This is a genomic window from Agromyces kandeliae (genome assembly GCF_009674665.1).
GTDB classification, from domain to species: Bacteria; Actinomycetota; Actinomycetes; order Actinomycetales; family Microbacteriaceae; genus Agromyces; species Agromyces kandeliae.
In genome coordinates this window covers 112518-170188 of sequence record NZ_WKJD01000019.1, presented here as the reverse complement: position 1 = coordinate 170188, position 57671 = coordinate 112518, and the positions used below count along the sequence as shown (strand labels likewise).

At 71.2% G+C, this 57671-nt stretch carries 46 protein-coding genes and 1 tRNA gene (2 of these 47 cut by a window edge); 42 read left to right on the top strand and 5 right to left on the bottom strand.

Annotated features, from left to right (window positions below):
* The 25 genes from carA to pyk all read left to right on the top strand — a co-directional run.
* Positions 1-690, top strand: the 3' portion of a protein-coding gene (gene carA, locus GJR97_RS14710; protein WP_154347531.1) for a glutamine-hydrolyzing carbamoyl-phosphate synthase small subunit. 516 nt of this gene lie to the left of the window's left edge; only the last 690 of its 1206 coding nucleotides appear in the window; its start codon lies off the left edge, out of view; its stop codon occupies positions 688-690.
* A complete protein-coding gene (gene carB, locus GJR97_RS14705) occupies positions 690-3983 on the top strand; it encodes a carbamoyl-phosphate synthase large subunit (RefSeq protein WP_154347530.1) in 3294 nt (1097 codons plus the stop codon). Before carA ends, carB begins: the two co-directional genes overlap by 1 nt.
* On the top strand, positions 3980-4855 hold the full coding sequence (gene pyrF, locus GJR97_RS14700) for an orotidine-5'-phosphate decarboxylase (RefSeq protein WP_324613544.1): 876 nt from the start codon (positions 3980-3982) through the stop codon (positions 4853-4855). The genes carB and pyrF overlap by 4 nt, the downstream gene beginning before the upstream one ends.
* Positions 4848-5765, top strand: a complete 918-nt coding sequence (gene gmk, locus GJR97_RS14695) for a guanylate kinase (RefSeq protein WP_154347529.1) — start codon at positions 4848-4850, stop codon at positions 5763-5765. The genes pyrF and gmk overlap by 8 nt, the downstream gene beginning before the upstream one ends.
* A 62-nt stretch (positions 5766-5827) precedes the next feature.
* Positions 5828-6085: a DNA-directed RNA polymerase subunit omega gene (gene rpoZ, locus GJR97_RS14690; protein ID WP_092669843.1), complete on the top strand. Its 258-nt coding sequence runs from the start codon at positions 5828-5830 to the stop codon at positions 6083-6085.
* A 14-nt stretch (positions 6086-6099) separates the two neighbouring features.
* Complete coding sequence (gene coaBC / locus GJR97_RS14685; protein ID WP_195760728.1) at positions 6100-7356, top strand: bifunctional phosphopantothenoylcysteine decarboxylase/phosphopantothenate--cysteine ligase CoaBC; 1257 nt, start codon at positions 6100-6102, stop codon at positions 7354-7356.
* Positions 7353-8546: a methionine adenosyltransferase gene (metK, locus tag GJR97_RS14680; protein WP_154347528.1), complete on the top strand. Its 1194-nt coding sequence runs from the start codon at positions 7353-7355 to the stop codon at positions 8544-8546. The genes coaBC and metK overlap by 4 nt, the downstream gene beginning before the upstream one ends.
* Positions 8547-8566: 20 nt before the next feature.
* Positions 8567-10522, top strand: a complete 1956-nt coding sequence (locus GJR97_RS14675) for a primosomal protein N' family DNA-binding protein (protein WP_324613543.1) — start codon at positions 8567-8569, stop codon at positions 10520-10522.
* A 35-nt stretch (positions 10523-10557) separates the two neighbouring features.
* Positions 10558-11475: a methionyl-tRNA formyltransferase gene (gene fmt / locus GJR97_RS14670; RefSeq protein WP_324613542.1), complete on the top strand. Its 918-nt coding sequence runs from the start codon at positions 10558-10560 to the stop codon at positions 11473-11475.
* The gene (locus GJR97_RS14665) at positions 11472-12938 is read left to right on the top strand and encodes an RsmB/NOP family class I SAM-dependent RNA methyltransferase (protein ID WP_154347527.1); all 1467 of its coding nucleotides are present in this window, start codon (positions 11472-11474) and stop codon (positions 12936-12938) included. Before fmt ends, GJR97_RS14665 begins: the two co-directional genes overlap by 4 nt.
* Before the next feature lie 29 nt (positions 12939-12967).
* Positions 12968-13660, top strand: a complete 693-nt coding sequence (rpe, locus tag GJR97_RS14660; protein WP_154347526.1) for a ribulose-phosphate 3-epimerase — start codon at positions 12968-12970, stop codon at positions 13658-13660.
* Positions 13657-13920, top strand: a complete 264-nt coding sequence (locus GJR97_RS14655; RefSeq protein ID WP_324613541.1) for a phosphoribosyl-ATP diphosphatase — start codon at positions 13657-13659, stop codon at positions 13918-13920. The genes rpe and GJR97_RS14655 overlap by 4 nt, the downstream gene beginning before the upstream one ends.
* 46 nt (positions 13921-13966) lie before the next feature.
* Entirely contained in the window at positions 13967-14806 is an 840-nt protein-coding gene (gene hisG / locus GJR97_RS14650; protein WP_154347525.1) for an ATP phosphoribosyltransferase, read from the top strand.
* A gap of 10 nt (positions 14807-14816) precedes the next feature.
* Positions 14817-15578, top strand: a complete 762-nt coding sequence (hisF, locus tag GJR97_RS14645) for an imidazole glycerol phosphate synthase subunit HisF (protein WP_154347524.1) — start codon at positions 14817-14819, stop codon at positions 15576-15578.
* Positions 15575-16003 (top strand): phosphoribosyl-AMP cyclohydrolase, encoded by a 429-nt coding sequence (gene hisI / locus GJR97_RS14640; protein ID WP_154347523.1) that lies wholly within the window; start codon positions 15575-15577, stop codon positions 16001-16003. The genes hisF and hisI overlap by 4 nt, the downstream gene beginning before the upstream one ends.
* Positions 16000-17541, top strand: coding sequence for an anthranilate synthase component I (locus GJR97_RS14635; protein WP_154347522.1), 1542 nt, complete (start codon positions 16000-16002; stop codon positions 17539-17541). The genes hisI and GJR97_RS14635 overlap by 4 nt, the downstream gene beginning before the upstream one ends.
* Positions 17538-18254, top strand: a complete 717-nt coding sequence (locus GJR97_RS14630) for a Trp biosynthesis-associated membrane protein (protein ID WP_324613540.1) — start codon at positions 17538-17540, stop codon at positions 18252-18254. The genes GJR97_RS14635 and GJR97_RS14630 overlap by 4 nt, the downstream gene beginning before the upstream one ends.
* Positions 18255-18286: 32 nt before the next feature.
* Positions 18287-18517: a DUF6704 family protein gene (locus tag GJR97_RS14625; RefSeq protein WP_154347521.1), complete on the top strand. Its 231-nt coding sequence runs from the start codon at positions 18287-18289 to the stop codon at positions 18515-18517.
* A gap of 3 nt (positions 18518-18520) precedes the next feature.
* Positions 18521-19291 (top strand): indole-3-glycerol phosphate synthase TrpC, encoded by a 771-nt coding sequence (gene trpC, locus GJR97_RS14620; protein ID WP_324613539.1) that lies wholly within the window; start codon positions 18521-18523, stop codon positions 19289-19291.
* Position 19292: 1 nt separating this feature from the next.
* Positions 19293-20498 carry a tryptophan synthase subunit beta gene (trpB, locus tag GJR97_RS14615; protein ID WP_154347520.1) on the top strand — a complete coding sequence of 402 codons (1206 nt, stop codon included), beginning with the start codon at positions 19293-19295 and terminating at the stop codon, positions 20496-20498.
* Positions 20495-21280 carry a tryptophan synthase subunit alpha gene (trpA, locus tag GJR97_RS14610; RefSeq protein WP_324613538.1) on the top strand — a complete coding sequence of 262 codons (786 nt, stop codon included), beginning with the start codon at positions 20495-20497 and terminating at the stop codon, positions 21278-21280. Before trpB ends, trpA begins: the two co-directional genes overlap by 4 nt.
* A 65-nt stretch (positions 21281-21345) precedes the next feature.
* Positions 21346-22335: a prolipoprotein diacylglyceryl transferase gene (gene lgt / locus GJR97_RS14605; protein ID WP_324613537.1), complete on the top strand. Its 990-nt coding sequence runs from the start codon at positions 21346-21348 to the stop codon at positions 22333-22335.
* A gap of 166 nt (positions 22336-22501) precedes the next feature.
* A complete protein-coding gene (gene gltB, locus GJR97_RS14600; protein WP_154347708.1) occupies positions 22502-27025 on the top strand; it encodes a glutamate synthase large subunit in 4524 nt (1507 codons plus the stop codon).
* A gap of 50 nt (positions 27026-27075) precedes the next feature.
* Positions 27076-28533: a glutamate synthase subunit beta gene (locus tag GJR97_RS14595; RefSeq protein ID WP_324613536.1), complete on the top strand. Its 1458-nt coding sequence runs from the start codon at positions 27076-27078 to the stop codon at positions 28531-28533.
* A gap of 68 nt (positions 28534-28601) precedes the next feature.
* The gene (pyk, locus tag GJR97_RS14590) at positions 28602-30017 is read left to right on the top strand and encodes a pyruvate kinase (protein ID WP_154347519.1); all 1416 of its coding nucleotides are present in this window, start codon (positions 28602-28604) and stop codon (positions 30015-30017) included.
* A gap of 91 nt (positions 30018-30108) precedes the next feature.
* Here pyk and GJR97_RS14585 read toward each other — a convergent pair.
* A tRNA-Leu gene (locus GJR97_RS14585) sits at positions 30109-30194 on the bottom strand.
* A 37-nt stretch (positions 30195-30231) separates the two neighbouring features.
* Between GJR97_RS14585 and GJR97_RS14580 the strand changes: the two genes are divergently transcribed.
* The 17 genes from GJR97_RS14580 (at position 30232) to GJR97_RS14500 (ending at position 53790) form a co-directional block, all read left to right on the top strand.
* A complete protein-coding gene (locus tag GJR97_RS14580; protein ID WP_324613535.1) occupies positions 30232-30837 on the top strand; it encodes an ANTAR domain-containing response regulator in 606 nt (201 codons plus the stop codon).
* Positions 30838-30938: 101 nt separating this feature from the next.
* On the top strand, positions 30939-33278 hold the full coding sequence (ppsA, locus tag GJR97_RS14575; RefSeq protein WP_154347518.1) for a phosphoenolpyruvate synthase: 2340 nt from the start codon (positions 30939-30941) through the stop codon (positions 33276-33278).
* 54 nt (positions 33279-33332) lie between these two features.
* Entirely contained in the window at positions 33333-36020 is a 2688-nt protein-coding gene (polA, locus tag GJR97_RS14570; protein ID WP_324613534.1) for a DNA polymerase I, read from the top strand.
* A gap of 93 nt (positions 36021-36113) precedes the next feature.
* Positions 36114-37778, top strand: coding sequence for a DUF885 domain-containing protein (locus tag GJR97_RS14565; protein WP_154347517.1), 1665 nt, complete (start codon positions 36114-36116; stop codon positions 37776-37778).
* Positions 37779-37948: 170 nt separating this feature from the next.
* Entirely contained in the window at positions 37949-39397 is a 1449-nt protein-coding gene (gene rpsA / locus GJR97_RS14560; protein ID WP_154347516.1) for a 30S ribosomal protein S1, read from the top strand.
* Positions 39398-39527: 130 nt separating this feature from the next.
* A complete protein-coding gene (coaE, locus tag GJR97_RS14555; RefSeq protein WP_324613533.1) occupies positions 39528-40145 on the top strand; it encodes a dephospho-CoA kinase in 618 nt (205 codons plus the stop codon).
* 65 nt (positions 40146-40210) lie between these two features.
* Complete coding sequence (gene uvrB, locus GJR97_RS14550) at positions 40211-42274, top strand: excinuclease ABC subunit UvrB (RefSeq protein ID WP_154347515.1); 2064 nt, start codon at positions 40211-40213, stop codon at positions 42272-42274.
* Positions 42275-42385: 111 nt separating this feature from the next.
* Positions 42386-45277, top strand: coding sequence for an excinuclease ABC subunit UvrA (gene uvrA, locus GJR97_RS14545; RefSeq protein ID WP_324613532.1), 2892 nt, complete (start codon positions 42386-42388; stop codon positions 45275-45277).
* A gap of 2 nt (positions 45278-45279) precedes the next feature.
* Entirely contained in the window at positions 45280-47238 is a 1959-nt protein-coding gene (uvrC, locus tag GJR97_RS14540; RefSeq protein ID WP_154347514.1) for an excinuclease ABC subunit UvrC, read from the top strand.
* Positions 47239-47280: 42 nt separating this feature from the next.
* Positions 47281-48153 carry an RNase adapter RapZ gene (gene rapZ, locus GJR97_RS14535; RefSeq protein WP_154347513.1) on the top strand — a complete coding sequence of 291 codons (873 nt, stop codon included), beginning with the start codon at positions 47281-47283 and terminating at the stop codon, positions 48151-48153.
* Positions 48154-48196: 43 nt separating this feature from the next.
* A complete protein-coding gene (whiA, locus tag GJR97_RS14530) occupies positions 48197-49177 on the top strand; it encodes a DNA-binding protein WhiA (RefSeq protein WP_324613531.1) in 981 nt (326 codons plus the stop codon).
* A gap of 127 nt (positions 49178-49304) precedes the next feature.
* A complete protein-coding gene (locus GJR97_RS14525) occupies positions 49305-49931 on the top strand; it encodes a superoxide dismutase (protein ID WP_154347512.1) in 627 nt (208 codons plus the stop codon).
* A 95-nt stretch (positions 49932-50026) separates the two neighbouring features.
* On the top strand, positions 50027-51031 hold the full coding sequence (gene gap / locus GJR97_RS14520) for a type I glyceraldehyde-3-phosphate dehydrogenase (RefSeq protein ID WP_324613530.1): 1005 nt from the start codon (positions 50027-50029) through the stop codon (positions 51029-51031).
* Between the two features lie 11 nt (positions 51032-51042).
* A complete protein-coding gene (locus tag GJR97_RS14515) occupies positions 51043-52257 on the top strand; it encodes a phosphoglycerate kinase (RefSeq protein ID WP_324613529.1) in 1215 nt (404 codons plus the stop codon).
* The gene (gene tpiA, locus GJR97_RS14510) at positions 52248-53036 is read left to right on the top strand and encodes a triose-phosphate isomerase (RefSeq protein WP_154347511.1); all 789 of its coding nucleotides are present in this window, start codon (positions 52248-52250) and stop codon (positions 53034-53036) included. Before GJR97_RS14515 ends, tpiA begins: the two co-directional genes overlap by 10 nt.
* A gap of 126 nt (positions 53037-53162) precedes the next feature.
* Complete coding sequence (gene secG / locus GJR97_RS14505) at positions 53163-53414, top strand: preprotein translocase subunit SecG (protein ID WP_067947350.1); 252 nt, start codon at positions 53163-53165, stop codon at positions 53412-53414.
* Between the two features lie 10 nt (positions 53415-53424).
* Positions 53425-53790, top strand: a complete 366-nt coding sequence (locus GJR97_RS14500; protein ID WP_324613528.1) for an RNA polymerase-binding protein RbpA — start codon at positions 53425-53427, stop codon at positions 53788-53790.
* Positions 53791-53877: 87 nt separating this feature from the next.
* Here GJR97_RS14500 and pgl read toward each other — a convergent pair whose 3' ends face one another.
* The 4 genes in view from pgl to GJR97_RS14480 are tightly spaced (at most 13 nt apart) and all read right to left on the bottom strand, a layout consistent with a single transcriptional unit that may run on beyond the window.
* Entirely contained in the window at positions 53878-54648 is a 771-nt protein-coding gene (gene pgl, locus GJR97_RS14495; protein ID WP_154347509.1) for a 6-phosphogluconolactonase, read from the bottom strand.
* The gene (locus GJR97_RS14490; RefSeq protein ID WP_154347508.1) at positions 54645-55610 is read right to left on the bottom strand and encodes a glucose-6-phosphate dehydrogenase assembly protein OpcA; all 966 of its coding nucleotides are present in this window, start codon (positions 55608-55610) and stop codon (positions 54645-54647) included. The genes pgl and GJR97_RS14490 overlap by 4 nt, the downstream gene beginning before the upstream one ends.
* The gene (gene zwf / locus GJR97_RS14485) at positions 55607-57148 is read right to left on the bottom strand and encodes a glucose-6-phosphate dehydrogenase (protein WP_154347507.1); all 1542 of its coding nucleotides are present in this window, start codon (positions 57146-57148) and stop codon (positions 55607-55609) included. The genes GJR97_RS14490 and zwf overlap by 4 nt, the downstream gene beginning before the upstream one ends.
* 13 nt (positions 57149-57161) lie before the next feature.
* On the bottom strand, positions 57162-57671 hold the 3' end of the coding sequence (locus tag GJR97_RS14480) for a glucose-6-phosphate isomerase (RefSeq protein ID WP_324613527.1). It continues 1095 nt past the right edge of the window; 510 of the gene's 1605 nt are visible here — the last part of the coding sequence; the start codon falls outside the window, past its right edge — the gene reads right to left on this strand; it ends in the stop codon at positions 57162-57164.

Genomic DNA, 57671 nt, shown 5'->3' with positions numbered 1-57671 from the left:
ACGGGGCGCAACCTGTCCGGGGCGGTCTCCACGGGCGAGCGCTACACGCTGCCCGCGACGGGTGAGCGCGTCGGCTCGGTGGCCGTGCTCGACCTCGGCGTGAAGACGTCGACGCTGAACTACCTCGCCGAACGCGGCTTCGACGTGCACGTGCTCCCGCAGACCGTGACGGCCGACGACGTGCTCGCGCTCGAGCCCGACGCGCTGTTCTTCTCGAACGGCCCCGGCGACCCGAGCGCCTCCGAGCGCCACGTCGAGCTCCTCCGCTCGGCGCTCCGCGCCGGCCTGCCCTACTTCGGCATCTGCTTCGGCAACCAGCTGCTCGGTCGCGCGCTCGGCTTCGACACGTACAAGCTGCCCTTCGGCCACCGCGGCATCAACCAGCCGGTGCTCGACCGGGCGACCGGCCGGGTCGAGATCACCGCGCACAACCACGGCTTCGCCGTCGCCGCGCCGACCGACGCGATCAGCGAGTCGAGCGAGGGCTTCGGCCGCGTCGAGGTCAGCCACGTCGACCTCAACGACGACGTCGTCGAGGGCCTGAACTGCCTCGACATCCCCGCGTTCTCGGTGCAGTACCACCCCGAGTCGGCGGCCGGCCCGCACGACGCCAACTACCTCTTCGACCGCTTCCGCGACATGGTCATCGCGAGCAGGACCACCGACGACAGCCAGGAGGCCGGGAAGTAATGCCCAAGCGCGACGACATCAATTCCGTCCTCGTCATCGGGTCGGGCCCGATCGTCATCGGGCAGGCCGCCGAGTTCGACTACTCGGGCACCCAGGCGTGCCGCGTCCTCCGTGCGGAGGGCGTCCGGGTCATCCTCGTGAACCCGAACCCGGCCACGATCATGACCGACCCCGGCTTCGCCGATGCGACGTACGTCGAGCCGATCACCCCCGAGGTGATCGAGTCGATCATCGTCAAGGAGAAGCCGGATGCCGTGCTGCCGACGCTCGGCGGCCAGACCGCGCTGAACGCCGCGATCGCCCTGCACGACGCCGGGATCCTCGACAAGCACGGCGTCGAGCTCATCGGCGCCAAGGTCGACGCGATCCGCAAGGGCGAGGACCGCCAGCTCTTCAAGGACCTCGTCATCGAGGCCGGCGCCGACGTCGCCCGCTCGCACGTCGCCACGACGCTCGAGCAGGCGAAGGAGTTCGCGCTCGACCTCGGCTACCCGCTCGTGGTCCGACCGTCGTTCACGATGGGCGGCCTCGGCTCGGGCTTCGCGTACACCGAGGAGGACCTCGTCCGCATCGTGACGCAGGGCCTGCACGACTCGCCGACCACCGAGGTGCTCCTGGAGGAGTCGATCCTCGGCTGGAAGGAGTACGAGCTCGAGCTCATGCGCGACACGCACGACAACACCGTCGTGGTCTGCTCGATCGAGAACGTCGACCCGGTCGGCGTGCACACGGGCGACTCGATCACGGTCGCGCCGGCGCTGACCCTCACCGACCGCGAGTACCAGAAGCTGCGCGACATCGGCATCGACATCATCCGGGCCGTCGGCGTGGACACGGGCGGATGCAACATCCAGTTCGCCGTCGACCCCGCGGACGGGCGCGTCATCGTCATCGAGATGAACCCGCGCGTCTCGCGGTCGTCGGCGCTCGCGTCGAAGGCGACGGGCTTCCCGATCGCCAAGATCGCGGCGAAGCTCGCGATCGGCTACCGCCTCGACGAGATCCCGAACGACATCACCAAGGTCACCCCCGCGAGCTTCGAGCCGACGCTGGACTACGTCGTCGTGAAGGTGCCGCGGTTCGCGTTCGAGAAGTTCCCCGCCGCCGACCCGACGCTCACCACGACCATGAAATCGGTCGGCGAGGCCATGGCGATCGGCCGGAACTACACGACGGCGCTGCAGAAGGCGCTGCGCTCACTCGAGAAGCGCGGATCGAGCTTCCACTGGGGCGACGAGGCGCGGTCGGTCGGGGAGCTCCTCGAGGCCGCGAGCGTTCCGACCGACGGCCGGATCGTGCTCGTGCAGCAGGCGCTGCGCAAGGGCGCGTCGATCGAGCAGGCGTTCGACGCCACGAAGATCGACCCGTGGTTCCTCGACCAGATCGTGCTGATCAACGAGGTCGCCGAGCGGATCGCCGGCGCCGAGGCACTGGACACCGACACGCTGCTCCTCGCGAAGGACCACGGGTTCTCGGACGCGCAGATCGGCCAGTTGCGCGGCTTCGGCGAGGCCGACGCGCGCGAGGTCCGCCACATCCTCGGCATCCGCCCCGTCTTCAAGACCGTCGACACGTGCGCGGGCGAGTTCCCGGCGCTGACCCCGTACCACTACTCGAGCTACGACCTCGAGACCGAGGTCGCGCCGAGCGACCGCCGGAAGGTCGTCATCCTCGGCTCGGGCCCGAACCGCATCGGCCAGGGCGTCGAGTTCGACTACTCGTGCGTGCACGCGTCCTTCGCGCTCTCCGAGGCGGGGTACGAGACGATCATGATCAACTGCAACCCCGAGACGGTCTCGACCGACTACGACACGAGCGACCGACTCTACTTCGAGCCGCTCACGCTCGAGGACGTGCTCGAGGTCATCCACGCCGAGTCGCAGTCCGGCGAACTCGTCGGCGTCGTGGTGCAGCTCGGCGGCCAGACCGCGCTCGGGCTCGCGAAGGGCCTCGAGGCCGCTGGCGTGCCGATCCTCGGCACCACGCCCGACGCGATCGACCTCGCAGAGGAGCGCGGCCAGTTCGCGGCCATCCTCGACGGCGCGGGCCTGCTCGCGCCGCGCAACGGCACCGCGACCGAGCTCGCCGGCGCCGTGCAGGTGGCCGAGCAGATCGGGTACCCGGTGCTCGTGCGCCCGAGCTTCGTGCTCGGCGGCCGCGGCATGGAGATCGTGTACGACACGCCCTCGCTCGTCGACTACTTCGCACGCATCGAGGACCAGGGCATCGTCGGACCGACCCATCCGCTGCTCGTCGACCGCTTCCTCGACGACGCGATCGAGATCGACGTCGACGCGCTCTACGACGGCACCGAGCTCTACGTCGGCGGTGTCATGGAGCACATCGAGGAGGCCGGCATCCACTCGGGCGACTCGAGCTGCACCCTTCCGCCGGTGACCCTCGGTCGCGCGGAGGTCGACCGGGTGCGCGAGGCGACGCGCGCGATCGCCGAGGGCGTCGGCGTGCGGGGCCTGCTCAACGTGCAGTTCGCGATCGGAGCAGGGGTGCTCTACGTCCTCGAGGCGAACCCGCGTGCGAGCCGCACGGTGCCGTTCGTCTCGAAGGCGCTCGGCATCCCGCTCGCGAAGGCGGCGTCGCGCATCATGGTCGGCGACTCGATCCGCGACCTCGTCGCCGAGGGCCTGCTTCCCGAGGTCGACGGCTCCAAGGTTCCGCTCGACGCGCCGGTCGCCGTCAAGGAGGCCGTGCTGCCGTTCCACCGGTTCCGCACCCGCGAGGGCATCATGGTCGACTCGGTGCTCGGTCCGGAGATGCGCTCGACCGGTGAGGTCATGGGCATCGACCGCGACTTCCCGCGCGCGTTCGCGAAGAGCCAGCTCGCCGCGTACGGCGGGATGCCGCTGTCGGGCCGCGTGTTCGTGTCGGTCTCCGACCGCGACAAGCGCGCGATCATCCTCCCGGTGCTCCGCATGCAGCAGCTCGGATACGATCTCGTGGCGACCGAGGGCACCGCCGAGGTGCTTCGCCGCAACGGCATCGCCGCCGACGTCGTGCTGAAGTACAGCGAGAAGCAGGGCGAGGACGCGACCTCGGTCGTCGAGCTCATCCACCGCGGCGAGATCGACGTGGTCGTGAACACGCCGAGCGGTCGCTCGGCGCGCGCCGACGGCTACGAGATCCGTGCCGCTGCGGTCGCCGCCGACATCCCGCTGTTCACGACCATCGCCGAGCTCTCCGCCGCGGTCGCCTCCCTCGACGCGAACGACGGGGGCTTCGAGGTGACGAGCCTCCAGGAGTACGCGCGCCGCCGCGCCGGAGAGGTGGTCGCGTGAGCGGCGTCGCCCCGTTCGGCGAACGCCTCGACGCGGCCTTCGCCACCCGCGGGCGCCTCTGCGTGGGCATCGATCCGCACGCCTGGCTCCTCGATGACTGGGGGCTCCCGGATTCGGGCGCCGGCGTCCGCGAGTTCGGGCTCCGGGTCGTGGATGCCGCTGCGGGCCGGGTCGGGATCGTGAAGCCGCAGGTCTCGTTCTTCGAGCGCCACGGCTCGGCGGGCTACGCCGCCCTCGAGCGGGTGCTCGACCTGGCGCGCGACGCGGGCCTGCTCGTGATCGCCGACGTCAAGCGGGGCGACATCGGCTCGACCGTCGAGGCGTACGGACAGGCGTGGCTCTCGCACGGGTCGCCGTTGCGCGCCGACGCGATGACGATCTACGCCTACCAGGGCCTCGGCTCGATCGAGGGCGTGATGCGCCAGGCGGAGGCCGCCGGGGCCGGCCTGTTCGTCGTCGCTGCCACCTCGAACCCCGAGGCGGCGGCGATCCAGCAGGCCGTGCTGCAGGGCTCGAGCCGAGCGGGCTCGTCGGTGGCCGGTGCGATCGTCTCCGGCGTCGACGCCTGGAACCGGAGCCGCGACGGCGCCGACGAGCGCCCGTTCGGCTCGATCGGCGTCGTGCTCGGCGCCACGATCGTGCCCGAGGAATTCGGCATCGACGTCGCGATCGACGGCCGCCCGCGTGTGCCCGTGCTGGTGCCAGGGATCGGCTTCCAGGGCGGCGAGCTCCGCGACGTCCCCGCGCGGCTGGGCTCGCTCGCCCCCGGGGCGATCCTGACCGACAGCCGCGGCCTGCTCGCGGCGGGGCCCGACGGCATCGCCGACGCGATCTCGCGGCGCGCCGACGAGGTGGGGGCGCTCGATGTCTGATCACGCCGTGGCATCCGCCCCGCCCGAGGTCGACCGGGTCGCCGCATCGCGCGCTGCGGTCGCGGCCCGGCGGGCCCGCGCCGCGGTCAAGCACGACATCTCGGGCGGCGCGCGCAGCCCGCTCGACGTGCTGCGGGTCGCCTACGACGACCCGGAGGGCGTCGAGGGTCGACTGCGCGTCTCGGAGTTCCTCACGTCGATCCCCGCCATCGGGCAGACCAAGTGCGCCCGGATCATGCAGGAGCTGCAGATCGCGAACTCCAAGCGCCTCGGCGGCCTCGGCCGCCTGCAGCGACGGCGCCTGCGCGAGTTCACCGCCGGTTGGATCGCCGACCACGGCGGCACCGGTGACCGGCTCGTCGTGCTCGCGGGTCCGACCGCGGTCGGCAAGGGCACGGTCGCGGGCTACATCCGCGAGCACCACCCCGAGGTGAAGCTGTCCGTGTCGGCCACGACGCGCGCGCCGCGGCCGGGTGAGGTCGAGGGCGAGCACTACTTCTTCGTCTCCGACGAGGAGTTCGACCGGATGGTCGAGGCCGGCGAGCTGCTCGAATGGGCGACGGTGCACAATGCGTACCGGTACGGCACCCCGCGCGGCCCCGTCGAGGAGGCGATCGCCGCGGGCAGCAGCGTCCTGCTCGAGATCGACATCCAGGGCGCGCGCTCGGTCCGCCGGGCCATGCCCGAGGCGACGCTCGTGTTCCTGCTCCCGCCGACGTGGGACGAGCTGGTCCGGCGACTCGTCGGGCGCGGCACCGAGAGCCCCGCCGAGCAGCAGCGCCGACTCGAGACCGCCAAGGTCGAACTCGCGGCCGTCGAGGAGTTCGACCACCAGGTCGTGAACCACGAGGTCCGCGAGGCGGCGCAAAAGGTCGTAGACTTGATGCGGCCTCGCCGGGGCCGGCGTTAGCCTGCCTCGCGCCACGATCTTCCGCGCACCCGAGGGCGCGCCCCACCTGAAGGAGTCTCTCCATGGCTGAGAAGCTGTCCGGCATCATCGACCCGCCGATCGACGACCTGCTGTCGAAGGTCGACTCGAAGTACCAGCTGGTCATCTTCGCCTCCAAGCGGGCGCGCCAGATCAACGACTACTACGCCGACCTGCACGAGGGCAGCCTGTTCGACAACGTCGGCCCGCTGGTCGACTCGTCGATCGACGACAAGCCCCTGTCGGTCGCACTCCACGAGGTCAACGAGGACAAGCTGCGCCTCCGCCCGATCGGCGAGTAGCCGGCAGGCCCCGGATGCCGCTGAACATCGTCGTCGGCATCACCGGCGGCATCGCGGCGTACAAGGCCGTGTCGGTGGTGCGCTCGCTGGTCCTCGCGGGCCACGACGTGCACGTCGTGCCGACCGAGTCGGCGCTGCGGTTCGTCGGGCGCCCGACGCTCGAGGCCATCTCGCGGAACCCGGTCCACGTCGACCTCTTCGAGGGCGTGGCCGAGGTGCGTCACGTCGCGATCGGCCAGGCGGCCGACCTCATCGTGATCGCGCCCGCGACGGCGAACTCCATCGCGAAGCTCGCCACGGGCCTGGCCGACGACCTGCTCGGCAACACGGTGCTCGCGAGCGAGGCGCCGGTGGTGGTCGCGCCGGCGATGCACACCGAGATGTGGCGGCATCCCGCCACGCAGGCGAACATCGCGACGCTCCGCGACCGCGGCGTCACGATCGTCGGCCCCGCGGTCGGACAGCTCACCGGTGCCGACAGCGGCCCCGGCCGGCTCGAGGAACCCGACGTCATCGTCGCGGCGGCCCTCGAGGTCGCCGCTCGGCACGGCCTCGACGCCGACGCGCGCGACTTCGCCGGTCGTCGGGTCGTCGTGACCGCCGGCGGAACGCGCGAACCCCTGGACCCGGTGCGCTTCCTGGGCAACCGATCGAGCGGCAAGCAGGGCGTGGCGATCGCCGAGGCGGCGGCCGCTCGCGGCGCCGAGGTGACGCTCATCGGCGCGAACCTCGAGGTCGCGTCGCCCGGCGGATGCCGCGTGGTGCCCGTCTCGACCGCACTCGAGCTGCAGCAGGCCGTGACCTCCGCGGCCGGCGACGCCGACGTCGTCGTGATGGCCGCCGCGGTCGCCGACTTCCGCCCGGCGGACGTGAGCGACGTGAAGATCAAGAAGGTCGACGGCCAGGAGCACATGTCGATCGAGCTGGTCCGCAACCCCGACATCCTCGCGGGCCTCGGCGCCGCGCCGCACGACGGCACGGTGCTCGTCGGCTTCGCCGCGGAGACCGAGTCCGACCCGAGCCGCCTGCTCGAACTCGGGCGGGCGAAGCGTCGCGCCAAGGGGGCCGACCTGCTCGTCGTCAACCGCGTCGGCTGGAACCACGGCTTCGCCGCCGACGAGAACGCCGTGAGCGTGATCGGCGCAGACGACACCGTCACGGCCGAGGCATCCGGCACCAAGATGTCGGTGGCGCACGCCATCCTCGATGCCATCGCCGCACGGATCGCGTACGGCGCCGAGCCCACCACGAAGGACACCCACCCCAGATGAGCGCACTGCGCCAGTTCACCTCCGAGTCCGTCACCGAGGGCCACCCGGACAAGATCTGCGACCAGGTCTCGGACGCGATCCTCGACGCCCTGATGACGGTCGACCCGACGGCGCGCGTCGCCGTCGAGACGCTCGTGACGACGGGCCTCGTGCACGTCGCCGGCGAGGTCTCGACCGAGGGGTACGTCGAGATTCCCGCGATCGTGCGCGACCGGATCACCTCCATCGGCTACGACTCGTCCGACGTGTGGTTCGACGGTCGCTCGTGCGGCGTGTCGGTCTCGATCGGCGGCCAGTCGCCCGACATCGCGCAGGGCGTCGACGACGCCTTCGAGACGCGCGAGCGTGCGAGCCTCGACGAGCTCGACCGCCAGGGTGCGGGCGACCAGGGCATCATGTTCGGCTACGCCGTGCGCGAGACCCCGGAGCTCATGCCCGTGCCGATCTGGGTCGCGCACCGCCTCGCCGAGCGGCTCGCCGAGGTCCGGAAGCAGGGCGAGCTCGACTACCTCCGACCCGACGGCAAGACGCAGGTCACGGTCGGCTACGAGGGTCAGGTGGCGCGGACGATCGAGACCGTCGTGCTGTCCACGCAGCACTCGCCGAAGGTGTCCACCGAGCAGCTCCGCGCCGAGGTCGAGGAGCTCGTGATCCGGCCAACGCTCGACCGCGTCGAGCTCGCGCGGCCCGACCTCCGGGTCCTCATCAACCCGACCGGCCGATTCGAGATCGGCGGTCCGCAGGGCGATGCCGGGCTCACCGGTCGCAAGATCATCATCGACACGTACGGCGGCGCGAGCCGGCACGGCGGCGGTGCGTTCAGCGGCAAGGACCCGTCGAAGGTGGACCGCTCGGCGGCCTACGCGATGCGCTGGGTCGCCAAGAACGCCGTCGCCGCCGGCCTCGCCGATCGGCTCGAGCTGCAGGTCGCCTACGCCATCGGCGCGGCGGCGCCCGTCGGACTCTACGTCGAGACGTTCGGCACGGGCCACCTGCCGGAGGAGCGCATCACCGAGGCGATCCGGGAGGTGTTCGACCTGCGGCCGGCCGCGATCATCCGCGACCTCGACCTGCTCCGTCCCATCTACGCGAAGACGGCGACGTACGGCCACTTCGGCCGCGAGCTGCCCGAGTTCACGTGGGAGCGGCTCGACCGCGTCGACGACCTCCGCGCGGCCGCCGGGCTCTGACGCGACAGGCGGGCGCCGAGGTGACCGACCTGCCGGTGGCACGCGTCCTGGTGGACTCGCCGCTGCCGCAGCTCGACCAGCTGTTCGACTACCGCATCCCGGAGCGACTCGCGCATGCCGCGCTGCGCGGCGTCAGGGTGCGCGTGCCGCTGCGGTCGGGCGGGCGCATCGCCCAGGGCTGGATCGTCGAGCTCGCCGAGCGGTCGGAGTACCGCGGCGAGTTGAGCGAGGTCGACGACGTCGTCTCCGAGGTCCCGGCGCTCATGCCCGAGGTGTGGCGGCTCGCGCGTGCGGCGGCCGACCGGGCGGCGGGCAACGCGAGCGACATCCTGCGGATCGCGATCCCCCCGCGCTACGTCCGCGCGGAGAAGGCGTGGCGTTCCGCCGAGTCCGATCCCGGCCCGCTGCCGGAGACGCCGGCCCCGATCGACGGATACGCGCCGGGCCGCGTCCAACAGGGCATCGCGGCGGGCGAGCGGATGTCGCTGGCCGCCGACGCCCGGCCGGTGCGGCTCGACTCGGGGGCCTGGGTCGGAGGCTGGGCGCGCACGGTCGCGCAGGCGGCCGCGCACGCGCTCGCCCACGACCGCTCGACGGTGGTCGCGGTGCCGGACTACCGCGATCAGGAGCAGCTCGAGTCCGCGCTGGCCGAGTCCGTCGATCCACGCCGGGTCGTGCGGACCGACGCGCGGCAGACCGGGCCAGCGCGGTACCGCGCGTTCCTCGACGCCACCGCCGACGCCGCACGGGTCGTCATCGGCAACCGGTCGACCGTCTACGCGCCGGCCGCGCGACTGGGGCTCATCGTGGTCGTCGACGACGGGGACGGCCTGCACTCCGAGCCGCTCGCACCCGGCGTCCACAGTCGCGATGCGGCGCTCATCCGGCAGGAGCAGTCCGAGGCCGCGCTGCTCTTCGTCGCCCACAGCCGGAGCGTCGAGGTGCAGCGCCTCGTCGAGCTCGGCTGGGTCCACGACGTCCCGCTGCGGCGGGGCGGGCGTCCGCGGGTCGTGCTCACCGAGCAGCAGGCGGCCCCCGAGAGCGGCGGCGCGCGGATCCCGTCCGCGGCGTGGCGCGAGGCGCAGGCCGCGGTCGCGGAGGGTCCGGTGCTCGTGCAGGTCGCGAGACCCGGGCACACCCCGATGCTCGTGTGCGACCGCTGCAGGGAGCCCGCGCGGTGCTCGACCTGCTCGGGCGCGCTCGTGGTGCCCCGCGCGGGCGGTGCGGCGGCCTGCGTGCTGTGCGGCACGGCGGCGACGGCGTGGCGGTGCGGTGTGTGCGACGGCACGAAGCTCCGCGCTGCCGTCGTCGGAGCGACCCGCACCGCCGAGGAGCTCGGCCGCGCGTTCCCGCGATCCCGCGTCGTCGTCTCCGACGGCGACCGACCGCTCCTCCGCGTCCGCGCCGAGCCGCAGCTCGTCGTGGCCACGCGCGGCGCCGAGCCGATCGCCGACGGCGGGTACCGCGCCGTCCTGCTGCTGGACGGCGAGCGGATGCTCCTCCGCGAGTCGCTCCGCGTCGCCGAGGACTGCCTTCGATGGTGGTCGAATGCCGCCGCGCTCGCGGCACCCGGGTCGCCCGTCTTCCTCGTCGGCGTCGGAGGGGCACTCGGCACCGCGCTCGCGACGTGGCGCCAGGCCGCGTGGGCGGCCGAGGAGCTCGAGACGCGTCGCACGCTGCGGTTCCCTCCCGCGGTGCGGATGGCGTCCGTGGTGTCCGCGCACGACCGCCTCGCCGCGGCGCTCGAACGCACGGGAGCGATCGACGGCGTCGACGTGCTCGGTCCGACCCCGATCGAAGAGGGACTCGAGCGGGCGATCGTGCGATTCGGCTACGGCGCGGGCGCCGAGGTGGCGCAGCGGCTGAAGGGCGAGGCGATCCGCGCCGCGACCGAGCGTCGGCGACCGGTCGCGGGGCGCCGGCCCGGTCGGCCGCCGGTGGTCCGCGTCCGGATGGACGACCCCGACCTCCCGTGACACTGGGACAATGGGGTGTGCCCCACCTCCGGATCGTGTTCGCTGGAACCCCCGCCGTCGCCGTGCCCACCCTCGAACGACTCCACGCATCCGACCACGAGGTGGTCGGCGTCGTGACGCGGCCGCCCGCCCCGCTCGGCCGCAAGCGCGTGCTGACGCCCTCGCCGGTCGCGGAGGCCGCCGCGCGCCTCGGGATCCCGGTGATCGACGCCGCTCGGCTCGACACCGAGGCGACCGAGCGCATCGCGGCGCTCCGACCCGACCTCGGCGTCGTCGTCGCCTACGGGGGCCTGGTGCGCGAGCCGCTGCTCTCCACGCCGGCGCACGGCTGGATCAACCTGCACTTCTCGGCACTGCCCGCCTGGCGGGGGGCCGCACCCGTGCAGCGCGCGATCATCGCCGGCGACGCCGAGCTCGGCGCCAGCGTGTTCCGGCTCGTGCCCGAGCTCGATGCGGGTGACGTCTACGCGTCCCGCACGCGTCCGCTCGACCCGGGCGAGACGGCCGGTGCGGCGCTCGAATCGCTCGCCGCGACCGAGGCGGGGCTCGTGCTCGAGGTCGTGGACGCGATCGCTGCCGGCACCGCCATCGCGACCCCGCAGGCGGGCGAGCCATCCTTCGCGCCGAAGCTCGGGATCGAGGACGGACGGATCGACTGGACCCGCTCGACCGCCGAGATCGACGCCCGCATCCGTGGCGTGACGCCCGAGCCCGGCGCGCACACCGAGGTCGACGGCACGCGACTGAAGGTCCTCGACGCCGCGCCGGCGCCGGACGCGGCCGAGGCGCCGCGACTCGGGCCGGGCGAGCTCCGGCTCGACCGCAAGCGACTGCTCGCGGGCACGGCCGACGGCGCGATGGAGCTGCGGCGCGTGCAGCCCGCCGGGCGCAGCGCCATGCCGGCGGCCGACTGGTGGCGCGGCCTGGGCGTCGAGCGGGCGGACGCGCGATGAGCGGGACGACGTCGGGGAGCGGCCGCTCCGGGCGGTCGGAGCGCGCCGGGCGAGGCGGGGGACGAGGCTCGGATCGTCGCGGCGGCGGCCGTCCTCGGCCCGAGCGGGTCTCGCCGGCACGCCTGGTGGCCTACGACGTCGTCGCCGCGGTCCGGGATTCCGACGCCTACGCGAACCTCCTGCTGCCGACCAGGATCGAGCGCGCGCGGCTGAGCGCGGCGGACGCCGCGCTCGCGACCGAGCTGACCTACGGCACGCTGCGCCTGCTCGGTCGGTACGACGCCGTCATCGCCCTCGCCGCGGGCCGCGACGTCGCCGCGATCGACCCCCCGGTGCTCGACGTGCTGCGCCTCGGTGCGCACCAGCTGCTCGCCACCAGGGTGCCGACGCACGCGGCGGTGAACGAGTCGGTGGCGCTCGTGCGTCGGGTCGCGCCGTCGGCCGCGGGCTTCGTGAACGCCGTGCTCCGCACCGTGTCGCGGCGCGAACCGGCGGAGTGGCTCGACCTGGTCGCTGACGAGGCCGGCTCGCGCGACGAGGCGCTGGCGGCGATGCACTCGCACCCGGTCTGGATCGTGCGGGCGCTCCGCGCCGCGCTCGAGCGCGAGGGCCGGGGCGACGAACTGCTCGAGCTCCTCGAGGCCGACAATGCGTCGCCGCGGGTGAACCTCGTCGCCCTGCCGGGCCTCGTCGACGATGCCGCGAGCCTCGGCGAGCGCGACCGGTACTCACCGGTGGGGCTGACCGCCGATGCGCCGTTCGCGCTCGTCGCCGCGCACGAGGGCCGTGTGCGAGTGCAGGACGAGGGATCGCAGATCGCGGCGCTCGCACTGAGCCGGGTCGACCCGGTGCGCCCCGGCGAACGCTGGCTCGACCTCTGCTCGGGACCGGGCGGCAAGACCGCGCTGCTGGCCGCCGAGGCGCTCGCGGGTGGCGCGTCGCTGGTCGCGAACGAGGTCGTGCCGGCGCGGGCCGAACTCGTCCGCAGGGCCGTCGCGCCGGTCCCGCTCGAGGTTCCCGTCGTCGTCGGCGACGGCCGCGAGATCGACCCGCCCGCATCCGGTGCGGACCGCGGATACGACCGCATCCTCCTCGACGCGCCCTGCACGGGGCTCGGGGCACTGCGCCGCCGCCCCGAGGCGCGGTGGCGCAAGTCCCCGACGGACGTCGCCGAGCTCACCCGGCTGCAGGGCGAACTGGCGGATGCCGCCTTCGCAGCCCTCGCGCCCGGAGGTGTGCTCGCGTACGTGACCTGCTCGCCGCACACGGCCGAGACCCACGGCACGCTCGGCCGCGCGCTCGATCGATGGGGCGACGCCGCGGAGGCGCTCGACACCGCAGCCGTCGTGCAGGGTCTGGCGCGCCATCCGCTCGACCTCGCAGGCGACGACCGGGCGGTGCAGCTGTGGCCGCACCGGCACGGCACCGACGCGATGTTCATCGCGCTCGTGCGCAAGCGCTGAGTCGGCCTGCTCGCCGGTAGGGTTGCGGCATGGCGACGCGCATCAACCCGAGCATCCTCGCGGCCGATTTCGCGAACCTCGAGCGGGAACTCGGGCGGATCACGACCGCCGACCTCGTGCACGTGGACATCATGGACAACCACTTCGTGCCGAACCTCACCTTCGGCCTGCCCATGGTCGAGCGGCTGCAGCAGGTGAGTCCGATCCCGCTCGACGTGCACCTCATGATCGACGACCCCGACCGCTGGGCGCCCGGCTACGCCGAGGCGGGCGCGGCGTCGGTGACCTTCCACGCCGAGGCCGTGAACGAGCCCGTCGCGCTCGCGCGACACTTGCGCCGGATCGGCGCGCGCGCGGGCATCGCGCTCAAGCCCGGCACGGATGCCGCGCCCTACCTCGACCTCCTGCCCGAGTTCGACCAGGTCCTCATCATGACCGTCGAGCCGGGGTTCGGCGGGCAGTCGTTCATCGCCGAGACGATGCCGAAGCTCCGCCGCGTCTCGGATGCGGTGGCCGCGGCCGGGCTCGACGTCTGGCTCCAGGTCGACGGCGGCATCACCGTCGACACGATCGGGCTCGCCGCGGAGGCCGGCGCCGACACGTTCGTCGCGGGGTCCGCCGTCTTCCGAGGCGTCCCGGGGGAGCGGATCGCCGAGCTCCGGGCCGCCGTCGCGTCACACCGCCACGAGCCACGGCGCGACCCCGCTAGTCTTGACGGGTGAAGACCTTCGACGACCTCTTCGTCGAGCTCCAGGACAAGGCCCGCACCCGCCCCGAGGGCAGCGGCACGGTTCGACAGCTCGACGCCGGCGTGCACGCCATCGGCAAGAAGATCGTCGAGGAGGCGGCCGAGGTCTGGATGGCCGCCGAGTACCAGGGCGACGACGAGACCGCTGAGGAGATCTCGCAGCTCCTGTACCACCTGCAGGTGCTGATGCTCGCGAAGGGGCTCGCGCCGGCCGACGTGTACCGACATCTCTGATCACGCCATGCCCGCAGATCAGTTCCGTCGACACGAAAGCCAGGGAATGCTCCGAATCGCCGTGCCCAACAAGGGCTCGCTCTCCGAGACCGCCGCGCAGATGCTCCACGAGGCCGGGTACACCGGCCGCAGGGACTCGCGCGAACTCGTGGTCGCCGACCCCCGCAACGGGGTCGAGTTCTTCTACCTCCGCCCCCGCGACATCGCGACCTACGTGGGGTCCGGTGCACTCGACGTCGGCATCACCGGCCGCGACCTGCTGCTCGACTCCGGCTCCGAGGCCGTCGAGATCGCTCCGCTCGGCTTCGGCGACTCGACCTTCCGGTTCGCGGGCCCGCCCGGCGCGTACGCCGAGCTGGCCGACCTCGAGGACGTTCGCGTCGCGACCAGCTATCCCGGTCTCGTCGGCGACTTCCTCGCCCGCCACGGCGTGACGGCCAAGCTCGTCAAGCTCGACGGCGCGGTCGAGTCGGCCGTTCGGCTCGGAGTGGCCGACGCCGTCGCCGACGTCGTCTCGACGGGCTCGACGCTGCGGAAGGCGGGCCTCGACATCTTCGGCCCGGTGATCCTCGACTCCGAGGCCGTGCTCATCGGATCCGGCGTGGAGCGGCCGGGCACGCAGACCCTCGTGCGGCGACTGCAGGGCGTCCTCGTCGCCCGGCAGTACGTCCTCGTCGACTACGACGTGCCCGTCGCGAAGCTCGAGGCGGCGACCGCCGCGGCGCCCGGGTTCGAGTCGCCGACGGTCTCCCCGTTGCACGATCCCGAGTGGGTCGCCGTCCGCGTGATGATCCCGCGGGTCGAGACGAACCACGTCATGGACGCCCTGTACGAGCTGGGTGCGCGCGCGATCCTCGTGAGCGCGATCCACGCCGCCCGGTTGTAGGGAGCAGCGCATGTCCCTCGCCGTCCGTGTGATCCCGTGCCTCGACGTGGCCGGCGGCCGCGTCGTCAAGGGCGTCAACTTCCTGAACCTCCGCGACGCCGGCGACCCCGTCGAACTCGCCGCCCGCTACGCCGAACAGGGGGCCGACGAGCTCACCTTCCTCGACGTCACGGCGACGGTCGACGACCGGTCGACGACCTTCGACATGGTGCGTCGCGTGGCGGAGCAGGTGTTCATCCCGCTCACGGTCGGCGGTGGCGTGCGCTCCGTCGTCGACGTCGCGCGTCTCCTCGGCCACGGCGCGGACAAGATCGGCGTGAACAGCGCGGCGATCGCCCGTCCCGAGCTCATCGCCGAGATCGCCGACCGGTTCGGCGCCCAGGTCTGCGTGCTCTCGCTCGACGTCAAGCGGTCCGACCGCACCGGGTCGGGGTTCGTCGTGACGACCCACGGCGGCCGCACCGAGACCGACCTCGACGCGCTCGACTGGGCTCGCCGGGCGATCGAGCTCGGTGCCGGCGAGCTGCTCGTGAACTCCATCGACGCCGACGGCACGAAGCAGGGCTTCGACCTGGAACTCGTGCGGCTCATGCACGAGCTCTCGAGCGTGCCCGTGATCGCCTCCGGCGGGGCCGGCGCACTCGACCACTTCGCGCCGGCGATCGCGGCCGGCGCCGACGCTGTGCTCGCGGCATCCGTGTTCCACAACGGAGAGCTCACCATCGGCGAGGTCAAGCAGGCCCTCGCCGCAGCGGGAAGGGTCGTGCGATGACGTACCGCGACGACGAGGAGCTCGAGCGCGACGCGGAGGGCTGGGCGCCTGACGCGACCGCGGTCGACCGTGCGGCGTTCAACGCCGACGGACTCCTGCCCGCGGTCATCCAGCAGTGGGACACGGGTGAGGTGCTGATGCTCGGGTGGATGGACCGCGAGGCGATGCGCCGCACCCTCACCGAGGGCCGCGTCACCTTCTGGTCGCGGTCGCGTCAGGAGTACTGGCGGAAGGGCGACACGTCCGGGCACGCGCAGTACGTCCGATCCGCCGCCCTCGACTGCGACGCCGACACCCTGCTCGTGCAGGTCGAGCAGGTCGGAGTCGCCTGCCACACCGGTACCCGCACGTGCTTCGACGGCGACCGGCTGCAGGTCGTCGCGGGCACCCCCGACCCCGACCAGCCGCCCGGAGGAGCACGATGACGGCAGCCCGCACCGCCACGACCCGGTTCGACGACTTCACGACCCTGCTGCCGGGCCGGCGCGTGGTGCCGGTCGTGCGGGAGCTCTTCGCCGACGGCGAGACGCCGGTCGGGATCTACCGGAAGCTCGCCGGGGGCCGCCCCGGCACCTTCCTGCTCGAGTCCGCCGAACAGGGCGGCATCTGGTCGCGGTACTCGTTCGTGGGGGCGGCGTCCCACGGCGTCCTCACCGACCGCGACGGCCGCGTCGAATGGCTGGACTACGGGATGTCGCGCGAACGCGCCCTCGGCGAGGCGTCCGACGAGCTCGCCCCGCTCGCCGCGCTCGAGTCCCTCTACGCGCGCTGGCAGACGGAGGACGTCCCGGGTGCGCCGCCGCTGACGGGCGGGCTCGTCGGCTTCATCGGCTGGGAGGCGATCCGCCAGATCGAGCACCTCCCGAACCGCCCGCCGGCCGACTACGAGGTGCCGGGGCAGGCCTTCGCGTTCGTGTCCGAGCTGGTCGTCATGGACCACCGGACGGGGACCGTGCAGCTCGTGGCATCCGTGCTCAACGACCGCGACGAGCCCGCCGACCGGCTCTGGAGCGACGCGCAGGCACGCCTCGACCGCATGCAGGCGGCCCTCGCCGAGCCGGCGGAGGCCCACCTCGCCGAGATCGACCTCTCGCAGGCGCCCGAGCCGCGGTACCGGACCGAGAAGGCCGACTTCCTCGCCGCGGTCGAGCGCTCGAAGGAGTACATCCGCGAGGGCGACATCTTCCAGGTCGTCGTCTCGCAGCGGTTCGAGCAGGAGGCGACGGCCCACCCGATCGACGTCTACCGCGTGCTCCGCAGCCTCAATCCGAGCCCCTATATGTACCTGCTCCACCTCGAGGACGTCGGAGGTGACCCGTACTGGATCGTCGGTTCGTCGCCCGAGGCGCTCGTCAAGGTCGAGGACGGGCGCGTCTACACGCACCCCATCGCCGGCTCGAAGCCGCGCGGTGCGACGCCCGAGGACGACGCCGACCTCGAGGCCGAGCTGATCGCCGACCCGAAGGAGCAGGCCGAGCACCTCATGCTCGTCGACCTGGCGCGCAACGACCTGGCGAAGGTGTGCACGGCCGGAACGGTCGAGGTCACCGAGTTCATGCGCGTGGAGCGGTTCAGCCACATCATGCACCTCGTCTCGTCCGTCGAGGGCGACCTGTCGCCCGAGGCCAACGCGGTCGACGTGTTCCGCGCGACGTTCCCCGCCGGCACGCTCTCCGGCGCCCCGAAGCCGCGAGCGCTCGAGATCATCGACGAGCTCGAGCCCGCGCAGCGCGGGGTGTACGGGGGAGTGGTGGGCTACTTCGGCTTCGGCGGCGACGCCGACCTCGCGATCGCGATCCGCACGGCGACGATCATCGGCGGCGTCGCGCGCGTGCAGGCCGGCGGCGGCCTCGTGGCCGATTCGAACCCGGAGTCGGAGTACCAGGAGTCGGTGAACAAGGCCGCCGCGCCGCTTCGCGCGGTCGCGGTCGCGAACGCCATGCGGCCCGTCGAGAGGGCGTGAGCGTGCGCGCCCGACGGGTGAAGCTCCTCGCGATCCTCGGAATCCTCGTCGGGTCCGGGCTCGCGCTGCTGGCCTGGAGCCGGACCTGGTACTCGGCGACGCTCGTCGACGGTGCGACCTCGGGCTCGACGACGACCCTCGACGTGGCGGGCCAGTCCGCCTCGCCCGCGCTCTCCGCGCTCGCGCTGGCCGGGCTCGCACTCGCAGGCGCGCTCACGATCGCGGGTCCCGTGATCCGGGTCGTACTCGGCCTCCTCGCGGCCGTGCTCGGCGGATGCATCGTGCTCGCCGCATCGCTCGCGATCGCCGACCCCGTGGCGGCAGTGTCCTCGGCGGTCGCCGACGCGACCGGCGTCGCCGGCACCGGGTCGACCGCCGAGCTCGTCGCCGGCGTGGTCGCGTCCGCCTGGCCCGCGGTCGCGGTGGCCGGTGGGGTCGTCGTGGTGCTCGCCGGACTGGCGGTCCTCGTGACCGCACGTGCCTGGCCCACGTCGCGCCGCTACGGAGGCGGCGTGCGGGTCGCGGCCGCCGCCGCCGCTGCTCCGTCATCCGATCGCGCCGTCGACGCCTGGGACGACCTGAGCCGCGGCGACGACCCGACCGAGGCGACCGAGCCTGCCGAGGCGACCGAGCCTGCGACGGCCGACGACGAGCCCGACCACGCGCCGGACGGGCCGGCCGATGGGGACGAGCGCGCCGGGACCACCCGCTAGACTCTTCCCCGACCCCGCACAGAAGGAGCACCATGAGCACTGAGCACGTTGACCCCGGCCACGGACACTCGCCCGCGGCCTGGACGGCCGTGGTGATCATGCTCGTCGCCTTCACGATCGGCACCGTCGCCTTCTTCCTCGACGTGCAGTGGCTCGTGTGGGCGTCCGCGGTGCTCCTCGTCATCGGCCTCGTGGTCGGGTGGGCGCTCGCGCGCGCGGGCTACGGCGTCGACGGCGACAAGGTCGCGCCCAAGGCGCACTGACGCGTGCTCGCCGAGCTCACCGCGAACGCCGTCGCCGACGCCGAAGCGCGTCGTGCCGACCGCCCCATGGCCGAGGTCGAGGCCGCAGCCCTCGCGCGCCCCGACGCGCTGGACGCGCTCGCCGCCCTCGCCCCGGCCGATCGGGTCAAGGTCATCGCCGAGATCAAGCGGTCGAGCCCGTCACGGGGCTCGCTCGCCGCGATCGACGACCCCGCCGCCCTCGCCCGGACCTACGAGCTCGGCGGCGCGAGCGCCATCAGCGTGCTCACCGAGGGACGGAAGTTCGGCGGTTCGCTCGCCGATCTCGAGTCGGTGCGCACCGCGGTCTCCCTCCCGATCCTCCGCAAGGACTTCATCGCGACGGCCTACCAGGTGTTCGAGGCGCGTGCCGCGGGCGCCGACATGGTCCTCCTGATCGTCGCCGCGCTCGATGACGCGACCCTCGCCGAGCTGTACGGGCTGATCACCGAGCTCGGCATGACGCCGCTCGTCGAGACGCACTCGGCCGAGGAGCTCGACCGCGCCGTGCAGGTCGGCGCGAAGCTGATCGGCGTGAACGCCCGCGACCTCACCACGTTCGAACTCGATCGCGACCTGTTCGGCCGCATCGTCGATCGCTTCCCCGACGGGGCGATCAAGGTCGCCGAGTCGGCCGTGCTCTCGGCGGCGGATGTCGCGCACTACCGCGCGGCGGGCGCCGATGCGGTCCTCGTGGGCGAGGCGCTGGTGACGGGCGACCCCATCTCGAACCTCTCTGCATTCCTGGCGGTGTGACATGGCCCTGCGTGCCCAGACCGGTCCCTACTTCGGCGAGTTCGGCGGGCGCTTCGTGCCCGAATCCCTCGTCGCGGCACTCGACGAGCTCTCCGAGGCGTACTCGCTCGCGAAGCTCGACCCGGCGTTCGGCGACGAGCTCGCCGACCTCGGCCGCAACTACACGGGGCGACCGTCGATCATCACCGAGGTGCCGCGCTTCGCCGAGCACGCAGGTGGCGCGCGGGTCATCCTCAAGCGCGAGGACCTGAACCACACCGGCTCGCACAAGATCAACAACGTCCTCGGCCAGGCGCTCCTCACCAAGCGGATCGGCAAGCAGCGCGTCATCGCCGAGACCGGGGCCGGACAGCACGGCGTCGCGACCGCGACGGCCGCAGCGCTCTTCGGGCTCGACTGCACCATCTACATGGGCCAGGTCGACACCGAACGCCAGGCGCTGAACGTCGCGCGCATGCGGTTGCTCGGTGCCGAGGTCGTCGCCGTGAAGACGGGCTCGCGCACGCTCAAGGACGCGATCAACGATGCGATGCGCGACTGGGTCACGAACGTCGAGACGACGAACTACATCTTCGGCACGGTCGCCGGCCCGCACCCGTTCCCCGAGATGGTGCGCGACTTCCAGAAGATCATCGGCGAGGAGGCGCGCCAGCAGGTGCTCGACCTGACCGGTGCGCTGCCGACCGCGGTCGCCGCGTGCGTCGGCGGCGGGTCGAACGCGATCGGGATCTTCCACGCGTTCCTCGACGACGCCGACGTCGCGCTCTACGGCTTCGAGGCGGGCGGCGAGGGCGTCGAGACGCCGCGGCACGCGGCGACCATCTCGAAGGGCCGCCCCGGCGTGCTCCACGGCGCGCGCAGCTACCTGCTCCAGGACGAGGACGGCCAGACCATCGAGTCGCACTCGATCTCGGCCGGCCTCGACTACCCGGGCGTCGGTCCCGAGCACTCGTGGCTCGCGGCGCTCGGCCGCGCGACCTACCGGGCCGTGACCGACGACGCCGCCATGCAGGCGCTGCGCCTGCTCACGCGGTCCGAGGGCATCATTCCCGCCATCGAGTCGGCGCACGCGCTCGCGGGCGCGCTCGAGCTCGGCACCGAGCTCGGTCCGGACGCCACGATCCTCGTGAACCTCTCGGGTCGCGGCGACAAGGACATGGACACCGCCGCCCGGTACTTCGGGCTGTACGACGGAGGCGAGCAGTGAGGAACGTCGGCGAGGTCATCGCCCGGCGCAACGAGGAGTCGGCCGGCGCCCTGATCGGCTACCTGCCGGTCGGCTTCCCCACGCTCGACGCGAGCGTCGACGCGGCGGTCGCGCTCGTCGAGAACGGCGTCGACGTCCTCGAGCTCGGACTTCCGTACTCCGACCCCGTCATGGACGGCACGGTCATCCAGGCGGCCACGCAGGAGGCGCTCGCGAACGGATTCCGCCTCGCTCACGGCTTCGAGGCCGTCCGCCGCGTCACCGAGCGGGTGGACGCCCCGGTGCTCCTCATGACCTACTGGAACCCCGTCGTGCAGTACGGCGTCGACCGGTTCGCCGACGATCTCGCCGCAGCCGGGGGAGCCGGGCTCATCACGCCCGACCTCATCCCCGACGAGGCAGCGGACTGGATCGCGGCGTCCGAGCGCACCGGACTCGACCGCGTGTTCCTCGCGGCGCCCACCTCGACGGACGCGCGACTCCGGCAGACGATCGACGCCAGCCGCGGGTTCGTGTACGCGGTGTCCACGATGGGGATCACGGGAGCGCGCACCGACGTCGACCGGGCCGCGCGCACGCTCGTCGGGCGGCTCCGCGGGGCCGGCGCGACGGCCAGCTGCGTCGGCGTGGGCATCTCCACCGCGGCGCAGGTCGCCGAGGTGCTCGAGTACGCCGAGGGCGCGATCGTGGGCTCGGCGCTCGTGAAGGCCCTCGCCGACGGCGGGGTCGACGCGGCCGGTGCGCTCGCGGCGGAGCTCGCGCGCGGCACCGCTCGTCAGTGAAGTAGTCTCGACGAGGCCGCCCCTCACGGCGCGCCCCGCAGCATCGACGAAAGGCAGAGCCCGGCGTGATCGCACCGCTCAGCATCCCGAGCCCCGACCCGGCGTGGCGCACGCTGGAGATCCCCGTCTTCGGGCTGACGCTCAACATCCAGATGTACGCGCTGTGCATCCTCGCGGGCATCATCCTCGCCACGATCATCACCTCGCGTCGCCTCACCAAGCGCGGTGCCGAGCCCGGGATCGTGCTCGACGTGGTCCTCTGGGCCGTCCCGCTCGGCATCGTCGGCGCGCGGTTGTACCACGTCTTCACGCACCCCGACGACTACTTCGCCGGTCAGGAGTGGTGGAAGGTCTTCGCGATCTGGGAGGGCGGCAACGCCATCTACGGTTCGCTCATCGGCGGAGCGATCGGCGTCATCATCGCGTGCCGCCTCACCGGGCTCCGGTTCTGGTCCTTCGCCGACGCGCTCGCCCCGGGCCTGCTCGTCGCGCAGGCCGTCGGCCGACTCGGCAACTGGTTCAACCACGAGCTGTTCGGGTGGCCGACCGACCTGCCCTGGGGTCTCGAGATCGGCAGCGACAACCCGGCCTTCCCCGCCGGACTGCCCGAGGGCACGCTCTTCCACCCGACGTTCCTGTACGAGATCGTGTGGAACCTCCTCGGCGTCGTCGTCCTCCTGGGGCTCGAGCGCACGTTCCGCCTCCGCTGGGGCAAGATGTTCGGCGCCTACCTCATCTGGTACGGCGCGGGCCGGGCCGTCTTCGAGACGATCCGCGTCGACCCGAGCGAGATGTTCCTCGGGATCCGCTCGAACGTCTGGGCGTCGTTCGCGGCGATCGTCATCGGCCTCGTCATCATCGCCGTCCAGAGCCGCCGGCACACCGGAATCGAGCCGAGCGTGTACCGGCCCGGGCGTGAATGGGTGCCGGCCGATGCTGAGGTAGACTCTGACGACACCGAGTCCGACACCGACTCTCTCGACGATGGCGTCGAGGGCGAGAACGCACACGGCGAGCCGGCTGCCACAAGCTCGAGCCGCTCGGCCTCCGAATAGGGGCCACGCCGAAACCGCGTTCCCCATCGCTGCGCCGCACCTCGCGCCGCGAATCCTCCATCGTGGGCCGACGACGTCCCCGTTGCCACCGAGATACCGAGGACGGTCCAACGTGTCGCTTCCCCCTCCCCACTCCAGGTTCGGTCTGACCCCGCCCGCACAGGGCATGTACGACCCTGCCGCCGAGAAGGACGCCTGCGGGCTCGCGATGGTCGCGACCCTGCGCGGCACCGCCGGGCATGACATCATCACCGCGGCACTCGACGCGCTGCGGAACCTCGAGCACCGGGGCGCGGTCGGCTCCGACGCGGGCACGGGCGACGGGGCGGGCATCATCACGCAGGTCCCCGACGCGTTCCTCCGGGCGGTCGTGGACTTCCCGCTCCCCGAGCCCGGCTCGTACGCGGTCGGCAACGCGTTCCTGCCCGTCGACCCCACGGCGCGCAGCCAGGTCAAGCAGCAGTTGCGCCGGATCGCGGCGTCCGAGGGCCTCGAGGTCATCGGATGGCGCGAAGTGCCCGTCCGACCGGACGAGCTCGGCACGCTCGCGCGCGCGGCGATGCCGGTCGTCCAGCAGCTCTACGTGCGGAGTTCCGCGACGACGTCGGAGGGCGCGCACGTCACGGGCATCGCCCTCGACCGGCTGACGTTCCGGCTGCGCAAGCGCGCCGAGCGCGAGCTCGAGCTGTACTTCGCGTCGCTGTCGTGCCGGACGCTCGTCTACAAGGGCATGGTCACGACCCTCCAGCTCGAGCCGTTCTACCCCGACCTCTCGGACGAGCGGTTCGCCTCGAAGCTCGCGCTCGTCCACTCGCGCTACTCGACGAACACGTTCCCGTCCTGGCCGCTCGCGCAGCCGTTCCGGATGATCGCGCACAACGGCGAGATCAACACCATCCAGGGCAACCGGAACTGGATGCGCGCGCGCCAGTCGCAGCTCGATTCCGAGGCCCTCGGCGACCTCGCACCGGTCATGCCGATCGTCACGCCCGGAGCGAGCGACTCCGCCTCGTTCGACGAGGTCGTGGAACTGCTCACGCTCGCCGGTCGGAGCCTCCCGCACGCGGTCATGATGATGGTGCCCGAGGCGTGGGAGAAGCAGGCTGAGATCGACCCGGCGCGGCGGGCGTTCTACGACTACCACTCGATGCTCATGGAGCCGTGGGACGGCCCCGCTGCCATCGTGTTCACCGACGGCACGCTCGTCGGTGCGACGCTCGACCGGAACGGACTGCGTCCCGGGCGCTACCTCGTGACCGACGACGGGCTCGTCGTCCTCGCGAGCGAGATCGGCGTCATCGACCTCCCGCAGCGTCGGGTCGTCCGCAAGGGCCGCCTGCAGCCCGGCCGGATGTTCCTCGTCGACACGGAGGCGGGCCGCCTCATCGAGGACGACGAGATCAAGGCCGAGCTCGCGGCATCCGCCCCCTGGCAGGACTGGCTCGACGAGGGCCGCATCCGCCTCGCCGACCTGCCGGAGCGCGAGCACATCGTGCACCCGCCCGCATCGGTGAACCGCCGTCAGCGCACGTTCGGGTACACCGAGGAAGAGGTCAAGGTCCTCCTCGCGCCGATGGCGAAGGCCGGCCAGGAGCCGATCGGCGCCATGGGGTCCGACACCCCGATCGCCGTGCTCTCGCAGCGCCCGCGGCTGCTCTTCGACTACTTCACCCAGCAGTTCGCCCAGGTGACGAACCCGCCGCTCGACTCCATCCGGGAGCAGGTCGTCACCTCGCTGTCGACCTCGCTCGGGCCGGAGCGGAACCTGCTGACGGCGGGGCCCGAGCACGCCCGGCAGGTGTCCCTCGACTTCCCGGTCATCGACAACGACCAGCTGGCGAAGATCGTGCACATGACCGCGCCGTCCGGCGCCCGTGCCGCGCGCACGCTCCGGGGGCTGTATCGCGTCGACGAGGGCGACGCCGGCCTCCGCGAGCGGATCGAGGAGCTCTGCCGCGAGGTCGACGAGGCGATCGAGGAGGGCGCGTCGTTCATCGTCCTGAGCGACCGCGACACGACTAAGGACCTCGCGCCGATCCCGTCGCTGCTCATGCTCTCGGCGGTGCACCACCACCTCATCCGCTCCGAGACGCGCATGAAGGTCGGCCTCGTGGTCGAGGCCGGCGACGTCCGCGAGGTGCACCACGTGGCGCTCCTCGTCGGCTACGGCGCATCGGCCGTGAACCCGTACCTCGCGATGGAGACGTGCGAGGAACTCGTCCGCTCGGGCGTCCTCACGGGCATCACCCCCGAGCAGGCGGTGCGCAACGTGATCACCGCACTCGGCAAGGGCGTGCTGAAGATCATGTCGAAGATGGGCATCTCGACCATCGCGTCGTACGCGGGCGCGCAGGCCTTCGAGGCCGTCGGGCTCTCGCAGGACTTCATCGACGAGTACTTCACCGGTACGACCTCGAAGCTCGGCGGCGTCGGCATCGACGTGATCGCCGACGAGAACCGGTCGCGTCACTCCGTGGCCTACCCGGCGGACGTCGCGGTGCGGGCGCACGAACGACTGCAGACCGGCGGCGAGTACCAGTGGCGTCGCGACGGCTCGCCGCACCTCTTCAACCCCGAGACGGTCTTCCGCCTGCAGCACTCGACGCGCAACCGTCGCTACGACGTGTTCCGCGAGTACACCGACATGGTCGACACGCAGGCGGAGCAGCTGATGACGCTCCGCGGCATGTTCGCCCTGCGGAGCGGGGTGCGCCCTGCCGTGCCGATCGACGAGGTCGAGCCGATCGAGTCGATCGTCAAGCGCTTCTCCACGGGCGCGATGAGCTACGGCTCGATCTCGAAGGAGGCGCACGAGACCCTCGCGATCGCCATGAACCGGCTCGGCGGGAGGTCGAACACCGGTGAGGGCGGCGAGGACCTCGACCGCCTGCTCGACCCGGAGCGCCGCAGCGCGGTCAAGCAGGTGGCCTCGGGCCGCTTCGGCGTCACGAGCATGTACCTCACCCACGCCGACGACATCCAGATCAAGCTCGCGCAGGGCGCCAAGCCCGGCGAGGGCGGGCAGCTGCCGCCGACGAAGGTCTACCCGTGGGTCGCGCGCACCCGGCACGCGACGGCGGGCGTCGGCCTGATCTCGCCGCCGCCGCACCACGACATCTACTCGATCGAAGACCTCAAGCAGCTGATCTTCGACCTCAAGCGCGCCAACCCCGGCGCTCGCGTGCACGTCAAGCTCGTGAGCCAGTCGGGCATCGGGGCGGTCGCCGCCGGCACCGCGAAGGCGCTCGCCGACGTCATCCTGGTCTCCGGCCACGACGGCGGCACCGGCGCGAGCCCGCTGAACTCGCTGAAGCACGCGGGCACGCCGTGGGAGCTCGGCCTCGCGGAGACGCAGCAGACGCTCATGCTGAACGGCATGCGCGACCGGGTGGTCGTGCAGGTCGACGGGCAGCTCAAGACCGGTCGCGACGTCGTGATCGGCGCGCTGCTCGGTGCCGAGGAGTTCGGCTTCGCGACCGCGCCGCTCGTCGTCGAAGGCTGCGTCATGATGCGCGTCTGCCACCTCGACACGTGCCCGGTCGGCGTCGCGACCCAGAACCCGGAGCTGCGCAAGCGCTTCACGGGCAAGCCGGAGTTCGTCGTGAACTTCTTCGAGTTCATCGCGCAGGAGGTCCGCGAGTACCTCGCGGAGCTCGGCTACCGTTCGCTCGACGAGATCATCGGCCGCCGCGAGCTCCTCGACGTCGAGCGTGCGGTGCGCCACTGGAAGGCGTCGGGCCTCGACCTCACGCCCGTGCTCGTCGGGCCGGACTTCTCCGACTCCGAGCCGCGCCGCAACGGTCGCCGCCAGGACCACGAGCTCGACGAGCACTTCGACAACGAGCTGATCCGCCGGAGCGCGCTCGTCCTGGAGCAGGGCGGTCGCGTCGAGATCGAGCTGCCGGTGCGGAACACCGAGCGCGCGGTCGGAACCATGCTCGGCCACGAGGTCACCGTCCGCCACGGCGCCCAGGGGCTGCCCGAGGGATCGATCGACGTGACGCTGACGGGCAGCGCCGGCCAGTCGTTCGGCGCGTTCCTCCCGGGCGGCATCCGGCTGCGCCTCGAGGGCGACTCGAACGACTACGTCGGCAAGGGCCTCTCGGGCGGACAGATCATCGTCCGTCCGGCGCGCGAGGCCGGGTTCGTCGCCGAGCGCAACGTGATCGCGGGCAACGTGATCGGCTACGGCGCGACGCAGGGGAGCATGTTCATCCGCGGCATCGTGGGGGAGCGGTTCCTCGTCCGCAACTCGGGGGCGACCGCCGTCGCCGAGGGCGTCGGCGACCACGCGCTGGAGTACATGACGGGCGGACTCGCCCTGATCCTCGGCCCGACCGGTCGGAACCTCGGTGCGGGCATGTCGGGCGGCACCGCCTACGTGCTCGACCTCGCAGAGGTCAAGGTCAACCGCGAGTCGCTCTCGAGCGGCGAGCTGGAGCTCCACGAGCTCGGCAGCGCGGACCACGAGATCGTCCGCGACCTGCTCGAGCAGCACCTCGAGTACACGGACTCGGCGGTCGCCGCGACCCTCCTCGCCGAGGGGGACGCCGCGTTCGACCGCTTCACGAAGGTGCTGCCGCGCGACTACGCCGCGGTCCTCCGAACGCGGCAGAGCGCCGTCGACGAGGGCCTCGACCCCGACGGCGACGTCGTGTGGAGCCGCATCCTGGAGGTGACCGGTGGCTGAGCGCGTGACGCCCCGCCGCACGGTCCCGATCGACTGCACGGAGGTGACGGGTGGCTGACCCGAAGGGCTTTCTGAAGGTCACCGAGCGGGAGCTTCCCAAGCGTCGCCCCGTCCCGGTGCGCATCATGGACTGGAAAGAGGTCTACGAGCAGGGCGACTCCGCCCAGCTCCGACGCCAGGCCGGCCGCTGCATGGACTGCGGCATCCCGTTCTGCCACCAGGGGTGCCCGCTCGGCAACCTGATCCCCGAGTGGAACGACCTGATGTGGCGGGGCGAGGGCCGTGCCGCGATCGAGAGACTGCACGCGACGAACAACTTCCCCGAGTTCACCGGGCGGCTCTGCCCGGCCCCGTGCGAGTCGTCGTGCGTCCTCGGCATCAACCAGCCGGCCGTCACGATCAAGCAGGTCGAGGTCTCGATCATCGACCAGGCCTTCGGCAGCGGATGGGTGCAGCCGCAGCCGCCCGGGCGCCTCACCGGCAAGACCGTCGCGGTCGTCGGCTCGGGTCCTGCCGGCCTCGCGGCCGCGCAGCAGCTCACCCGTGCCGGCCACACGGTGGCGGTGTACGAGCGGGACGACCGCATCGGCGGCCTCCTGCGGTACGGCATCCCCGACTTCAAGATGGAGAAGAAGCACCTCGAGCAGCGGCTCGCCCAGATGACGGCCGAGGGGACCCGCTTCCGGGCCGGCGTCGAGATCGGCGTGGACCTCTCGTGGGACGAACTGCGCCGGCGCTACGACGCCGTCGTGGTCGCGACGGGCGCACTCGTGCCCCGCGACCTGCCGATCCCCGGCCGCGACCTTCCGGGCGTGCACTTCGCCATGGAGTTCCTCACGCAGTCCAACCGCGTGGTCGCGGGCGACGACGTGTTCGACCAGATCAGTGCGGAGGGCAAGCACGTCGTGGTCCTCGGCGGCGGCGACACGGGCGCGGACTGCATCGGCACCGCCCACCGCCAGGGCGCGCTGTCCGTCACGAACCTCGCCATCGGCAAGCAGCCGAGCACCACCCGCTCGGCGGACCAGCCGTGGCCGATGCACCCGAACGTGTTCGAGGTGCAGAGCGCCCACGAGGAGGGAGGCCAGCGGCAGTACCTCGCCTCGACGGTCGAGTTCCTCGCGAACGACGTCGGTGAGGTCCGCGCGATCCGCGTCGCCGAGACCGAGTACCTCGACGGCCGCCGCGTGCCGAAGGCGGGCACCGAGCGCGAGATCCCGGCCGACCTCGTCCTGCTCGCCCTCGGCTTCACCGGCCCCGAGACCGAGGCGGCGACCGACCAGCTCGGCCTCCGGCCCACGGAGCGAGGGAACTTCGCGCGCGAGGCCGATTACGCGACCGAGGAGCCCGGCGTGTTCGTCGCCGGCGACGCGGGCCGCGGGCAGTCGCTCATCGTCTGGGCCATCGCCGAGGGGCGGGCTGCGGCGGCATCCGTCGACCGGTACCTTGAAGGTGAGACGCAGCTGCCGAGCCCCATCCCCGCGACGGCGCGAGCCTTCGCCGTGTGACCGGCGCCGACGGCGCCTGCAGACCCCGATCCAGCGCTTCGGCGCGCAACCCCTGGAGCACACACCACATGAGAAGAGCGAAGATCGTCGCCACGCTCGGGCCCGCAACATCCAGTTACGAGCAGATCCGCGCGATCATCGACGCGGGCATCGACGTCGCCCGGATGAACCTCAGCCACGGCAGCTACGACGTGCACGAGGGCGTCTACCAGAACGTGCGGAAGGCCGCCAACGACTCCGGTCGTTCGGTCGCGGTGCTCGTCGACCTGCAGGGGCCGAAGATCCGCCTGGGCAAGTTCGCCGACGGGCCGCACGAGCTCGCCGAGGGCGACATCTTCAAGATCACGACGGAGGAGATCCTCGGGACGAAGGAGATCGTCGGAACCACCTTCAAGGGACTGCCGCACGACGTCGAGGCGGGCGACCACCTCCTCATCGACGACGGCAAGGTCCGCGTCGAGGTGCTCGAGACCGACGGCACCGTCGTCACGACCAAGGTGATCGTGGCCGGACCGGTCTCGAACAACAAGGGCATCAACCTGCCCGGCGTCGCGGTGAACGTCCCGGCGCTCTCCGACAAGGACGAGGCCGACCTGCGCTGGGCGCTCAAGCTCGGGGCCGACCTCATCGCGCTCTCCTTCGTGCGCAACGCGGCCGACATCGACCGCGTGCACCAGATCATGTCGGAGGAGGGCCGGCGCCTTCCCGTCATCGCGAAGATCGAGAAGCCGCAGGCCGTCGACGCGCTCGAGGGCATCATCGAGGCGTTCGACGCCATCATGGTCGCCCGCGGCGACCTCGGCGTCGAGCTCCCGCTCGAAGCGGTGCCCATCGTGCAGAAGCGCGCGGTCGAGATCGCTCGCCGGCTGGCCAAGCCGGTGATCGTGGCGACGCAGATGCTCGAGTCGATGACCCACGCGCCGGTCCCGACGCGGGCCGAGACGTCGGATGTCGCGAACGCCATCCTCGACGGTGCCGACGCGGTCATGCTGTCGGGCGAGACGAGCGTCGGCGAGTACCCGGTGCAGACCGTGAAGACCATGTCCCGCATCGTCGAGTCGACCGAGAAGCACGGGCTGGACCGCATCGCGCCGCTCGGCACCAAGCCGCGCACCCAGTCCGGGGCGATCACGCTGGCCGCGGTCGAGGTCGCCGACTTCGTCGAGGCCAAGTACCTCTGCGTCTTCACCGAGACCGGTGAGTCGGTGCGACGGATGGCCCGCATCCGCTCGGTCATCCCGATCCTCGCGTTCACGCCCGACCCCGCGATCCGCCGCCGGATGGCGCTCTACTGGGGCGTCGAGTCGTACGTCGTCGACCGGGTCACGCACACCGACCAGATGGTCGGCCAGGTGGACGAGGTGCTCGAGAAGACCGGCAAGGCCTCGGTCGGCGAGAAGGTCGTCATCATCTCGGGTTCCCCTCCTGGAATCCCCGGCACGACCAACGACGTGCGCGTGCACATCGTCGGCGAGGTGCTCTGACCCACGGTCCGTCCGAACGGCCCGGTCGCGCGACGCGGCCGGGCCGTTCGGCGTGCTCGGGCGGCGGCGCCGGGCGAGGCATCCGACCGCGTGGTGCCGGTGGTGGGGGTCGAACCCACACGCCCTCACGGGCAAAGCATTTTGAGTGCTCCGCGTCTGCCATTCCGCCACACCGGCCTCAGGGCCCCGGCCAGAATACCGTAGGCTTTCCAGCGTGACAGACACCGAAGACACCCAGCCGGCTCCGCGTCGCGTCGTCGTCGCGGAGGACGAGTCGCTCATCCGCCTCGACATCGTCGAGATCCTGCGCGACCATGGCTACGAGGTGGTCGGCGAGGCCGGCGACGGCGAGACCGCGGTCCAGCTCGCGACCGAGTTGCGACCCGACCTGGTCATCATGGACGTGAAGATGCCGCAGCTCGACGGCATCTCGGCGGCGGAGCGACTCTCCAAGGGCCACATCGCCCCGGTCGTCCTGCTGACCGCGTTCAGCCAGAAGGAACTCGTCGAGCGTGCGAGCGAGGCGGGCGCGCTGGCGTACGTCGTCAAGCCGTTCACCCCCAACGACCTGCTCCCCGCGATCGAGATCGCGCTCGCCCGCCACGCGCAGATCATCGCGCTCGAGGCAGAGGTCGGCGACCTCGTCGAGCGCTTCGAGACCCGCAAGCTCGTCGACCGCGCGAAGGGCCTGCTGAACGAGAAGATGGGCCTCACCGAGCCCGAGGCGTTCCGCTGGATCCAGAAGGCCTCGATGGACCGGCGCCTCACCATGAAGGACGTCTCGCAGGCGATCATCGAGCAGCTCGCGCCGAAGAAGTAGGCCGTGGGCCCTCCGGCCCTAGGCCGGCGTCCACGCTCGTGGGCAGGATGTGTGCGCACCGGGGCGACGCGGCTCGGGTGCCGAGCGAACCGGAGCGCACCATGCTGCACGATGTCACGTCCACCCTGGTCACCCGCTTCGAGGACGTGCGCCTCGGCGACGCGGCCTCCGTCGGCGGCAAGGGGGCGAACCTCGGGGAGCTGACCGCCGCGGGCCTGCCCGTGCCGCCGGGCTTCGTCGTGACGGCCGAGGCCTACCTTGAGGCGATGGAGCACGCCGGCATCCGCGCTCGGCTGGTCGATGGCTTCCGCGCCGCGGCGGCGGCGGCCGACGATCCCGTTTCGCTGCCGCGGGCGGCTGCCGAGCTCCGCGCCGCCGTGCGCGGCATGACGCTCCCGGAGCGCGTCCGCGACGCCGTCCTGGGCGAGTACCGCCGCCTCGGCTCGGCGGCCGTGGCGGTCCGCTCCTCAGCGACGTCGGAGGACGCGGCGGGGACGTCCTTCGCGGGAATGCACGAGACCTACAACAACGTGGTCGGCGAGGACGCGCTCCTCGACCGCATCCGGGACTGCTGGGCCTCCCTGTACGGCGAGCGTGTGATCGCCTACCGTGCGAGCCAGGGCATGGACGAGGAACCCGTGCTGGCGGTCGTGGTGCAGACGCAGGTCGCATCCGATCGCTCCGGCGTGATGTTCACCGTCGACCCGTCGACGGGAGCGCGCGACCGATTGGTGATCGAGGCGGCGCTGGGCCTCGGGGAGGTCGTCGTGTCGGGCCTCGTCGAGCCCGACACCTACATCGTGGCGAAGGAGGGCCTGCGCCTGGCGTCCGTTCGCGTCGGACGCCAGGCGCACCGCCTCGTGCCCGGACCCGGTGGGAGCGTCGAGCGCGAGGACCTGTCTCCCGCCGACGCCGATGCGAGGGTGCTTACCGATGCGGAGGTGCTCGAGGTCGCGGAGCTCGGCCTGCGTGTCGAGGCGCACTACGGCGAGCCGCAGGACACCGAGTGGGCGTACTCCGGCGGGCGGCTCTGGATGCTGCAGTCGCGGCCGGTCACCACGCTCGGCGGAGGACCCGCGGTCCCGGAGGCCGACGACCGATCGATCGCAGGTGGACCGCCCGTCGGTGCCGTGCTGCTGCGCGGCCTCGGCGCCGCTCCGGGCCGGGTCACGGGTCGCGTCCGGATCCTGGGCACCCCGGCGGAGGGCGGTCAGTTGCGGGCCGGCGAGGTCCTCGTCGCGCCCATGACCAACCCGGACTGGGTTCCGACCATGCGCCGCGCGGCCGCCGTCGTGACCGACGGAGGGGGCATGACCTGCCATGCGGCGATCGTCGCGCGCGAGCTCGGCGTGCCTGCGGTCGTCGGCGCTCGCACCGCGACGTCGGTCCTCCGCGACGGCGAACTCGTCACCGTCGACGGCGCCAAGGGCGAGGTGGTCGAGGGGGCGGATGCCGCGACGCGGCCGAGTTCCGTGTCGCCGGCCGCGACCGCGCCGGTCGCGGTGCCCGGTGGGTCGGCGGCATCCGTGCCGCTGGCCACGAAGCTCTACGTCAACCTCGCGATCGCCGAGCGCGCGGAGGAGGTCGCCGCCCTCGGCGTCGACGGCGTCGGCCTGTTGCGCGCGGAGTTCATGATCACCGACGCCCTCGGCGGCCTGCATCCGCGCGAGATGCTCGCACGCGGTGAGCGCGAGGAGTTCCTGCGGAGGATGACCGAGTCCCTGCTGGCCGTCACGCGCGCGTTCGGCCGCCGCCCCGTGGTGTATCGAACGATCGACTTCCGAACGAACGAGTTCCGAGGGCTCGAGGGCGGCGACCGGTTCGAGCCCGAGGAGAACAACCCGATGATCGGGTATCGCGGTGCCTACCGGTACGTCAGGGAGCCCGAGCTGTTCTCGCTCGAGATGGAGCTGCTCGCCAGGGTGCGCGAGGAGACGCCGAACCTGCACGTGATGCTGCCGTTCGTCCGCACGCGCTGGGAGCTGGAGGCCTGCCTCGAGCTGATCGATGCCAGTCCACTCGGCCGCCAGCGGGGACTCAAGCGGTGGGTGATGGCGGAGGTCCCGTCCATCGCGTACCGCATCCCCGAGTACGCGGCACTGGGGATCGACGGTGTCTCGATCGGCTCGAACGACCTCACCCAGTTGATGCTGGGTGTCGACCGGGACTCGGAGATCTGCGCCGACCTGTTCGACGAGTCCGACGCCGCGGTGCTCGATGCGATCGAGCGGATCATCGCGGCGTGCCGCGCGTCGGGCATCACGTCGTCACTGTGCGGCCAGGCGCCGTCGAACGACCCGGCGTTCGCCGAGCACCTCGTGCGGTTCGGCATCGACTCGATCTCGGTCAATCCGGATGCCGCGGACCGCACCCGAGGGGTGGTGGCGGCCGCTGAGCGGCGGATCCTCCTCGACGCCGCGCGGGGTGCATCGACCGGCTGAGCGCGGCCGGGCGCAGGCCCCGGTCGTGTCGGTGCCCGCTTGTAGTCTTGTCGGGTGCCCGACCCCACCCCCGTGAAGCCCACCCTGCTCGTCGTCGACGGCCACTCGCTGGCCTACCGTGCGTTCTACGCGCTGCCGGTCGACAGCTTCAGCACCCGCGACGGGCAGCACACGAACGCCATCCACGGCTTCCTGTCGATGCTGCTCATGCTGCTGCGCAACGAGCGGCCGACGCACCTGGCGGTCGCCTTCGACACCTCGAGGCAGTCCTTCCGCACCCGCGAGTACACCGAGTACAAGGCGAACCGCAGCGAGACGCCGCAGGAGTTCAAGGGCCAGATCGGCCTCCTGAAGGAGGCGCTGCGCGCCATGCGCATCACGGTGCTCGAGAAGGAGGACTACGAGGCCGACGACATCCTCGCCACGCTGGCCACGCGCGGCGCTGCCGAGGGGTTCGACGTGCTCGTCGTCTCGGGCGACCGCGACACGATCCAGCTCGTCGACGACGACGTGACCCTCCTGTACCCGAACGTGCAGGGCGTGTCGCAGTTGAAGCGCTACGACGCCGAGGCGGTCGTCGAGCGGTACGGCGTGCGGCCCGAGCAGTACCCCGAGGTCGCGGCGCTCGTGGGCGAGACCAGTGACAACCTTCCCGGCATCACCAAGGTCGGCGAGAAGACCGCGGTCAAGTGGCTGGGCCTCTACGGCAGCCTCGACGGCATCCTCGAGCACATCGACGAGATCAAGGGCGTGGTCGGCGACAACCTGCGGCGGGAACGCGAGAACGCGATCCGCAATCGACGCCTCAATCGCCTGGTCCGCGACCTCGAACTCGACGTCGAGATCCCCGACCTCGTGGCCCGGCCGATGGACGAGGCGGCCGTCCGCGAGCTGTTCGACCGGCTCGAGTTCAAGACCCTGCTCGATCGCGTGACCAAGATGGCGGCCGAGTCGAACGGGCTGACGGCCGACGGCACCGCCGCCCTGTCCGCGGAGGCGGAGCCCGCGGCGGTGACGCCCGTTCCGCAGGCGCTCCGGGGTGACGAGCTCGCCGCCTGGCTCGCGCGGTCGACCGCAGCCGAGCCGGCCGGGCTCGGGCTCAGCCTCGAGGTGCTCGACGGCCGGGTGATCGGCGCGGGCATCGCGAGCACGACCGAGAGCGTGCGCCTCGACTGGGCCGCGGGCGAGCCCGACCTGGCTCCGTTCGAGGAGTGGCTCGCGGGTGACGCGCCGAAGGTCATGACCGACGCCAAGCCGCAGCTCAAGGCGCTGCGCCGCTCGGGCCTCGGGTTCGGCGGGCTGGTCGTCGACACGCTGATCGCCGGGTGGCTCGTGCGTCCGAGCCTGGCCGAGAAGGACCTCGTGGACCTCGTGTCCCGCTACCTCGGCGAGACCGTCCCCATGGCCGACCCGTCGCAGTTGGTGCCCGACGCCGAGAGCACCGCCGGCGCGCCGGAGTTCGCCTGGTACTCGCTGCGGGTCGCGCCGCACGTGCTCGCGGCGCTCTCCGAGGGGTCGCGACGCGTCCTCGCCGACATCGAGATCCCGATCGTCGGCGTGCTCGCCGAGATGGAGCTCCGCGGGGTCACCGTCGAGCATGCGAAGCTCGCGGAGCTCTCCGCCCAGCTCGGGGAGCGGGCGGCAGCGCTCGCGCGGTCGGCGTACGACGAGATCGGCCGCGAGGTGAACCTCGGCTCGCCGAAGCAGCTCCAGGAGGTGCTGTTCGACCAGCTCGGCATGCCGAAGACCCGCGCCACCAAGACGGGCTACTCGACCGACGCGGGGGCGCTCGCCGACCTCCAGGAGACGAACCCGCACCCGTTCCTCGGGCTTCTGCTCGAACACCGCGACGCGACGAAGCTGCGGCAGATCGTCGAGACGCTCGACAAGTCGATCCAGTCCGACGGCCGCGTCCACACCAGCTATGTGCAGGTGGGCACCACGACGGGCCGCATCTCGTCGACCGATCCCAACCTCCAGAACATCCCGGTCCGCACCGAGGAGGGCCGACGCATCCGCGCCGCCTTCACCCACGGCCCCGAGTACGTCGAACTGCTGACCGCCGACTACTCGCAGATCGAGATGCGGATCATGGCGCACCTGTCGCAGGACCCGGGCCTCATCGAGGCGTTCCACTCCGGAGAGGACCTGCACCGCTTCGTGGGTGCTCGGATCTTCGACGTCGATCCGGCCGACGTCACGCCGCTCATGCGGACCAAGGTGAAGGCCATGTCGTACGGCCTCGCCTACGGACTCAGCGCGTTCGGCCTCTCGAAGCAGCTGCGCATCGACCGCGCCGAGGCGACCCAGCTCATGAAGGACTACTTCGAGCGGTTCGGCGCGGTCCGCGACTACCTGCGCGGTGTCGTCGCGCAGGCGAAGCTCGACGGCTACACCGAGACGATCTTCGGGCGACGCCGTCCGTTCCCCGACCTCAACAGCCCGAACCGCGTGCTTCGTGAGAACGCCGAGCGTGCGGCGCTCAACGCCCCGATCCAGGGCTCGGCCGCGGACATCATGAAGTTCGCCATGATCGGCGTCGAGGGTGAGCTGCGCGCGCGCGACCTGCGCTCGCGAATGCTCATGCAGGTGCACGACGAGCTCATCTTCGAGGTGGCCGAGGGTGAGGGCGACCAGCTCGAGGCCCTCGTGCACGACCGGATGTCGCATGCGGCGGACCTCCTCGTGCCGCTCGACGTGCAGGTCGGTCGAGGTCGCGACTGGGAGGACGCGGCGCACTGACCACACTGCGTTCGACCATCGTCGCGAGCGCCCGGATGCGAGGCCAGCTCACGGCTTCGCGGCCCCGGCGTCCGCTCGTCTAGGCTCGCGGTCATGGTCACCGCAGTCCGTACCCCCACCGCCGTCGATCGCATCGCCGAGGAGTGGGTCGACACGATCGTCGACCTGAATCCCACGGTCGGCACGTACCTCGGCCGCACCGACCAGGACCACAGGCTCCCCGACTTCTCGCCGGAGGGGCACGAGTCCCGCATCGAGGCCGTGCGGACCGCACGGGCCGCACTGGAGTCGGCATCGGTCGCCGACGACGTCGACCGGATCACCGTCGCCGACCTCGGCGCCGAGCTCGGACTCGATCTCGAAGCGGATGCCGCCGCCCTGCACTTGCGCGACCTCAACGTCATCGCGAGCCCCGCCCAGGAGATCCGCGAGGTCTTCGACCTCATGCCTCGCGCCGCGGAGGCGGACTGGGCCCGGATCGCGTCGAGGCTGTCGGCGGTCCCGGGCGCGATCGACGGGTACGTCGAGACGCTGCGCCTCGGGATCGAGCGCGGCGTCGTTCCGGCCGTCCGTCAGGTCCGCGAGGTCGCGGTGCAGGCACGCCGGCACGCACGGGCCGACGGGTTCTTCAGCACGTTCGCCGGCGGGGCGGGCGACGCGGCGGGGGAGTCGGTGCGGCGCGACCTCGAGGCCGGAGCCGCGGCCGCGGCATCCGCCTACGATCGCCTGGCCGAGTTCCTGGAGGGCGAACTCGCCCCGAAGGCGGGCATGGACGACGCCGTCGGCCGGGAGATCTACGCGCTCCGCTCGCGCCACTTCCTCGGTGCGGTCGTCGACCTCGACGAGACGTACGAGTGGGGCATCGAGGAACTCGCGCGCATGGTCGCGGAGCAGGAGGCGGTCGCGAAGGAGATCCTGCCCGGGGCGAGCGTCGAGGAGGCCGTCGCGCACCTCGAAGCGGATCCGGCGCGCAAGCTGGTCGGCACCGCGGCGCTGCAGCGGTGGATGCAGGAGACGAGCGACCGCGCCGTCGCAGAGCTCGGGGCCACCCAGTTCGACATCCCGGAGGAGATCCGCACTCTCGAGTGCCTCATCGCGCCCACGCAGGAGGGCGGCATCTACTACACCGGGCCGAGCGACGACTTCACGCGTCCCGGCCGGATGTGGTGGTCGGTCCCGGAGGGTGTCACGGAGTTCGACACCTGGCGCGAGAAGACCACGGTCTACCACGAGGGCGTCCCGGGTCACCACCTGCAGATCGGCCAGGCCGTCGTGAATCGCGGGGCGCTGAACACCTGGCGGAGGCAGCTCGCGGGCACGTCGGGTCACGCGGAGGGGTGGGCGCTCTACGCGGAGCGGCTCATGCAGGACCTCGGCTACCTCGACGATCCGGCGGACCGGCTCGGCATGCTCGACGGGCAGCGCATGCGCGCCGCGCGCGTCGTGCTCGACATCGGGGTGCACCTCGGAAAGCAGCGTCCCGACGGAGCAGGGCCATGGACGGGGGAGTACGCATTCGACTTCATGGGCAGGAACGTCAACATGCCCCCGGAGTTCGTGCGCTTCGAGGTGCACCGCTACCTCGGCTGGCCCGGACAGGCGCCGTCGTACAAGGTCGGGCAGCGCATCTGGGAGGGGCTGCGCGACGACGTGCGCCGGCGAGAGGGGGCGGCCTTCGACGTCCGTGCGTTCCACCGGCGGGCGCTGTCGCTCGGCGGCGTCGGCCTCGACACGTTGCGGGGCGCGCTGGCGGCCTGAGGGCCTGAGCGGGCGTGCCGCGACACGCCCGGGTTGCCGCATGGCGTCGCGCACGGCTAGGATGGAGTGTCACTCGTGTGACAATCCTGTCCGCCTGCCCGTCGCGGACCACCAAAGACAACGCTCTTCCCGCGTCGGGCCCGATATTGTCCATTCGGAGCATCCACTACATGACAACCGCAACGACCAAGGCGCCCAAGCAGGTCGCGATCAACGACATCGGATCTGCTGACGATTTCCTCGCCGCGGTCGAGAAGACGCTCAAGTTCTTCAACGACGGCGACCTCATCGAGGGCACCGTCGTGAAGATCGACCGCGACGAGGTCCTCCTCGACGTCGGCTACAAGACCGAGGGTGTGATCCCCTCACGCGAACTTTCCATCAAGCACGACGTCGACCCCAGCGAGGTCGTCGAGGTCGGCGACTCCGTCGAGGCCCTCGTTCTCCAGAAGGAGGACAAGGAAGGCCGTCTGATCCTGTCGAAGAAGCGCGCGCAGTACGAGCGCGCCTGGGGCGACGTGGAGAAGATCAAGGAAGACGACGGCGTCGTCACCGGCTCGGTCATCGAGGTCGTCAAGGGCGGCCTCATCGTCGACATCGGCCTCCGCGGCTTCCTCCCGGCCTCGCTCATCGAGCTGCGCCGCGTCCGCGACCTCACGCCGTACCTCGGCCAGGAGATCGAGGCGAAGATCCTCGAGCTCGACAAGAACCGCAACAACGTGGTCCTGTCGCGTCGCGCCCTCCTCGAGCAGACCCAGTCGGAGTCGCGCTCGACCTTCCTGCAGAACCTCCACCCGGGACAGATCCGCAAGGGTGTCATCTCGTCGATCGTCAACTTCGGTGCGTTCGTCGACCTCGGTGGCGTCGACGGTCTCGTCCACGTCTCGGAGCTCTCGTGGAAGCACATCGAGCACGCGTCCGAGGTCGTCGAGGTCGGCCAGGAGGTCACCGTCGAGGTGCTCTCCGTCGAGCTCGACCGCGAGCGCGTCTCGCTCTCGCTCAAGGCGACCCAGGAGGACCCGTGGCAGGTCTTCGCGCGCACGCACGCGATCGGCCAGGTCACCCCGGGCAAGGTCACGAAGCTGGTCCCGTTCGGCGCGTTCGTCCGCGTCGCGGACGGCATCGAGGGCCTCGTGCACATCTCGGAGCTGTCGGGCCGTCACGTCGAGCTCGCCGAGCAGGTCGTGTCGGTCGGCGAAGAGGTCTTCGTCAAGGTCATCGACATCGACCTCGAGCGTCGCCGCATCTCGCTGTCGCTCAAGCAGGCCAACGATGGGGTCGACCCCGAGGGCACCGAGTTCGACCCGGCGCTCTACGGCATGCTCACCGAGTACGACGAGCAGGGCAACTACAAGTACCCCGAGGGCTTCGACCCCGAGACCAACGAGTGGCGCGAGGGCTTCGAGGCCCAGCGCGAGAAGTGGGAGCAGGAGTACGCTGCCGCCCAGGCTCGCTGGGAGGCGCACAAGAAGCAGGTCGCGGCCTCGCTCGCGGCGCAGGCTTCGGACGACTCGTTCTCGTCGGGCGCTTCGTCGTTCTCGAGCGACTCGGCCGGTGCGGGCACCCTCGCCGACGACGCCTCGCTGGCGGCGCTGCGCGAGAAGCTCTCGAGCAACTAGTCGCTTCGCGCAGCCTCGCTGCTCGAACGTCACATGGAAGGCCGGTCCCCTCGGGGGCCGGCCTTCCGGCGTTGCGGTCCGCCGAGTCGTCCGTGTTCGGGTGGAGCGCCGTCACCAATAGAGTGGACGCGTGTATCTGATCGGCCTCACCGGCGGTATCGCGTCGGGCAAGTCCACCGTTGCGCGCCGGCTCGTCGAGCACGGCGCCATCCACCTCGACGCGGACCAGTTGGCCCGCCGTGTGGTCGACCCGGGGACACCCTGCCTCCGAGCGATCGTCGACGAGTTCGGCGAGGACGTGCTGCGTCCCGACGGCACGCTCGATCGACAGCGCCTCGGCGAACTCGTGTTCCACGATGACGACGCGCGCGCGCGGCTGAACGCGATCGTGCACCCGGCGGTGCGCGAGCTGTCGGCACGGCTCATCGAGGGGGCCGAGCAGGAGGACCCCGATGCGGTGGTCGTCTACGACGTCCCGCTGCTCGTCGAGGCGCAGGTCGACCATCCGTTCGACCTCGTGGTCGTCACGAGTGCGCCGAAGCGCGCGCAGGTCAAGCGACTCGTGGAGGAGCGCGGCCTCGATCCGATCCAGGCCGAGGCACGCGTCGATGCGCAGGTCGGCGATGCCGAACGGCGTGCCGTGGCGGATGTCGTCATCGACACCGGCGGCACCATCGCGCACACCATGAGCCAGGCCGACGCGCTGTGGGTCGACATCGAGCGAACGCGGCACGCGAAGCGCGGCTGAGCCGGCGGCGGGGCACCCCGCCGCCTCGGGCCGCGGTGTCGGTGGCCGAACCTAGACTGGAATCCATGCAGTCCACCCGTTCCGTGCGCCCGTTCGAGGTCGTCAGCGACTACGCCCCGAGCGGTGACCAGCCGAAGGCGATCGCCGATCTGGCGGCCCGGATCAACGCCGGCGAGACCGACGTGGTCCTCCTCGGGGCGACCGGCACCGGCAAGTCCGCGACGACGGCGTGGTTGATCGAGCAGGTGCAGCGGCCGACGCTCGTGCTCGCCCACAACAAGACCCTCGCGGCGCAGCTCGCCAACGAGTTCCGCGAGCTCATGCCGAACAACGCGGTCGAGTACTTCGTCTCGTACTACGACTACTACCAGCCCGAGGCGTACGTGCCGCAGACGGACACGTTCATCGAGAAGGACTCCTCGATCAACGCCGAGGTCGAGCGGCTCCGGCATTCGACGACGAACTCGCTGCTCAGTCGCCGCGACGTCGTCGTGGTGTCGACCGTCTCGTGCATCTACGGCCTCGGCACGCCCGAGGAGTACCTCAGCGCGATGATGCCGCTGCAGGTCGGCCAGCGCGTCGATCGCGACTGGCTGATCCGGAAGTTCGTGTCGATGCAGTACCAGCGCAACGACGTCGACTTCTCGAGGGGCACCTTCCGCGTGCGCGGCGACACGATCGAGATCATCCCGGTCTACGAGGAGCACGCGATCCGGATCGAGATGTTCGGCGACGAGGTCGAGGCGCTGCACAGCCTCCATCCGCTCACCGGGACCGTCGTCGCGAAGCTCGACGCGGTGCCCGTGTTCCCGGCCTCGCACTACGTCGCGAGCGTCGACGTCATGCAGCGGGCCATCGGCACGATCCGCGACGAGCTCGACGAGCGACTCCAGGAGCTCGAACGGGAGGGCAAGCTGCTCGAGGCGCAGCGACTGCGCATGCGGACGACGTTCGACCTCGAGATGATGGAGCAGATCGGCTTCTGCTCGGGCATCGAGAACTACTCCCGGCACATCGACGGGCGTGCCCCTGGCGAGGCGCCGCACTGCCTGCTCGACTACTTCCCCGACGACCTCCTGGTCGTGATCGACGAGTCGCACGTGACCGTGCCGCAGATCGGCGCGATGTACGAGGGTGACGCATCGCGCAAGCGCACGCTGGTCGAGCACGGGTTCCGCCTGCCGAGCGCCCTCGACAACCGCCCGTTGAAATGGGACGAATTCAAGGACCGCGTGGGGCAGACCGTGTACCTGTCGGCGACGCCCGGCCGGTACGAGATGGGCATCGCCGACGGCGTGGTCGAGCAGATCATCCGCCCGACGGGCCTCGTCGACCCCGAGATCGTCGTGAAGCCCACGAAGGGGCAGATCGACGACCTGCTCGAGGAGATCCGGGCGCGCGCGGAGCGCGACGAGCGCGTGCTCGTCACGACGCTCACCAAGCGCATGGCCGAGGAGCTCACCGACTTCCTCACCGAGGCGGGGGTCCGCGTGCGGTACCTCCACTCCGATGTCGACACACTCCGCCGGGTCGAGCTGCTGACCGAGCTGCGGGCGGGCGTCTTCGACGTGCTGGTGGGAATCAACCTGCTCCGCGAGGGACTCGACCTGCCCGAGGTGTCGCTCGTCGCGATCCTCGATGCCGACAAGGAGGGGTTCCTGCGCTCCTCGACCTCGCTCATCCAGACGATCGGACGCGCAGCGCGCAACGTGTCGGGCCAGGTCCACATGTACGCCGACGTCATGACCGACTCGATGCAGCTCGCGATCGAGGAGACCAATCGCCGCCGCGACAGGCAGCTCGAGTACAACCGCGTCAACGCGATCGACCCGACGCCGCTCCGCAAGCGGATCGCCGACATCACGGAGGTGCTCGCGCGGGAGGAGGCCGACACGGCCGCGCTCCTCTCCGGTCGCGAGGGGCGGAAGACCTCGCCGGTGCCGATGAAGCGCGACGGCATCGCCGCCGCCGGGGCGAACGATCTCGAGGAGCTCATCCGCGACCTCAACGACCAGATGCTCGAGGCCGCCGGCGAGCTGAAGTTCGAGCTGGCCGCGCGACTGCGCGACGAGGTGTCCGAGTTGAAGCGTGAGCTCCGCCAGATGGAGAAGGCGGGGCACCTCGGCTGACGGGCCGCCTCGGCGGCGAAGCGCCGAGCGGACCCGTCGATCGAACGTGTGTTCGCTCTCAGCAGGTGCGCGCGCGGCATGAGTGTCGGAGGCCGTTCGTAGACTCGTAGGGTGCCAGTTTCACGTCTCGATGCCCATTCGCGCCTGAGTGTCCGCGGGGCACGCGTCCACAACCTGCGCGACGTCGATGTCGAGATCCCCCGGGACGCGATGGTGGTGTTCACCGGGCTCTCGGGCTCGGGCAAGTCCTCGCTCGCGTTCGACACGATCTTCGCCGAGGGCCAGCGCCGATACGTCGAATCGCTCTCCGCGTACGCGCGGCAGTTCCTCGGGCAGGTCGACCGGCCCGACGTCGACTTCATCGAGGGCCTGAGCCCGGCCGTCTCGATCGACCAGAAGTCGACGAACCGCAATCCGCGATCGACCGTCGGCACGATCACCGAGATCTACGACTACATGCGACTGCTCTGGGCGCGCATCGGCGTGCCGCACTGCCCGGTGTGCGGCGAGCGGATCCAGCGCCAGACCGTGCAGCAGATCGCGGACCGCCTGATGGAACTCGAGGCCGGAACGCGGTTCCAGGTGCTGAGCCCCGTCGTCTCGCAGAAGAAGGGCGAGTTCGTCGACCTCTTCCGCGAGCTCTCGGGCCAGGGGTACTCCCGCGCCGTCGTCGACGGCGAGCTCATCCGACTCGACGAGGCGCCCAAGCTCAAGAAGCAGGTCAAGCACGACATCTCGGTCGTGATCGATCGGCTCGTGGCATCCGACGACCTCCTGGGTCGACTGACCGACTCGCTCGAGACCGCGCTGCGGCTGACCGACGGCGTCGTGCAGGTCAACTACGTCGACCGCGAGGGCGATGCCGCGTGGCAGACCTTCTCCGAGAAGCTCAGCTGCCCCAACCAGCACCCGATCGCGCTCACCGAGATCGAACCGCGGACGTTCTCGTTCAACGCCCCCTTCGGTGCGTGCCCCGAGTGCTCCGGGCTCGGCACGCGCATGTCGGTCGACGAGGAGCTGCTGCTCGGCGACCCGACGCTCAGCATCGCGGAGGGCGTGATCCTGCCGTGGACCTCGCAGGGCAAGAGCCTCTACAACTACTACGAGAAGCTCCTCGACGGGCTGGCCCGCGACCTGGGCTTCTCGCTCGACACGCCATGGGAGGAACTCGACGCGGACGCCCGCCACGCGGTGCTGCGCGGCGACAACTTCGAGGTGCGCGTCCGCTGGCGCAACCGGTACGGCCGCGAGATGAGCTACACCTCGGGCTTCGAGGGGGTCGTGCCCTACATCGAACGGCAGTACCTCCAGGCCGAGACCGACGTGCAGCGTGCACGCTGGGCCGAGTACCTCCGCGAGATCCCCTGCCCGGTGTGCCGCGGCGACCGGCTGAAGCCCGAGGTGCTCGCGGTCCGCATCCACGACGCGTCCATCGCCGACGTGTGCCGCCTCAGCCTGCACGACGCGCGGGCGTTCATGGACCGCCTCGAGCTGACCGATCGCGAGCAGGCCATCGCGGCGCAGGTGCTCCGCGAGATCAAGCTCCGACTCGACTTCCTCATCCGCGTCGGGCTCAGCTACCTCGACCTCGCCCGTGCTGCAGGCACCCTCTCGGGCGGCGAGGCGCAGCGCATCCGACTCGCCACCCAGATCGGCTCGGGACTCACGGGCGTGCTGTACGTGCTCGACGAACCGAGCATCGGCCTGCACCAGCGGGACAACCGCAGGCTGATCGACACGCTCGTCGCCCTTCGCGACCTCGGCAACACGCTGATCGTCGTCGAGCACGACGAGGACACGATCCGGACGGCCGACTGGATCGTCGACATCGGCCCCGGGGCCGGCGTGCACGGCGGCACGGTGGTGCACAGCGGCAGCTATGCCGACCTGATGAAGAACACCGAGTCGCTCACCGGCGACTACCTCGCCGGGCGCAAGGAGATCGCGATCCCGTCGGCGCGTCGACCGGTCGATCCCGCGCGCGTGATCCGGGTCGAGGGGGCACAGGCCAACAACCTCCGCGGCGTCGATGTCGAGTTCCCGCTCGGGACCTTCACGGCCGTCACGGGCGTGAGCGGGTCGGGCAAGTCGTCGCTCGTGAACGACATCCTCTACCGGGTGCTCGCGAACCGGCTGAACGGGGCGCGCAAGGTGCCCGGCAAGCATCGTCGCGTGAGCGGCCTCGAGCACCTCGACAAGGTGGTCCACGTCGACCAGGCCCCGATCGGGCGCACCCCGCGGTCGAACCCGGCGACCTACACCGGTGTGTTCGACCGCATCCGCACGCTGTTCTCCGAGACCGCCGAGGCCAAGGCCCGCGGCTACCTGCCCGGGCGGTTCAGCTTCAACGTCAAGGGCGGCCGCTGCGAGGCGTGCTCGGGCGACGGCACGATCAAGATCGAGATGAACTTCCTGCCCGATGTGTACGTCGCGTGCGAGGTCTGCGGCGGGAAGCGCTACAACCGCGAGACGCTGCAGGTGCACTACAAGGGCCGGAACATCGCCGAGGTGCTCGAGATGCCGATCAGCGAGGCGGCCGAGTTCTTCGAGCCGATCTCGGCGATCCACCGCTACCTCAAGACGCTCGTCGACGTCGGCCTCGGCTACGTCCAGCTCGGTCAGAGTGCGACGACGCTCTCCGGCGGCGAGGCGCAGCGCGTCAAGCTCGCGACCGAGCTGCAGCGCCGGTCGAACGGGCGCAGCGTGTACGTGCTCGACGAGCCCACGACCGGGCTGCACTTCGAAGACGTGCGGAAGCTGCTGAAGGTGCTCGGGAAGCTCGTCGAGAAGGGCAACACGGTCATCGTGATCGAGCACAGCCTCGATGTGATCAAGTCCGCCGACTGGATCATCGACCTCGGACCCGAGGGCGGTTCGGGCGGAGGCCAGGTCGTCGCGACGGGCACGCCGGAGCAGGTCGCCGAGGTCCACGAGAGCCACACGGGGTACTTCCTGCGCGAGATCTTCGAGGCCGCCGCCGGCCCGGCGGTCGCCGCCAGCTGAACATGGCGAACACCGTCCCGTACCGTCCGCGGCCGGGCGAGATCCCGACCGATCCGGGCGTCTACCGATTCCGAGACGCCGACCGACGCGTGCTCTACGTCGGCAAGGCGATGAACCTCCGCGCGCGGCTGTCGAACTACTTCGCGCCGCTGCACACGCTCCACGAGCGCACCCGCCGCATGGTCACGACCGCGGCGTCCGTCGAATGGACCGTGGTCGGCAACGACATCGAGGCGCTCCAGCTCGAGTACACGTGGATCAAGGAGTTCGATCCGCCGTTCAACGTCAAGTACCGCGACGACAAGTCGTACCCCTACCTCGCGGTGACGCTCGCCGACGAGGCGCCCCGGGCGATCGTGACACGGCGCCGCGGCATCCCCGGTGCGAGGTACTTCGGCCCGTACCCGAAGGTGTGGGCGGTCAACGAGACGCTCGACCTGCTGCTGAAGCTCTTCCCGATCCGCACCTGCAAGGACTCCGACTACAAGCGGGCGATGCAGACCGGCAAGCCCTGCTTCGCCGGTCAGATCGGGCGGTGCTTCGGCCCGTGCTCGGGTCGGGTCACGATCGCCGAGCACCGCGCGAACGTCGACCGGTTCGTGGCGTTCATGCAGAACCAGGACCGCCGCATCATCACCGACCTCACGCAGCAGATGCGTGCGGCCGCGGCGGTGCAGGACTACGAGACCGCGGCGCGGCGGCGCGACGAGCTGCAGGCGGCCGAGTCCTTCTTCGAGAAGAGCGCGGTCGTCCTCCGCGACCACGTCGACGTCGACGTGTTCGGCATCGACCACGACGAGCTGGCGGCGGCCGTGCACCTCTTCATGGTCCGAGGCGGCCGGATCCGGGGCGTGCGTTCCTGGACCGTCGACACCGAGCTCGACATGAGCCTCGGCGATCTCGTCGACTCCGTGGTGCAGAACGCCTACGGCGGCGACATCCGTCCGCCGGCCGAGGTCGTGGTCCCGGCGCTGCCCGATGACGCCGAGGCGCTCGAAGGCTGGCTCGCGGCGCTCGGGAGCCGCAGGGTGCGGCTCCGGGCCGCCCGGCGAGGAGACAAGGCGGCGCTCCTCGAGACGGCGACGCAGAACGCACGCCAGACGCTCGTGCTGTACAAGACCCGACGGAGCGCCGACTTCACCGCGCGCTCCCGTGCGCTCGAGGACATCCAGGAGGCGCTCGGCATGGCCGACGCGCCCCTTCGCATCGAGTGCTTCGACGTCTCGCACCTGAGCGGCACCAATGTCGTCGCGTCGATGGTCGTCTTCGAGGACGGACTGCCGCGGAAGGACGAGTACCGCCGCTTCACGATCCCGAGCACCACCGACGACACCGACTCGATCCACCAGGTGCTCACGCGTCGTCTCGCGTACCTCGCATCTCCAGGCGACGGTGCGAACGAGGCGGATGCCGCGACCCGGGCGCCCGTCGGCGACGATGGCGCGGGAACGCCGGAACCGCCGGTCGACGAGGGCGAGGCCGTCGTGTCGCCGCGACGTGCCAAGTTCGCGTACCGGCCGAACCTTCTCGTCGTCGACGGCGGGCAGCCGCAGGTCGCTGCGGCCGAGCGGGCCCTGCGCGAATCCGGGGTCGGCGGCGTCTACCTCTGCGGCATCGCCAAGCGCCTCGAGGAGATCTGGACCCCGGATTCCGACTTCCCGGTGATCCTGCCCCGGAACAGCGACGCCCTCTTCCTCTTCCAGCGCATCCGCGACGAGGCGCACCGCTTCGCGATCACCCACCAGCGGCAGCGCCGCAAGCGCGACATCGCGACCGTCCTGTCGGAGGTGCCCGGGCTCGGTCCCGCCCGCGTGAAGGCGCTGCTCAAGCACTTCGGCTCGGTCGCGCGACTCCGCGGGGCCGACGAGTCGGCGATCGCCGAGGTCCCGGGCATCGGCCCGAGCCTCGCATCGGCCATCCGCTCGCACCTGGAGGGATCGCACCGGTCCGCCGCGGACTAGGCTGGACCACCGGGGGAATGCAGGAAGGGAGCGCCGAGCGAGATGACCGACGGCGATCGCCAGGAGATGCTCATCGTCACGGGGATGTCGGGAGCAGGACGCTCCACCGTCGCCGACGCACTCGAGGATCTCGGCTGGTACGTCGTCGACAACCTCCCGCCCCAGATGCTCCGCCCCCTCGTCGAGCTCGCGCAGCGGGCGGGCGCGTCGCTGCCGCGGATCGCCGCGGTCGTCGACATCCGTGGCGGCACGTTCTTCTCGGAACTGCAGGAGATGGTCGAGTCGCTCCGCGACAAGGTGGACGTCCGCGTGGTCTTCCTCGACGCGAACGACGCGGTGCTCGTGCGCCGTTTCGAGTCCGTGCGCCGGCCGCACCCGCTGCAGGGTGACGGCACGCTGCTCGACGGCATCACGGCCGAGCGTGCACGGCTCGCCGAGGTGCGCGAATCGAGCGACATCATCGTCGACAGCTCCGACCTCAACATCCACCAGCTCGCGACCCTCGTCACCGAGACCTTCGCCGAGGAGGACCGCGCGGGCCTGCGCGTGATCGTCCAGAGCTTCGGGTTCAAGTACGGCCTGCCCCCCGACGCGGACCTCGTCGCCGATGCGCGATTCCTGCCGAACCCGTTCTGGGAGCCCGAGCTTCGCGCCCACACCGGCGAGGACCCCGAGGTCGCGGAGTTCGTGCTCGGCCAGCCCGGTGCGCGCGAGTTCCTCGACGCCTACGTCGCTGCGCTGCGCCCCGTCCTCGAGGGCTACCAGCGGGAGAACAAGCGCCATGCGACCATCGCACTCGGCTGCACCGGCGGAAAGCACCGCTCGGTCGCGCTGGTCCGCGAGCTCGCGGCGCGACTGAGATCGATCCCGGGGCTCGCGGTGAGCGTGAAGCACCGCGATCTCGGACGGGAATGAACCGGCGCCGACGGCGCCGACGCAACACAGAGAGGACGACCACGTGGCCCTGACCGCTGAGGTGAAAGAGGAGCTGGCGAAGGTCGAGGTCACCCGGACCTCGGTTCGAGCCGCGGAGTTGGCATCCGTGCTCCGATTCGCCGGGGGACTCCACATCATCTCGAGCCGGATCGCCATCGAGGCCGAGCTCGACGCGCCGTCGATCGCGCGCAGGGTGACCCGCGACCTCGGCGAGCTGTACGGCGTCCGGCCCGACGTCTCGGTGATCTCCGCATCCGGCCTGCGCCGGACGAACCAGTACCTCGTGCGCGTGCTCGATGGCGGTGAGACGCTCGCGCGCCAGACCGGGCTGCTCGACGCGCGCCGACGGCCGGTGCGCGGGCTGCCCAACAAGCTGACCACCGGTTCGCGCGATGAGGTGGCGGCAGTGTGGCGCGGCGCGTTCCTGGCGCGGGGGAGCCTCACCGACCCGGGTCGGTCCGCGGCGCTCGAGGTGACCTGCCCCGGCGGCGAGACGGCCATGGCGCTCGTGGGCGCCGCCGGGCGGCTCGGCGTCTCCGCGAAGGCCCGCGAGGTGCGCGGCGTGCATCGGGTCGTGATCCGCGACGGCGAGGCCATCAGTGCGATGCTCGCACTCATGGGCGCCGACGAGACGGTCCGGAACTGGGAGGAGCTGCGTCAGCGACGCGAGGTCCGGGCGACGGCGAACCGGCTCGTGAACTTCGACGACGCGAACCTCCGCCGCTCCGCGCAGGCCGCCGTGGCGGCCTGCGCCCGGGTCGAGCGGGCGATGGAGATCCTCGGCGACGAGATCCCCGACCACCTGAAGTACGCCGGCGACCTGCGCCTGGCCCATCGCGACGCGAGCCTCGACGAGCTCGGCCACCACGCCGACCCGCCGCTGACGAAGGACGCGGTCGCAGGACGCATCCGTCGACTGCTGGCGATGGCCGACAAGCGCGCCGTCGAACTCGGCGTGCCGGGCACCGAGGCGAACCTGCCGGCCGACCTCGACGACGTCTGAACGGCGCCCGAACGGCGCCCGAACGCCGTCAACCCCCGTCATCCGGCCCGACCACGGGCATAGGATCGAGAACGCCGCGGTCCCCGGGCAGACGTCCGGTTCACCCGGCTGCTGACAAGGAGAAGCAATGGCTGACTACACCCTCCCTGAGCTCGCCTACGATTACGCGGCGCTCGAGCCGTCGATCAGCGGCACGATCATGGAGTTGCACCACTCGAAGCACCACCAGGCCTACGTGACCGGTGCGAACACGGCGCTCGCCCAGCTCGCCGAGGCGCGCGACTCCGGCAACCTCGCCAACGTGAACAAGCTCGAGAAGGACCTCGCGTTCAACCTCGGCGGACACGTCAACCACTCGATCTTCTGGACCAACATGTCGCCGGACGGCGGCGACAAGCCGACCGGCGAGCTCGCCTCGGCGATCGACGACCACTTCGGCTCGTTCGACAAGTTCCAGGCGCACTTCACGGCGACCGCGCTCGGCGTTCAGGGTTCGGGATGGGCCGTGCTCGCCTGGGACTCGATCGGCCAGCGCCTGATCATCGTCCAGTTCTTCGACCAGCAGGCAAACTTCCCGGCCGGCGTCGTCCCGCTGCTGATGCTGGACGTGTGGGAGCACGCGTACTACCTCGACTACCGGAACGTGCGCGCCGACTACGTGAAGGCGTTCTGGAACATCGTGAGCTGGGCGAACGTCCAGCAGCGCTTCCAGGCCGCCAGTGAGAAGACCTCAGGCCTGCTGCTACTGTCATAGCGGATGGTGTCCCCGGACGCCGTCCGGGGACACCGCCGTCCGGTCAGATCCATCTCGAAGGCGCGATCGCGCCCGTACCTACAGGGGAGATTCCTGTGTCCGTAAAGATCGGCATCAACGGCTTCGGCCGCATCGGCCGCAACTACTTCCGCGCCGCGCTCGCGCAGGGCGCGGACCTCGAGATCGTCGCGGTGAACGACCTCACCGACAACAAGACCCTCGCGCACCTGCTGAAGTACGACTCGATCACCGGGCGCCTCGACGTCTCCGTCGAGTACGACGAGGACAACCTCATCGTCGACGGCAAGGCGATCAGGGCCTTCGCCGAGCGAGACCCCGCGAACCTGCCGTGGGGCGACCTCGGGGTCGACATCGTCATCGAGTCGACCGGCTTCTTCACCAAGGCCGCCGACGCGCGCAAGCACCTCGACGCCGGGGCCAAGAAGGTCCTCATCTCCGCGCCCGCCACCGACGAGGACGCCACCTTCGTGATGGGCGTCAACGAGGATTCGTACGACCCCGCCGCGCACCACATCATCTCGAACGCGTCGTGCACCACGAACTGCCTCGCGCCGCTCGCGAAGGTCTTCAACGACGAGTTCGGCATCGAGCGCGGCCTCATGACGACGGTGCACGCGTACACGGCCGACCAGAACCTGCAGGACGGCCCGCACAAGGACCTCCGCCGCGCACGCGCCGCCGCGGTCAACATCGTCCCGACCTCGACCGGTGCGGCCAAGGCCATCGGCCTCGTGCTGCCCGAGCTCGTCGGCAAGCTCGACGGCTTCGCCCTGCGCGTTCCGGTGCCCACCGGCTCGATCACCGACCTCACGGTGACGTCGTCGCGCCCGGTCACGGTCGACGAGGTCAAGGCCGCCTACAAGAAGGCCGCCGAGGGCCCGATGAAGGGCATCCTCAAGTACACCGAGGACCCGATCGTGTCGAGCGACATCGTCACCGACCCGCATTCGTCGATCTTCGACTCCGGCCTGCTGCGGGTCCTGGGCGATCAGGTCAAGCTCTCGTCGTGGTACGACAACGAGTGGGGCTACTCGAACCGACTGGTCGACCTGACCGAGTACGTCGCCGAGCGACTCTGAATCGAGCTGACGTGACCCTCAGGACCATCGATTCCCTGGGTCCGCTCGCCGGCACGCGTGTCGTCGTCCGCTGCGATCTCAACGTCCCGTTGAAGGACGGAGTGATCACGGACGACGGCCGCGTTCGTGCGTCGGTCCCCACGCTCGCCGCGCTCGTCGAACAGGGCGCAAAGGTGATCGTGCTCTCCCACCTCGGCCGCCCCGAGGGCGAACCCGACCCGAAGTACAGCCTCGAGCCGGTGGCGGTCCGCCTCGGCGAGGTGCTGGACGCCCCGGTCGCATTCGCGACCGACACGGTCGGCGAGGATGCCGCGGCGAAGGTGGCCGCCCTCGGCGACGGCGAGGTGCTCGTGCTCGAGAACCTCCGCTTCAACCCGGGTGAGACGAGCAAGAACGAGGCCGAGCGCACCGCGTTCGCCGGGCAGCTCGCCGAGTTCGCCGATGCCGTCGTCTCCGACGGCTTCGGCGTCGTGCACCGCAAGCAGGCGAGCGTCTACGAGCTCGAGCAGCTCCGCCCCAGCGCGGCCGGCCGGCTCATCGCCGCCGAGCTCGACGTGCTCGACCGCCTCACCGAGAACCCGGAGCGGCCGTATGTGGTCGTGCTCGGCGGTTCGAAGGTCTCCGACAAGCTCGGCGTCATCGAGCATCTGCTCCCGAGGGTCGACGCGCTCCTCATCGGCGGCGGGATGCTGTTCACCTTCCTCGCGGCCCAGGGTCACAAGGTGGGCTCGAGCCTCCTCGAGGCCGACCAGATCGACACCGTGAAGGGGTACCTCGCGGATGCCGCGGAGCGCGGCGTCGACATCGTCCTGCCGACCGACGTCGTCGTCGCCGCGTCGTTCTCCGCCGATGCCGACCACGAGGTGGCCCCGGCCGACGCCATCGAGGAGACGCCGTTCGGCGCCTCCGGCCTCGGCCTCGACATCGGGCCGGAGACGGCCGCCGCGTTCGCCGACCGCATCCGAGACGCCAGGACCGTGTTCTGGAACGGCCCCATGGGCGTGTTCGAGCTGGCTCCGTTCGCCGAGGGCACGCGCACCGTGGCATCCGCCCTCACCGAGATCGACGGCCTCAGCGTCGTCGGCGGCGGCGACTCGGCGGCGGCGGTCCGCCAGCTCGGCTTCGACGAGTCCGCCTTCGGGCACATCTCGACGGGCGGCGGCGCGAGCCTGGAATTCCTCGAAGGCAAGAAGCTCCCCGGACTGGAGGTCCTCGGATGGCAGTGACCCGCACCCCGTTCATCGCGGGCAACTGGAAGATGAACCTCGATCACCTGCAGGCGATCGCGTTCGTCCAGAAGCTCGCGTGGAACCTCTCGGACGCGAAGCACGACTTCGCCGACGCCGAGGTGGCGGTCTTCCCGCCGTTCACCGACCTGCGCTCCGTCCAGACGCTCGTGTCGGCCGACGACCTGCCGGTGAAGTACGGCGCGCAGGACCTCTCGGCCAAGGACTCGGGCGCCTACACCGGCGAGGTGTCGGGTGCCTTCCTGGCCAAGCTCGACTGCGCGTACGTCATCATCGGCCACTCGGAGCGCCGCACCATGCACGCCGAGGCCGACGACGTCGTGAACGCCAAGGTGATCGCCTCGCACCGCCATGGGCTCGTTCCGGTGCTGTGCGTCGGCGAGACCGCGGAGGACCTCGAGCAGCACGGCGCCAGCGCCGTGCCCGTCGCGCAGCTCCGTGCCGCGCTGGAGGGCGTCGACGTGTCCAAGGGACTCGTCGTCGCCTACGAGCCCGTCTGGGCGATCGGGTCGGGCCAGGCGGCCACGCCCGAGCAGGCGCAGCAGGTCGCCGCGGCCCTCCGCGGCGTGCTCGCCGATATCGCCGGTGCCGAGCTCGCGGCGTCGACCCGCATCCTCTACGGCGGCTCCGTGAAGGCGGCCAACATCGCTGCCTTCATGCGGGAGCCCGATGTCGACGGCGCGCTGGTCGGGGGTGCGAGCCTCGACCTCGACGAGTTCTCGAGCATCGTCCGCTTCAAGAAGCACGTCGGGGCCTGATCCGAGGACCCCGATTCCACCGCAGCGCCGTCCGGCCGCGCCCGCGTGGGCGTTGGCCGGACGGCGCTGCGGCTATACTCGACAGGCGGCATCGACATACCCGGTCATGCCCGGAAAGGTTTCACCGTGGAGATTCTCCAGGTCGTCCTGCAGGTGCTGCTCGGCCTCACGAGCATCCTGCTCACGCTCCTGATCCTGCTGCACAAGGGCCGCGGCGGCGGGCTGTCCGACATGTTCGGCGGCGGCGTCACGTCGAACCTCGGTGCGTCCGGGGTCGCGGAGCGCAACCTCAACCGCATCACGATCATCCTCGGACTCGTCTGGGTGACGTGCATCGTGGTGCTCGGACTCATCACCAAGTTCGACGCCGGAATCTGACGGAGGAGACGTGGTTTCTGGAAACAGCGCGATCCGCGGTTCGCGGGTCGGTTCGGGTCCGATGGGCGAGCAGGACCGTGGGTTCCACGCCGAGCGCGTCGCCGTGAGCTACTGGGACGCCCAGGGCAACGAGACCGTGCGGTACTTCGCGGCCAACGTGCCCGAGGAGGAGATCCCGGACGTCATCGACAGCCCGTCGACCGGCCTGCCGGCCGGCCGTGACAAGGACAACCCGCCCGCTGTGGCGAAGCTCGAGCCGTACAAGACGCACCTCGCGTACGTGAAGGAGCGCCGCAGCGAGGAGGAGGCTGCCGCCCTCCTCGAGGAGGCGCTGCAGCAGCTGCGCGCCCGTCGCGGGACCGCTGCGAACGACTGAATCCCGACCCGGGTACGACGAAGGGCCGCCCCGCGGGGCGGCCCTTCGTCGTACCCGGCGCGCCGGCAGGACGGTCGTCGCGTCGTCTCAGTAGTCGCGGGCGATGAGCGCGTCGGGGACCTCGGCCGCGGCATCCCGATCGACGAAGAAGACGGTGCGTCGCCGACCCTTGATCCCCGCGACGGGCACTTCGTCGCGGCTCGCTCCGGCGAGCGCGAGACCGAGCGCCGACGCCTTGTCGGCGCCGGCCAGAACCAGCCAGACACGTTGCGCCGCGTTGATGACCGGTCGGGTCAGGCTCAGACGCTCGGGCGGCGGCTTCGGCGAGTCGCGGACGGCGATCACGGGCCGATCCACGACCTGGATTCCCGACCGGTGCGGGAACAGCGAGGCGATGTGGCCGTCGGGTCCCACTCCGAGGAACACGATGTCGAACACCGGATGCGGGAGGCCGTCGGCCCCGTGCGCGGCGAGCTCCGACGCATAGGCGTCGGCCGCCTCGTCGAGCGAGAGCCCGGAATCCGACGCCGGGAACGGGTGGACGTGGTCGTCGGGCAGGTGCAGTGCGTCCAGGAGCGCCTCGCGCGACTGCCGGTCGTTGCGCTCGTCGTCGCCCGCGGGGACCCATCGCTCGTCGCCCCACCAGAAGTGGATGCGCTGCCAGTCGATGGACTTGTGCGCTGGGGACGCGCGGACGGCCTCGAGCACGGCGGCGCCCATGGAACCTCCGGTGAGCACCACGTGGACCGTCTCCTGCGCATCGAGCAGGTCGAGGACCTTGGTGATGAAGCGAGCGGCGACCGCCCCGGCGAGGGTGTCCTTGTCGGGATGGACGAGTACGCGCCGCTCGTTCGTCATGCGGTGGCTCCTTCGCTCGCGGGGGTGCGGTGGTCGGGGAGCAGGCCGAGCCCCCGGGTGATCACCTCACCGTACAGCTCGTCGGGATCGAGGCGGCGCAGCTCGTCGGCGAGGCAGTCACGGAGGCTGCGCCGGGGGAGTGCGACATCGTGCACCGGCTGGCCGGGCTGACGCAGCGTGGCGACGCCCGGCAGGTCCCGGACGAGCTCGATCGTGCCGGTCGCCCGGCCGAGCGAGACTCCGCGGATGCCGTGCGAGCCGTGCTCGAGTCCGGTCAGTGCGCAGTTCGTCGATGCGCCGAGCTGCATGGACAACCAGGCGGCGAGCAGCGTCGTCGACGGGGAATCGATCGACCCGGTCACCTGCACCGTGGTCACCGATTCGTACGGTGGCTGGTCGAGCACGGCCGCGAGCTGCGCCCGCCACAGCGTGAGCCGAGTCCACGCGAAGTCGGCATCGCCGGGCCGGTAGCTCGCGGCGAGCGCGTCGAGCGCGGCCTGCGGGTCGGACTGCATGGACGCGTCCGTGATGCGCCGCTGGGCGATCCTGCCGAGCGGGGAGTCGCCGGGTACCTCGGGCGCCGCGCCCGGCCACCAGGTGACCACCGGGGCGTCGGGGAGGAGGAGCCCCATCACGAGACCCTGCTCGTCCTGGGCGGCGTCTCCGCTCGCCCTGAGGATGACGACCTCGCTCGCCCCCGCGTCGCCGCCCACGCGGATCTCCGCGTCGAGCCGGCTGACGTCGGGGTCGCCCTGGTCGACGGTCGAGACGACGATGACGCGCATCGGGTGTTCCCTGGACGCGTCGTTCGCCGCCTCGATCGCCTCCTCCTCGGCGTCGTGCGTGGTCGCGATGACGAGGGTCAGCACGCGGCCGAGGGCCACGACGCCGCCCTCCTCGCGGATCTTCACGAGCGTCTTCGAGACCTGGCTCGTGGTCGTGTCGGGCAGTTCGACGATCATGGGCGCCTCCAGGTGCGTCCGTCGCGGGCGAGGAGCTCGTCGGCCGAGGCCGGGCCCCACGATCCGGGCTTGTACTGCTCGGGTCGACCCTGCGACGCCCAGAACTCCTCGATCGGGTCGAGGATCTTCCAGGACAGCTCGACCTCCTCCTGCCTGGGGAAGAGGGGCGGGTCGCCGAGGAGCACGTCGAGGATGAGTCGTTCGTACGCCTCGGGGCTGGCTTCGGTGAACGCGTGTCCGTAGCCGAAGTCCATCGTCACGTCGCGGACCTGCATGCCCGCGCCGGGCACCTTGGAGCCGAACCGGATGGTCACGCCCTCGTCGGGCTGCACCCGGATCACGAGCGCGTTCTGGCCGAGCTGGGACGTCTGGCTGTCGGCGAACACCTGCTGGGGCGCGCGCTTGAAGACGACCGCGATCTCGGTCACCCGGCGGCCGAGGCGCTTGCCGGCCCTGAGGTAGAAGGGGACGCCGGCCCAACGGCGCGTCCCGATGAGCAGCTTCATGGCCGCGTAGGTCTCGGTCGTCGATTCGGGATTCATCCCGTCCTCGTCGAGGAATCCGGTGACCTTCTCGCCGCCCTGCCATCCGCCCGAGTACTGTCCGCGCGCAGTCGCCGTCGCGAGGTCCGACGGAAGGCGCACCGCACGGAGGATCTTCTCCTTCTCCGCACGGAGGTCCGCCGCGTCGAACGAGATGGGCTCCTCCATCGCGGTGAGCGCGAGCAACTGCAGCAGGTGGTTCTGGATGACGTCGCGTGCGGCGCCGATGCCGTCGTAGTAGCCGGCACGCCCGCCCACGCCGATGTCCTCGGCCATCGTGATCTGCACGTGGTCGACGAAGTTGGCGTTCCAGATGGGCTCGTAGAGCTGGTTGGCGAACCGCAGCGCGAGGATGTTCTGGACCGTCTCCTTGCCGAGGTAGTGATCGATCCGGAAGACCGAGTCGGGCGGGAAGACCGACGCGACGACGTCGTTCAGTTCGATCGCCGTCTTCAGGTCGGATCCGAACGGCTTCTCGATGACGACGCGCCGCCACTGGTCGCCCTTCTGCTCCGTCAGGCCGGAGCGCTTGAGCTGCTCGGTGACCTGCGGGAAGGACTTCGGCGGGATCGACAGGTAGAACGCGTGGTTGCCCATGGTGCCCCGCTCGCGGTCCAGGCCCTCGACGGTGCGTCGAAGGCGCGCGAACGCCTCGTCGTCGTCGAAGGTGCCCTGGACGAAGCGGATGCCGCGCGAGAGCTGCTTCCAGACGTCCTCGCGGAACTCGGTGCGGGCGTACTTCTTCACCGAGTCGTGCACGACTGCGGCGAAGTCCTGGTCCTCCCAGTCGCGCCGGGCGAAGCCGACGAGCGCGAAGCCCGGCGGCAGCAGCCCCCGATTCGCGAGGTCGTAGACCGCGGGCATGAGCTTCTTGCGGGAGAGGTCGCCGGTGACGCCGAAGATGATGAGGCTCGACGGACCGGCGATCCGGTTCAGGCGGTAGTCCTTGGGCGACCGCAACGGGTTGTGCGTCGCCGTGATCTCGACCGGATGCATGCGTGCTCCAGGATCAGCCGATGGCCGCGCGCAGCGACCGCAGGTCGGCGCTCGGATCGGGCAGGGTCAGGGTGAGGACCGGCCGGCCGTGCTCGGCGATGACGGATGCGTCGCCGGAGGCCTGGGCCGCGATGAGGTCGCCGAACGTGAACGGTCGACCGGGGATCGGGAGGTCGTCGGTCGGGCGCTGCACGAGCTGCAGGAACGCCCCGTGCGCGGGCCCGCCCTTGTGGTACTGGCCGGTGGAGTGCAGGAATCTCGGACCCCAGCCGAACGTGACCGGGCGGCCGCTGCGCTCGGCGAGCAGGTCGCGGAGCCGTCCGAACTCGGGGTGCGCCACCCGGTCGACGTAGGCCTGCACGGCGAGGTACCCGTCGACCGGGATCTCCTCGAGGAGGACCTCGACCGCGGACGCCGGGTCGCTTGCCGCACCGATCACGTCGGGCGTGCCGCGGACCTCGATCGCGCCGGCGACGAATGCGGCCGGAGCAGGCTCCGGCCGCGCCTCGAGGAGACCGCGCGC

Excerpts from the sequence above, each read along its gene's own strand:
- rpsA (WP_154347516.1), top strand. The coding sequence starts at position 37,949 with ATGACAACCGCAACGACCAAGGCGCCCAAGCAGGTCGCGATCAACGAC.
- GJR97_RS14625 (WP_154347521.1), top strand. The coding sequence starts at position 18,287 with ATGAGCACTGAGCACGTTGACCCCGGCCACGGACACTCGCCCGCGGCC.
- ppsA (WP_154347518.1), top strand. The coding sequence starts at position 30,939 with ATGCTGCACGATGTCACGTCCACCCTGGTCACCCGCTTCGAGGACGTG.
- pyk (WP_154347519.1), top strand. The coding sequence starts at position 28,602 with ATGAGAAGAGCGAAGATCGTCGCCACGCTCGGGCCCGCAACATCCAGT.
- tpiA (WP_154347511.1), top strand. The coding sequence starts at position 52,248 with ATGGCAGTGACCCGCACCCCGTTCATCGCGGGCAACTGGAAGATGAAC.
- carB (WP_154347530.1), top strand. The coding sequence starts at position 690 with ATGCCCAAGCGCGACGACATCAATTCCGTCCTCGTCATCGGGTCGGGC.
- gltB (WP_154347708.1), top strand. The coding sequence starts at position 22,502 with ATGTACGACCCTGCCGCCGAGAAGGACGCCTGCGGGCTCGCGATGGTC.
- gmk (WP_154347529.1), top strand. The coding sequence starts at position 4,848 with ATGTCTGATCACGCCGTGGCATCCGCCCCGCCCGAGGTCGACCGGGTC.
- hisI (WP_154347523.1), top strand. The coding sequence starts at position 15,575 with ATGACGTACCGCGACGACGAGGAGCTCGAGCGCGACGCGGAGGGCTGG.
- GJR97_RS14565 (WP_154347517.1), top strand. The coding sequence starts at position 36,114 with ATGGTCACCGCAGTCCGTACCCCCACCGCCGTCGATCGCATCGCCGAG.
- coaBC (WP_195760728.1), top strand. The coding sequence starts at position 6,100 with ATGCCGCTGAACATCGTCGTCGGCATCACCGGCGGCATCGCGGCGTAC.
- GJR97_RS14635 (WP_154347522.1), top strand. The coding sequence starts at position 16,000 with ATGACGGCAGCCCGCACCGCCACGACCCGGTTCGACGACTTCACGACC.
- uvrC (WP_154347514.1), top strand. The coding sequence starts at position 45,280 with ATGGCGAACACCGTCCCGTACCGTCCGCGGCCGGGCGAGATCCCGACC.
- GJR97_RS14665 (WP_154347527.1), top strand. The coding sequence starts at position 11,472 with ATGAGCGGGACGACGTCGGGGAGCGGCCGCTCCGGGCGGTCGGAGCGC.
- rpe (WP_154347526.1), top strand. The coding sequence starts at position 12,968 with ATGGCGACGCGCATCAACCCGAGCATCCTCGCGGCCGATTTCGCGAAC.
- hisG (WP_154347525.1), top strand. The coding sequence starts at position 13,967 with ATGCTCCGAATCGCCGTGCCCAACAAGGGCTCGCTCTCCGAGACCGCC.
- GJR97_RS14525 (WP_154347512.1), top strand. The coding sequence starts at position 49,305 with ATGGCTGACTACACCCTCCCTGAGCTCGCCTACGATTACGCGGCGCTC.
- rpoZ (WP_092669843.1), top strand. The coding sequence starts at position 5,828 with ATGGCTGAGAAGCTGTCCGGCATCATCGACCCGCCGATCGACGACCTG.
- pgl (WP_154347509.1), bottom strand. The coding sequence starts at position 54,648 with ATGACGAACGAGCGGCGCGTACTCGTCCATCCCGACAAGGACACCCTC.
- trpB (WP_154347520.1), top strand. The coding sequence starts at position 19,293 with ATGGCCCTGCGTGCCCAGACCGGTCCCTACTTCGGCGAGTTCGGCGGG.
- zwf (WP_154347507.1), bottom strand. The coding sequence starts at position 57,148 with ATGCATCCGGTCGAGATCACGGCGACGCACAACCCGTTGCGGTCGCCC.
- GJR97_RS14490 (WP_154347508.1), bottom strand. The coding sequence starts at position 55,610 with ATGATCGTCGAACTGCCCGACACGACCACGAGCCAGGTCTCGAAGACG.
- uvrB (WP_154347515.1), top strand. The coding sequence starts at position 40,211 with ATGCAGTCCACCCGTTCCGTGCGCCCGTTCGAGGTCGTCAGCGACTAC.
- hisF (WP_154347524.1), top strand. The coding sequence starts at position 14,817 with ATGTCCCTCGCCGTCCGTGTGATCCCGTGCCTCGACGTGGCCGGCGGC.
- rapZ (WP_154347513.1), top strand. The coding sequence starts at position 47,281 with ATGACCGACGGCGATCGCCAGGAGATGCTCATCGTCACGGGGATGTCG.
- metK (WP_154347528.1), top strand. The coding sequence starts at position 7,353 with ATGAGCGCACTGCGCCAGTTCACCTCCGAGTCCGTCACCGAGGGCCAC.